This is a genomic window from Flavobacterium aquiphilum (assembly GCF_027111335.1).
Classification (GTDB): domain Bacteria; phylum Bacteroidota; class Bacteroidia; order Flavobacteriales; family Flavobacteriaceae; genus Flavobacterium; species Flavobacterium aquiphilum.
Genome location: NZ_CP114288.1, coordinates 4959329 through 5016999, shown reverse-complemented (window position 1 = coordinate 5016999; position 57671 = coordinate 4959329). Strand labels below are relative to the sequence as shown.

Genomic DNA, 57671 nt, shown 5'->3' with positions numbered 1-57671 from the left:
CAATGCCGAGGCCAATTCTGAAGTTGTTATCAACGTTGTGAATTATGATATGGTGCAGCAGACTTCTTTGGCCAGCACAGAGTATGCTGAAGGAGTTGATGAGTTTCTAAAATCCGGATTTACACCAATTCCATCAGAAGTAGTAAAACCATACAGGGTAAAAGAATCGCCCGTGCAGTTTGAGTGCAAAGTGACGCAGATAATTGCTTTGGGAACCGAGGGCGGCGCCGGAAATTTAATTCTTTGCGAAGTATTACGTATCCATATCAATGAAGCAGTTCTTAATGAAAATGGAGCCATCGATCAGCATAAGATTGATTTGGTTTCCAGAATGGGCGGTAATTGGTATTCCAGATCCAACCAAGGACTTTTTGAGGTGCCAAAACCGCTTACAACTCTTGGGATTGGAGTAGATGCTATTCCTGATTTTGTAAAGAGCAGTTCGGTCTTTGATGGGAACGATTTAGGGATGTTAGGGAACATTGAATCCTTGCCTACTAAAGAGGAAGTTAGTATATTTGTAGACCAAAATTTTTCGGTAAAGGCTGTTTTGAGCTCAGATGACCTTGAAAAACAGCACTTGGAAGCCAAAAAATATCTTTTGGACAATGATGTACTTTCGGCATGGAAAGTACTTTTAGCAAAGAAAATAAAATCTAAGTAGCAATAATTAAATAAAAAAGAAGATGGAAGTATTAGGGAAAATTAAAGTTGTTAATCCAGAGCAACAAGTAAGTGCGTCATTCAAAAAAAGAGAATTGGTTGTTACTACAGATGAGCAATATCCGCAACATATTTTGATTGAATTTACTCAAGATAAATGTGATTTGCTAAGCAGTTATAATATTGGTGAAGCCGTGAAGGTTTCTATCAACTTGAGAGGTAGAGAATGGGTAAATCCGCAAGGAGAAACAAGATATTTTAATAGTATCCAAGGATGGAGAATCGAAAGATTAGCTGCTGAAGCTCCTGCGCAACAAGCTCCTCCTATGCCGGCAGCACAAACTTTTGCACCAGCAACAAACCTAAACGAAGAAGACGCTGACGATTTGCCATTCTAAGGTTAGAAGTTAGAAATTAGATATTAGAAGTCAGAAATTTGAGTTTACTTAAATTTCTGATTTTTTTTTGAAATTGGCATTGATATTGATTTTTGCCATTGTAATTGAAGTTGATTTTTTGCTATTGAAAATGTATTATTGTCTATCTAAAACATTGTATTTTCCCCCAGTTTACGAGGCTGATAGTGATGGAATTCTTGCCTTTGGTGGGGATTTGTCGCCCGAGCGGTTGCGGCTTGCCTACAACAGCGGAATTTTTCCCTGGTTTAATGAAGGAGAACCTATTATTTGGTGGGCGCCCAATCCCAGAATGGTTTTGTTTTTGGATGAATTGATTGTTTCCAAAAGCATGCGAAACGTTTTGAACCGAAATATTTTTACAGTTACATTCAACCAGAATTTTAGGGATGTGATTTCCAATTGTCGGCAGGTAAAACGCAATGGACAAACCGGAACTTGGATTACCAATGAAATGATTGAAGCCTATTGCAAACTCAATGAATTAGGAATGGCAAAATCGGTTGAAGTCTGGCAAAACAATCAGCTTGTCGGCGGATTGTACGGAATTGACTTGGGACATGTTTTCTGTGGAGAAAGTATGTTTTCGTTGGTTTCCAATGCTTCCAAAGTAGCTTTTATCGCTTTGGTAAACCAACTGAAAGACCAAAATTACCGCTTATTGGACTGCCAGGTTTACAATGAGCATCTTGAAAGTTTGGGCTGCAGGGAAATAGAAAGAGAGGCTTTTATGGCAATTTTAAAAAATATTGATTTGACTCCAGCTTCAGCTGGAGGAAGAAATGAATAATAGTAATTGGCTTTAGCCAAAATAATAATATCTTTTTGGCTAAAGCCTTCAAACAGGATTCCTATTACAATCCCCCAGCTGAAGCTGGAGGCAATTTAAGTTTAGGATTTTTTTTTGTAAATTGATTATTTCCTAGTTATAAAATAAATCAAAATTTTAAAATTTAAGCTTTGTAAAACCCCAATTCAAAGTACTGAATAATACCAATTCATTTTCTAATGTTGGTAAACCCATTATCACTTTCAAGGTTTCATGAGCCATCATCGTTCCAATTATTCCGGGCAATGTTCCCAACACACCGTTCAGGTTGCAATTTGGAACATCTTTTGGATCGGGTGGTTCCGGAAATAAATCCCTAAGATTTTTTGATTTGTTGTTGAAAACGGCCAATTGTCCTTCAAATTTTAAAATACTTCCGTAAACCAATGGTTTTTCTAAGGAGACGCAGGTGTCATTGACTAAATAGCGCGTGGCAAAATTATCACAACCATCGACAATCACATCAAAATTCTTTATGATTTGGGTTGCGTTTTCGGCTGTCAGTTTTTCTTCAAAAGCGACAATGTTGATCAAGGGATTCATGGCTTCCAGCGTTTCTTTCGCCGTTTTGGCTTTGCTTAATCCTATTTGTTTTTCGGTATATAAAATTTGGCGGTGCAGGTTGTGAATTTCGATTTTATCAAAATCAATTATTCCGATGGTACCAACGCCTGCTGTTGAGATATATTGCAAAATAGGACAACCCAAACCACCAGCGCCAATGACCAAAACTTTGGCATTTTTTAATTTGTTTTGACCTTCGTCACCTATTTCAGGTAACATTACTTGGCGGTTATATCTTAAATATTCTTGAACTACACTCATAGGATTTTAGATTTTTGATTAACGATTTTAGATTGGAGAAGTTTTTGCTTCATTTGCTTGTTATTGTTCGATTTTATTTGACAATAAATAGAATTGTAGATTTTTTGCGTCAAATCAGAAATCTAAAATCTAGAATCTGCATTCTGAAAGCCAAAAGTTCTGTCCCAATCTTTCCAGACCGGTTCGTATCCTTTATCGCTGATTATTTGGGCAATTTCAAAAGCGGAACGTTCGTCGCTGATTTCAAATTGTTCCAAAGATTGTGGGTCAACAACATAGCCACCCGGATTGGTTTTGGATCCCGCGCTCATACTCGTGACTCCAATTGGAATGATATTGTTTCTGAAAATTTCGTTTTCTCGGGTCGAAATTGAAATCTCTAAATCTTCATTCCATAAACGATAAGCACAAATCAATTGTGTCAAATCTTTGTCGGTCATAATAAAATTGGGTTCGATGATTCCTTCGGCGGGACGCAGTCTTGGAAACGAAACCGAATATTTAGTTTGCCAATAGGTCTTTTGCAGATAATCCAAATGCAGGGCATTGAAAAAACTGTCTGTTCGCCAATCTTCCAATCCCAATAAAACACCCAAGCCTATTTTGTGAATTCCCGCTTTCCCAATTCGGTCCGGTGTGTCCAAACGAAAATCAAAATTAGATTTTTTGCCTTTGGTATGGTATTTTTTATAGACTTCCTGATGGTAGGTTTCCTGATACACCAAAACCGAATAAATGCCGGCTTCATGCAATTTTTGGTATTCTTCGGTGGAAAGCGGCTGCACTTCTACCGAAATGGTTGAGAATTGCTCTTTTATTTGGTCAATCGCATTTAGGAAATAATTGATGTTGACGGTGTAATTGGCTTCGCCGGTTACCAACAAAACATGGTCAAAACCTGCCGATTTCAGTGCTTCTACTTCTAATTTTATCTCCGAATCAGATAATGTTTTGCGCTTGATTTTATTGTCTAAACTGAATCCACAATAAGTGCAAATATTTTGGCATTCATTGCTCAAATACAAAGGAGCATACATTTGGATGGTTTTTCCAAAACGCTTTTTTGTCAATTCATGGCATTCCTGTGCCATTTGTTCCAAATAAGTTGTAGCCGCAGGCGAAATCAAAGCCAAGAAGTCGTCTAGATTTCTTCTGCTTTTGGCAAGGGCCTGTTCCACCTGTTTGGCGGTGGTTTGGTATATTTTGGTTTGAATGGTATCCCAATCATACTGTTCAAAAACCGATTTGAATGTTTTCATTTTTTTTATTTTTTTACCGCAAGGTTCGCAAAGATTTACGCTAGGAACACTAACAAAGCTTTGGGAACTTCGCGTAAATCTTTGCGCCCTTTGCGGTTAAATAGTTACTCATATAAAAACGCCGTCAAAGGACTCGAAGCTACCGCTTGTTTGTTCTGTTGCCCGAGTTTTGCTTCAAATGCTTTTCTTCCTGAAATTACGGCATCTTTAAAGGCTTCGGCCATCAGTTTTGGATTTCCGGCCACGGCAATTGCGGTGTTGACCAATACTGCATCGGCTCCTATTTCCATAGCTTTTGCGGCATCTGACGGCGCACCTATTCCTGCATCAATAATTACGGGAACTTTACTCTGTTCGATTATGATTTCTAAAAAATCGATAGTTTTTAATCCTTTGTTACTTCCAATTGGGGAACCTAGTGGCATTACTGCAGAAGTTCCCGCATTTTCCAAATGCTTGCATAAAACCGGATCGGCGTGGATGTACGGCAAAACGATGAATCCCAATTTTGCCAATTCTTCGGTGGCTCTCAGGGTTTCGATAGGATCGGGCATTAAGTACTTTGGATCCGGATGGATTTCGAGTTTCAGCCAATTGGTTTCCAATGCTTCTCGGGCGAGTTGCGCTGCGAAAATCGCTTCTTTGGCATTTCTTGCTCCTGAAGTATTGGGCAATAAATTGATTCTAGGATGCTTTAAGTGATTTAAAATAGCATCAGTATCTGTTTCCAAATCGATTCTTTTCAATGCCACGGTTACCAATTCGCTTTCGGAAGCCAATATTGCTTCCTCCATTTCTATATTGGAACCAAATTTTCCGGTGCCTAAAAAAAGTCTCGATTCTAATGTTTTGTCTCCGATTTTAAATAGTGACACTGCCATATAGTATTTCGTTAAGTTGAGTAATAAGTTGTTGTTTTTTGTCGCTTTTGGTAATAATGCCCGAAACGGCAATACCATGGATTCCGGTTGTCATTAAATTATTGACATCTTCCAAAGTAATTCCGCCAATGGCATAAACAGGGATTTCAATTTGCGATTGTTTCATTTGTGTAATTATGGAACTATAGCCTTCCAAGCTTAGTATGGGACTGAGTTTGTCTTTGGTTTTTGTGAATTGAAAAGGGCCTAACCCAATATAATCGCAGCCATTGTTGGTTTGACGAACAATGTCTTCAAAAGTATTTGCCGTAGCTCCTATGATTTTTGTCCTGCCCAAAATAGCTCTGGCTTCGCTAATATCCATATCCGAAAGGCCAAGATGAACGCCATCTGCATTGACTTGTTTGGCCAAATGAACATTGTCGTTGATAATGAAATTTGCTAAGTATTCTTCACACAAAAATTTTACGGCTTCCGCCAAAGCAAATGTTTTTTTTGGTTTCTGATTTTTAAATCGCAGTTGGATCCAGTCACAGCCATTGTCTAATGCCTCATGAATATTGTACAATTGTTCTTCGGCGCTTTCTCCCTGTGAGATGTATTGCAGTTTGTTATACATAATGAAATCCTAGTTTAGTTGTGTTGGATAATAAGTAGTTTTCGGTATATATTTTGGCATTTTGGCATGCTGTTTCCAGATTTTGGCCTAATGCAAGATTGGCTGTTATAGCCGACGAAAGCACACATCCTGAACCGTGTTTTTCGTAGCAATTGTCGGTCTTCGGTAAATATTTATAAATGCCGTTTGAGGTATATAAATAATCCACTCCGACTTTGTTCGGATTGTGACCGCCTTTAAGCAAAAGTCCCCGAATTCCAGAAGGTGGGGATTTGGAAAGCAGATTAAATTCGGGAAATAGTTTTTTCATTTCGTCGTAATTGGGTGTTATCAAGTCGATTTCTTTCAGTATTTCAATAAAACCTGTTTGGTTTTCTATATCTAAAAAATCAAATTCGGTTGATGATTTTAAAACTGTGTCCCAGACTATTTTTGTTTGTGGAGAAAGTTTTTTTACCGCAAAAACAATCTCTTTCAAATAATTGAATGATGGTATAATGCCAATTTTTACTGCTTTGATAGTGTAATTCTCAAGCAGTTTTTCTAACGAATTCAAAACGAAATGTATCTCAGTCCATTGAATTTCATAAAAAGTATTTTCGGTTTGTATCGTGTTACCTGTGTTGATGGCAAATCCATACACTTTGTGCTGCTCAAAGGTTTTGGTGTCGGCCAAAACGCCTGCACCACCCGATGGGTCGAATCCTGCAATGGTTAAAACGAATGGACGATTTGCTGACATGATTTAAAATTTTCAATTGGATTGTTTTGATTCCAAATGGTTCCTAACAAGGCGACATCATCAAACCCATTTTCTAATGTTTGTTTGATGTTTTTAGATTCTATTCCGCCCAAAGCGATGAGTTTTGTTTTAAAATCAGTCCTGTTTTTAATGGCTTCGAACAAATTTATTTTTGAGGAATAATTCTCTTTCGAGATACTTGGAAAAACTGGACTCAAAAAAGCATATTCAAAAATATTTTCCAAAGCATTGAAATCCTCTATCGAATGAACCGAAGCTGATAAATGAAATCCTTTTGTTTTGTATGTTTCCAAAGTTAATTTGTCTTTCTTTTTTCTTTCGCTTTCGCTAAAGTGAATTCGATTGATGCCAAATACTGAAGCCAACTGATGATGACTGTGTAAAACCAATTGTTTTCTCAAATCCGATTTTATTTCCGTTATGAAAGTTATCATATCTTCTACCGAAAAATTTGGCTTCCGAACATGAAGTAATTCCAATCCGTTCTCAAAAAGAGAATGAATCGTACTGATTTCATTAGCTATCGGAATTGGATTTGTGATTACAATCATTGTTAGGTTAGAGGTTAGAGGTGAGAAGTTAGAGGTAAGAAGTTAGAGGTAAGAAGTATTGAACTTCTAATCTCTAACTTCTAATTTTCTACTTTTTAGATATAGATTTCCTTTCCTTGTTCTATAAACTCTTCCGATTTGGCAGCCATTCCTTTCTCGGCTTCGGCAACATCACGGATTTCCTGTGATATTTTCATTGAGCAGAATTTAGGTCCGCACATTGAACAGAAGTGAGCCACTTTGGCGCCGTCAGCCGGTAAAGTCTCGTCGTGGAATTCACGGGCAGTATCTGGATCTAGCGCTAAGTTAAATTGGTCTTCCCAACGGAATTCAAAACGCGCTTTACTCAATGCATTGTCGCGGTATTGAGCTCCCGGATGACCTTTGGCCAAATCGGCGGCGTGAGCAGCAATTTTATAAGTGATAACACCATCTTTTACGTCTTTTTTGTTTGGTAAACCAAGGTGTTCTTTTGGTGTTACATAACAAAGCATAGCACAGCCATACCAGCCAATCATTGCGGCACCAATGGCCGAAGTAATATGGTCGTAACCTGGAGCAATATCAGTGGTTAACGGACCTAAAGTGTAAAACGGAGCTTCATCGCAATGCTCCAATTGTTTGTCCATATTTTCTTTGATCATGTGCATTGGAACGCACTTCAATTCCTTCGATAAATGTCTGAACATCGTGTTTCCAAGCGATTTTGGTCAATTCACCAAGAGTTTCCAATTCTGCGAATTGTGCGGCATCATTGGCATCGGCGATAGAACCTGGACGCAAACCGTCTCCTAATGAAAAGGCAACATCGTACTGTTTCATGATTTCGCAAATTTCTTCGAAATGGGTGTATAGAAAGTTTTCTTTATGGTGAAATAAACACCATTTTGCCATAATCGAGCCACCACGGGAAACTATTCCAGTAACGCGGTTGGCCGTTAAGTGGATGTAACGCAATAATACTCCGGCATGAATTGTGAAATAAGACACTCCTTGTTCGGCTTGTTCGATTAAGGTATCACGGAAAATTTCCCAAGTCAAATCTTCGGCGATTCCGTTTACTTTTTCCAAGGCTTGGTAAATAGGCACTGTCCCGATTGGTACCGGAGAGTTGCGGATAATCCATTCTCTGGTTTCGTGGATATTTTTTCCGGTTGACAAGTCCATAATCGTGTCGGCACCCCAACGACAAGCCCAAACGGCTTTTTCAACTTCTTCTTCGATGCTGGAAGTCACCGCGCTATTTCCGATGTTGGCATTTATTTTTACCAAGAAATTGCGCCCAACAATCATTGGTTCACTTTCAGGGTGGTTGATGTTGTTTGGAATAATTGCACGACCTCTGGCTACCTCGCTACGAACAAATTCGGCAGTTATTTTTGATTTTGGAGTATTGGCTCCAAAACTATGACCTGCGTGTTGGCATTGCATAGCTTTGGTTTGTTCATTTAATTGTTCGATACGTTGGTTTTCACGAATGGCGATGTATTCCATTTCGGGAGTGATGATGCCTTTTTTTGCATAGTGTAATTGGGAAACGTTGGCTCCTTTTTTGGCACGCATTGGTTTGTGTAAATACTCAAAACGCAAATGATTTAATTTTTCGTCATTCAAACGTGATTTCCCGTAATCTGAAGTAATCTCGGTCAGTTCTTCTACATCGTTACGGTCCAAAATCCATTGCTCACGGATACGTGGCAATCCTTTACGAACATCGATCTCAATGTTTGGGTCGGTGTAAGGTCCTGAAGTATCGTAAACGGTTACTGACGGGTTTTTTTCGATTCTGCCGTTGGATAATTTGGTGTCGGCCAACGATATTTCGCGCATGGCTACTTTTATCGGGTGGATTTCACCATCGATATATACCTTTTTGGAGTTTGGAAAAGGGGTTCTTGAGATTTGTTCTTCGTTGTTCATAGTTTAGTTGTTTTACCTCACCCCAACCCTCTCCAGAGGAGAGGGAGCAGAGAAAGTGTTAGTTAGATTATTTTGATAGTTGTATCTTGTCTTGAAAATGAAAAGTTCTTGGTTTGCAGAAACCGCGTGAGGGATGGAAGCTAGTTACCGAAGTAACGCGTACAGCCCGACCGCATTGAGGAAAAGGGCTCTGTGACCGGCTTGGTGAGTAAGCCCTTTTTCTCAATGGGGTCACGCCCCAATCATCCGCCTTGTGTGGCTGATATGATTAGGATGTCGTCGGTTTCTTGTATGAGGTGGGAATTCCAATCGGATTTTGGAATTACTGTATTGTTTATGGCTAGGGCAATTCCGTTTTGTTTTTCGGGAATTTCCAAGTCAAGAAGCGCCTGCACAGTGAGACTGTCAAGGGCAAATTGTTTGATTTGATTATTTATTTTGAGTTCCATTCCTTTTGAATTTAGTACATAATTATACTTTAGGAATGGCTACGGGTGTACACAATGGTACATGGAAGTCATCTTACTTTTTCCTACGCTAGTATGAACTAGATCAGGTTCGAGGGTAAAGTCTCAGCCTGCAATTTTGCAGACACCCCTAAAGTGCGAAGCAAATGTAATGAAAAAGTTAGAAATAAGATTTTAGAAGTTAGAAGTTTAACAATTTTGTGCTTAATACTTGTAAACTGAACACTTTACTGTTTTCTTGTCCAACAGTCTTCTACGTGATCGTTGACCATGCCTGTGGCCTGCATGTGGGCGTACACTACGGTGGAACCTACGAATTTGAATCCGCGTTTTTTTAAATCTTTGCTGATGGTATCCGAAAGAGGAGTTGTGGCCTGTACTTCACTTAAACTTTTTCGGTTGTTTATGATGGGTTTTCCATCGACAAAGCCCCAAATGTATTTGGAGAAGCTCCCGAATTCTTCTTGAACTTTAATGAAGGCAATGGCATTGGAGACTGCCGAACGAACTTTTAGTTGATTACGAATAATGCCTGGGTCTTGCAGTAGATCCTGAATTTTGTCCTCGGAATAGTTGGCTATTTTTTTATAGTCGAATGCGTCAAAGGCATTTCTGAAATTCTCTCTTTTGTTAAGTATGGTAATCCAGCTCAATCCTGCCTGAAAAGTTTCCAGTAGAAGAAATTCGAAAAGCTTATGGTCTTCATAAACAGGAACACCCCATTCTTCATCATGGTATTTTTGGTATAATTCGCTGGAATTGCACCAACCGCATCTTATAAGTTCTTTTTGCATTATTTGTTTATTTCCCAGTGATAGCCTTTTACCGAAGGGATGTAGGCAGAACCGTTGTTAAGAATTAATTCAGTGTATATTTTTTTATTGTATTTGATACCAATAGCGCCTCCCGAAACATAGGTTTTGTTTTTTTTGAATGCAAAAATCATGGTGTCATTTTGGAATTCGGCATCCGATACTTTTTCAACAAACCAAGTGGATCCCCAATTAAAAAATAATTTATTTGGCCCCACGCAGGTTACTTTTTTAATGAGATCTACTGCTTCTTTTGGGAATTTGTAGTTTTCTATGAGTTCTTTTTTGGAGTATGTTTTTCCAACTTCGGCAGTTTTAAGCAAGTTTCGCAAAGGGGAATTAATAACTACTTCGGCTTCTTTTTTTGTTATCGAAGGGTGTGAATTTGGTTGGGTTGGTGAGGAGGTGTTATTTTGGGAGCTTTTGAACGCAGCAGGTTTGTGTGAATTTGGGATTTGTCTTTGTATGGCAGCAGCTAAGCCAGAATCGGAATCGGAATTTGAACCAAAATTTTCGTTTTCAGTGGTTGTGGCTGATTCTGTTGTGTACTCAGCGGTTTCTGTTTTATTTATGTTTTGAGTATTGGAGGCAACATGGCTAGGTATGGCACTTGAAGCTTCGGTAGAATCAAGTTCGGTTTTTTCAGGTTCATTTCTACCACAACTAATTAGCAAAGCGAGAAATATAAAAGAAAAAAGTATTGTAAAATTCTTCATGATTGTCGTTTAGATGCTTTTGTTTCTCAAATTTAACTTTTTTTAAAATTTAAAGAAACGAATAGAAGGAAAAGTACAAAAAAAAATCCCAAACAATAATGAATGGGATTTGATTTTTATTGGAATACGTTTTGGCTTTGGCCTAGAATATTTGTTTGACTCCTTTAGCATTGTCAAAAACATAACTTACTAACCAAGCGATTTGTCCTTGTTTTGCAAAGAAAATCTTTTTGTTTTGAATGTTTGGAATAACTTCAAGTGAAGTTTCCAAAAGGTTGAAAGCTGAGATTAAAGATTTTTGTTGGTAGGTATTCAACACTTTTTTGATTTCAGGATTGCTTTCAGAGTTTGTTACAAATCTTTGATAATTGTTTTCAGCGATTGTTCTTATTGATAAGATGTCGTCATACTGTACCTGAGTAAAGTTTTCTTCAGCTTTGGCACCATTTAATAATGTGTAAAAAGCCCAAGCAGCTCCACCAGAAATATAGATATTGGTTTTATCTTGTGATTCAGGTCTGCTAGTGTACATTTTTTTGAAACTTTCTCTGATTGTAGGTAAGTAATCAAACAAGTTTTCATTGAATTCGAAAACTGTTTTTTGCTTACACTTTTTGTTGATGATCTCAGTTAAAGTTACAGTTCCAAAGTCACATGAAATTGGGAAAAATACCGAAGCATCGTTGATGTCTTTGGCGTAACCACCCTTAGTATTCCCTCCTCCTATGTCAATAATTACAGAGTTTAAGTAGTTTTTAGGTGGGATACAACCTCTCAAAAGCAACTTAGCTTCAAGTGAAGAAGAGATAATTTCAATTTTTTTGTTAGTTAACTCTTTAATTTTTGCTATTAAATCAGCTGTGTTATTAGCTAAACCAACACCAGAAGAACCTACAATGAAAATGTTTTTGTCTTCGATTTTGTATTCAGTAAGCATTTTTTTGTAGTTGTTGTAAACTACAGCTCCAGCTTTATCAATATCTTCTTTCAAAAGTAGACCATCAATACCAATTCCTGCAGCGATCCCCACGTTTTCAGTCCAAAATTCCTTTACGTCGTAGGTATTTCTTCTAAGGTTCTCAACTTGAAGAACGGTCATTTTTATACCCTTACTTCCAATTTCTATTCCTCCGTAAAGTTGTGCCTGTGCGGAATAAGTAAGAATGAGGCACACTAATAAATAGTAGATTTTTTGTTTCATATTATTTTAATTTGGGGTTGATGCTTTTTGCAAATCTATATTAAAAATTGATAAATTCCTTTTTTTTTTATTTTTTTTTGGAGAACTTTTTTTAGCCCAAAAGCATTTTCCGAATGTTATCAAATTATTATGATTTTTAACTAATGAGATGTTGCTTGATTCAAAAAAAAATCTATTTTTGTCCAAACTAAAAAAATTTCCCCCAAAAAAATTAACCTATGATAAAAAAATACCTCGACAACTTTAAAAATTTTCCAAAAGAGATTTGGATACTTACATTGGTAACTTTCATTAACAGAGCCGGGACAATGGTGATTCCTTTTCTGTCAAAGTATATGAAAGAGAATTTAGAATTCAGTTACAGTCAAATTGGCTGGGTAATGGTATTCTTTGGAGTTGGTTCTATAATTGGAACCTGGTTAAGCGGTAAACTATCGGATAAAATTGGCTTTTACAAGGTCATGGTGTTTAGTTTATTTGCTAGTGGAATTGTATTTATCCTATTGCAATATGCTACCTCTTTTGAAGCTCTTTGTGTAGGGATTTTAATACTGACTAGTGTTGCAGATATGTTTAGACCTGCAATGTTAATATGCTTAAAAACTTTTACGGCTAAAGAAGACAGAGCTCGTGCTTATTCATTGACACGTGCTGCTATCAATTTAGGATTTATTTTTGGCCCTGTATTAGGTGGTTTAATTATCATGCAAATGGGATATGAATATATATTCTATATTGATGGTGCAACTTGTATATTGGCAATAATTGTGTTTATGTTTTTTGTTAGAGACAAAAAAACACCAGTTAAGTTGGTTGAGCATAATAAGCAAAAAGAGAAAGTTTCAGTGATGAAAGACAGACCATTTATGTTGCATTTGGTGATTTGTTTGATTACTGGTATTCTTTTCTTTCAAATTTTCACCACACTGCCTTTGTATCACAAAGAGAGATTTAACATGACCGAATTTGATAGCGGATTGCTTTTGAGTTTAAATGGTTTGCTTATTTTGCTTTTTGAACTTCCTATTGTGAATTATGTGAGCAGGAATAAAATTAATAATCATAAAGTTATTTCTTTAGGTTTGTTACTTATGGCGTCTAGTTTCTTCCTTTTGTTGCTTCCTTTTGAGGCTATTTTGATTCCTATGATGATCTTTATGACTTGTGGAGTAATGTTGACATTTCCATTTGCTAATTCGTTCGCAATGGATAGATCGCATAAGCAAGAAGGAAAGTATATGGCAGCTTTTACTATGAGTTATAGTTTTGCACACATCTTAAGTGGAAAGTCTGGTATGGAAATCATTGAATATACTCGTAGTTATGAACCTAATTGGTTGTTTATGGGTTGTCTTGGTTTAGTAGGTACATTACTTGTTTTTGTGCTTTCTAAAATGGTTGTAAAAGAAGAATTGAATGATCCAGCAATGGTAACTGTGGAAGTTAATGACAGTAAATAATTGTCTTGATAAAATTATAAAAGTACAATTGAGATAATAAAATTCAAAAAGGCAGTAAGCGAAAGTTTATTGCCTTTTTTTATTATTGCTAGATTTTTGTTCGAGAAAAAAAATACCATAAAAAATCCCATTTCGAATGAAATGGGATTTTTTATATAGAAACGAAATCTAAAATTAGAAATCGTTATTTGAGTAAGATGATTAACCTAAAGAAACTCTTTTGAAACCTGTGATTTCAACATTGAATCCTTTAACATAATCGCCAACCTTTTTAGAGTCATCTTTGATGAAGTTTTGATCTAATAAAGCTTTCTCTTGATCTAAAGTAGTGTTGTCAGAGATGAAACGTTGAATTTTTCCTGGAAGAATTTTGTCCCAAATTTGCTCTGGTTTACCTTCAGCTTTTAATTCAGCTTTAGCATCTTCTTCAGCTTGTTTGATCACTTCTTCAGTTAATTGAGAGAAAGAAATGTATTTAGGAACATTTTTTAAAGTTTTTCCTAAACGTTTTGCTTCTTCATTTTCTTTTTCGATTATAGCAATACGAGCAGCAAGTTCAGAAGCAACGAAAGAAGGGTCAAAATCTTTGTAAGATAATGTATCAGCTCCCATAGAAGCAACTTGCATAGAGATGTCTTTAGTTAAAACGTCACCATTAGCAATTGGTGCAGAAATTGCAGTTAATGCAGCAATTTTGTTAACGTGAACATAAGATCCAATGAAAGCGCCTTCTAAAATTTCAAAGCCACCGATTTCGATTTTTTCACCGATAACACCAGTTTGTTCGATTAATTTCTCAGCAACTGTAATTCCGTTGAAATCTGAAGCTAAGAATTCTTCTTTTGAAGAAAAGTTGATAGCTTTTTCAACTAATTCTTTAGCTAAAGTTACGAAAGCTTCATTTTTACCTACGAAATCTGTCTCACAGTTTAAAGTGATGATAGCTCCTTTAGTTTTGTCAGCATTAATAAAAGAAACTGCAGCTCCTTCAGAAGACTCACGGTCAGAACGGTTAGCAGCAACTTTTTGTCCTTTTTCTCTAAGGTTTTGTATAGCTTTATCGAAATCTCCATCAGCTTCAACTAAAGCTTTTTTACAGTCCATCATTCCGGCACCTGTAGTTTGTCTCAATTTATTTACGTCTGCAGCAGTGATTGTTGCCATAATATATTTGTGTTTTAATGTTAAAAGTAAAAATTCCAATCTTCAAATCCCAAATTCCAATGTTATCAGATGGTTAAAATCTGATTTTGGAACTTGGAATTTAAAATTGGAATTTAAATTTGATTTATTCTTCAGTTGCAGGAGCTTCTTCAGCTTCAACAGCAGGAGCTTCAGCCTCAGCAACAACTTCAGTAGCATCAGCTTCTTTGTCAGAAGTTCTGTTTGCAAGACCTTCAACGATAGAAGTAGTTACTAAAGATAAGATTTTCTCAATAGATTTAGAAGCATCATCATTTGCAGGGATAACATAATCTACCTCACGTGGGTCAGAGTTAGTGTCAACCATTGCGAAAACTGGAATGTTTAATTTTTGAGCTTCTTTTATTGCGATGTGTTCAGCTTTGATATCTACTACGAACAATGCGGCAGGAAGTCTAGACATGTCTGCGATTGATCCTAAGTTTTTCTCTAATTTAGCACGAAGACGATCTACTTGCAAACGCTCTTTTTTAGAAAGTGTGTTGAATGTTCCGTCTTTCTTCATTTTATCGATAGAAGACATTTTTTTAACTGCCTTTCTGATAGTTACGAAGTTAGTCAACATTCCACCAGGCCATCTTTCAGTGATGTAAGGCATGTTTGCAGCTTTTGCTTTATCAGCAACGATGTCTTTAGCTTGTTTCTTGGTAGCAACGAATAATATTTTTCTACCAGATGCAGCGATTTTTTTCAAAGCTTCGTTAGCTTCTTCGATTTTTGCTGCAGTTTTATATAGATTGATAATGTGGATACCATTACGCTCCATATAAATGTAAGGAGCCATGTTTGGATCCCATTTTCTAGTCATGTGTCCGAAATGTACACCTGCTTCTAGTAATTCTTTTACTTCTACTTTGTTTGACATTTTTTGTACTAGTTTACGTTCTGTTGAATTAGCAATGTATGAATGGCGATAAATCGGCTAAATACATTTAGATGCTAAACTAATTTCCCGACGCATCGGGACAACAACAACATTGTTTTAAAATTTTTAATGCATTCTCTGATGTCTTGTATAAATGATACAAGACAGGTAATATTAACGTTTAGAGAATTGGAATCTCTTACGAGCTTTTTTCTGACCGAATTTCTTACGTTCAACCATTCTTTGGTCTCTAGTTAATAAACCTTCTGGTTTCAAGATAGCTCTGTTTTCAGCATTTACATCACACATTACACGTGCCAATGCCATTCTTACAGCTTCTGCTTGTCCATTTGAACCACCTCCATAAACGTTCACTTTTACGTCAAAGTTTGATGCATTTTCTGTCATAGACATTGGTTGCAAAACTTTGTATTGTAAAGTTGCAGTTGGGAAATAAGTTGCGAATGGCTTTTTGTTTACAGTGATTACTCCTGTTCCTTCAGAAACATAAACACGTGCAACAGCGGTTTTTCTTCTACCGATTTTGTGAATAACTCCCATTACTTAAGATCGTTTAGGTTAACAGTTCTAGGTTTTTGAGCTCCTTGTTTGTGCTCAGGACCCACAACAACATTTAAATTTCTAAAAAGTTCAGCTCCCAATTTGTTTTTTGGCAACATCCCTTTTACAGCTTTCTCTACTAGTAATGCAGGGTTTTTTGCTTGCAATACTTTAGCAGTTAAACTTCTTTGTCCTCCAGGGTAACCAGTGTGACGGATGTATGTTTTTTCATCCAATTTGTTACCTGTAAGGTTGATTTTTTCTGAGTTGATAACGATTACGTTATCTCCACAGTCTACGTGTGGTGTGTAACTTGGCTTGTATTTACCTCTTAAAATCATAGCGACTTTTGAAGCAAGACGACCTAAGTTATGACCATCAGCGTCTACAACAATCCATTCTTTTTGAGAATTGGCTTTTGTTGTCGAAATTGTCTTGTAGCTTAATGCGTTCACAATAATATATTTTAATTAAACATTCCATCCCCAATAAAGGGGTTGCAAAAGTACAATTAATTATTTTAAATACAAATAGCTTATTTGAATATTTTTTTATTGGATTCCTGCTGATTATCAAATATATATTTGATTGTGGATTCTTGTAGTTAAATAATTTACCTGAATATTTTTTTGATGTTGCATTTTTTTTGTAATTTTCGCTTTTATACATTCAAATGCTTGTTAAATTTTAAATATTTAGTAAAATATTAGCAAGTTTTGCTTATTTCTTTGTTATTTTGTTCTTTCTAAGAACTTATTATATACTACTAAATACCATTCTCACAATGAAAGCAAAAGCGACATTAAAACAAATTGCAAAAGAACTTGATGTTTCGGTATCGACTGTTTCTAAGGCGCTTAATGATAGTCCTGAGATTAGTGAACAAACCAAGAATAGAATTAAAGAGTACGCTAAATTAAAAAATTACAAACCGAATGTAATTGGTTTGAATCTTAAAAACCGAAAAACAAAAACCATCGGAGTTATTATACCTAATATATTGAATTCCTTTTTTGCAAAAGTTTTCAGTGGTATTGAAAAAGTGGCTGATGAAAAAGGCTATAACGTAATCATGTGTATTTCTAATGAGTCTTTGGAAAAAGAAGCACATACTATTGAAATGTTGAGTAACGGAACGATTGATGGTTTTGTTTTGTCAATTTCCGAAGAGGCTCAAAAGCAACAAGAATACAGTCATTTGAAAGAAATTATCAGTGAGGGAACGCCAATTGTAATGTTTGATCGAACTACTGATGAAGTGGAATGTGATAAAGTTATTGTTGATGATTTTGATTCAGGTCACGGAGCTACACAACATTTAATTGATTTAGGATGTAGAAATATTGCCTTAGTTTCATCTGCCGATAATTTGAGTGTGGGTAAATTAAGAGCCGAAGGTTATTTGAAAGCTTTGAAAGACAATAATATTGCCATAAACGAGAATCTTATTATAAGAACTGATTCTGAAATGGATATTGCTGAAAGATTAAATGATTTATATTCGAATAATCTTGTTGATGGTGTTTTTGCTGTGGATGAAAATGATTCGGTTTTGGCTTTAAGAATTGGAGTTAAAAAAGGATACAAAATTCCAAAAGATTTAAAGCTTATTGGTTTTGCAGATGGTATCCTTGCTTCCAGAAGACTGTCTCCGAGTTTGACTACGGTGAGTCAGCACGGAATTGAAATAGGTGAAGTTGCTGTTAAATTATTGATTGATAGATTAGAATCAAAGGAAGAACACAAACCCTATGAAACTGTTGTTATCAAAACACAATTGAAAGAAAGAGAATCTACTAAGTAATAATATATAGGAGAGGAAAAGGCAATCGATAAATTCTGATTGCCTTTTTTTATGTTTAAAAGTGAATGGTTTTCTAAAGACTATTTTTTGTTCTTTTTCCCATTTCCATTCCCGTTTCCATTGTTTGACTTTATATCAAGAGCTTTTTCAACGTGTTTTACGTCGCCATGATTAACAGGTTTGGCTACTTTGTATTTTTCTTTGTGCATTGAATTGTCTTTCCAAGGATTGTCTCCTTCAAAATCAAAATCATTATAGCTTCCAACCAATCGTATGCTGGTTGGTAAATTTATGGTTGTTGTCCACTTACCTCCGCTGAAATAAGTATATCTTTTGACAACAGGGTCAAAATATACATTGGCTTCCGGATAATATCGGTATTTTTTCTTCACTCCATGTGCTTTTGCATGCGCAGGTGGGTTTTGAGCATTGACAGCATAGGTGCCTGCTCCAATAAAAAATACAAAAAATAGAATAATGGTTTTAATAATTTTTTTCATAATTAGATTTTTTGGTTGATACAAAAGTTTAAGAATTAAAGTACTAAAGTTAATAAATTAGTTTTTGATTTTTTATAATAAAAACTCGTGTTCAGTTTTTAAATGTTTGTATCTCACATGGTGAAGTATATTGCATAAACAATAAAAGCATAAAGAATTTAGAATGCGTAGTGTTTATTATTTTCTATATTTGAAAATGATACTGTGAAGAACATAACAACAGAAACAGAAATTTAAATATGAAAAATATAATTTTAAGTGCTTATATCCTTTTATCGATAGTTAGTTTTACTGGTTTTGCACAAGAAGCAGTTCCAAAAGTAAAATTAACAAACCTTGAAAAAACACCAAATTCACAATGGCAAGGAAAACGGGTGGCATTTCTAGGAGATTCGATGACAGACAAACGCCGTGTCGGTACTACATGTGTTTATTGGGAGTATTTAAACGAATTGCTGGGGATAGAGCCTTCTGTGTTTGGTGTCAGCGGAAATCAATGGAATGACATTTACAAACAATCCGTGAAGTTACATGATGAAAAAGGGGCAAATATTGATGCGATACTCATTTTTGCAGGTACAAATGATTATAACCATGATATTCCGTTGGGTGAATTTTTCAGTGAAACAACAAAACAAACGAATTCTAACGGAAAAGAAGTAACTCGCAAATACCGAACCCCAAACCTTAATGATTCAACCTTTTGTGGAAGAATTAACAAAGCTATGTCGTATCTAAAGAACAATTACCCACAACAACAAATTGTTATTATGACACCTATTCACCGGGGTTATGCAAAATTTAACGAAAAGAATGTGCAGCCAGACGAAAATTACGCTAACGGGCAAGGATTGTATATTGATTCCTATGTAGATGTTTTGAAACAAGCGGCTTCTTATTGGGCGGTTCCCTTAATTGATCTTTATTCAACAAGTGGTCTGTTTCCATTGGCTGATTCACAGGCGCAATACTTTCATGACAAAGAAACAGATAGATTGCATCCCAATGCCCAAGGTGATTACCGACTCGCTAAAACCATTCAATACAAATTACTGACATTGCCTTCTGGTTTTGTTACTGAATAGGCAAATAAAAGCCAAGAAAAAAGGAATTTGGAGCGAATGATGTGGCACTTTTAGCCAACATCCATCCCGCCATCATTCCTAAACTTGTGAGTCTCGTAGAAAACGAGGCTCACAAGGTTTATCCCTTCTGTCGGGGCTAAAAAGCAATGATTAGGAATTTTTGGAATATGCTTTTTTTTGTAAACTATTGCTTTAATACGAAGTGTTTTTGGTTAAAATCAATGTGCTTCCAGCCAATCTTTTCCGGCTCCAATTTCAACATCCAATGGAACATCCATTTTAAAAGCATTTTCCATTTCGTGTTTAATCATAGGTTGGATTTTTTCGAGTTCCGAATTGTGGACATCGAACACAAGCTCATCATGTACCTGCAATAACATTTTGCTTTTCCAATTTTCGGAGGTCAGTTTTTTGTGGATGTTGATCATTGCAATCTTGATGATATCGGCGGCACTTCCCTGAATTGGCGCATTCACGGCGTTTCTTTCTGCAGCGCCACGAACAACAGCGTTTGCCGAATTGATATCTTTCAAATAGCGGCGACGACCTGATATGGTTTGTACATAGCCATGTTTTCGTGCGAAATCAACTTGGTTGGACATATATGATTTCAGTTTCGGGTAAGTTGCATAATAGGCATCGATTAATTCAGCACTTTCTTTTCGTGAAAGCGAGGTTTGGTTGCTCAATCCAAAGGCTGAAACACCATATATAATTCCAAAGTTCACCGTTTTAGCGTTGCTACGCTGTTCTTTTGTAACTTCTTCCAATGGAACATGAAAAACTTTTGCGGCTGTACTTCGGTGAATGTCTTCTTTGTTTTGGAAGGCTTTAATCATGTTTTCTTCTCCTGATAAAGCGGCAATAATACGTAATTCTATCTGCGAATAATCGGCAGAAACCAATGTGTAATTTTCATCTCTGGCAATAAAAGCTTTTCGAATCAATCGGCCTCTTTCAGTACGGATCGGGATGTTTTGCAAGTTTGGGTTGTTGGAGCTTAAACGTCCTGTTGCTGCAACTGTTTGCATGTAATCGGTGTGGACACGGCCTGTTTTGGAGTCAACTTGTGTAGGCAATGCATCAATATAAGTGCTTTGCAATTTCACCATTTGACGCCATTCAAGAATGTCGCGGACAATTTCGTTGTCATTGGCTAAATACGATAAAACCTCCTCGCCTGTGGCATATTGACCGGTTTTGGTTTTCTTTTGTTTGGCTCCGCCGATTTTCAATTTTTCGAATAAAATATCTCCGAGTTGTTTTGGCGAAGCCAAATTGAATTTCTCTCCGGCAGTTTCGTAGATTTTTTGTTCCAAAGCATTGCTTTCGGCAGCCATTTCAACTGACATTGCTTGTAGAAATTGAACGTTAAGATTGATCCCTTCCAATTCCATTGCGGCCAAAACAGGAATTAACGGAATTTCGATTTCGTCAAATAGTTTTTTAGTTTCGGCTTTGTCGAGAATCGGGCTAAAATTTTGCTTCAATTGATAGGTAATATCAGCATCTTCAGCGGCGTATTCTTTTATATCTTCAAGGGCTACTTCACGCATCGATTTTTGGCCTTTCCCTTTTTTACCAATTAAATCTTCAATTGATTTAGGTGAATATTTCAAATAGGTTTCTGACAAAACATCCATATTATGACGCATATCAGGATTGATCAAATAGTGAGCAATCATCGTATCGAAAAGCTTTCCTTTGATTTGGACACCATAATTTGAAAGAATTTTTAAATCGTATTTTATGTTTTGACCAATTTTTTCGATGTTTTCATTTTCGAAGAAAGGTTTGAATTTGTCAACCAAAGTTTGAGCTTCTTCTTGGTTTTCAGGAAATGGAACGTAAAATGCTTTTCCTTTTTCGTACGAAAAAGACATTCCAACAAGTTCGGCGTTAAGGGCGTCAATTCCTGTAGTTTCGGTGTCAAAACATACGGAAGTCTGATTCATTAAATTCTGTAAAAGTAATTTCACAGCGAAATCGCCTTGAATACTTTGGTAAAAATGTTCGGTATTTTCCAAAGACCCCATCCCAACCTTCCCTGAAGGGGAAGGAGCCGATTCGGATTGATCATAAAATCCAAATAAATCGAATTGGTCTTCATTGGTTTTTTTGGCTGAAGCTTTTTTAGGAGTTTCGTCTCCCTCTCCTTTGGAGAGGGTTGGGGTGAGGATTCCGTTTGTGTCGATTTCGTCGTATTCTTTTCCTGTACCGAAAAATTTGTCAAACTGCGTTTTCATTTGACGGAATTCCAATTCCTGGAATAATTCGTCTGTTTTTTCAACATCTGGTTTGGACAATTCGTAATCGCCTGCATGAAATTGAACCGGACAGTCAAGTAAAATCGCGGCCAATTTTTTGGACAAAATACCTTTGTCGGCATTAGCTTCGATTTTTTCTTTGATGGCGCCTTTCAGTTTGTCAGTATTGGCCAAAAGGTTTTCCATCGAGCCGAACTCTTTGAGTAATTTTTTGGCTGTTTTTTCTCCAACACCTGGTAATCCCGGGATGTTATCGGCGGCATCACCCATCATTCCCAAATAGTCGATTACCTGCTCAGGACGCTCAATTTCGAATTTTTCCAAAACTTCCGGAATTCCCCATATTTCGATGTCATTCCCCATTCGGGCGGGTTTGTACATGAAAATGTTTTCGGAAACCAATTGCGCAAAATCTTTATCGGGAGTTACCATAAAGACTTTGAAATCTTCTTTTTCGGCTTGTTTTGCCAAAGTTCCAATCAAGTCGTCAGCTTCATAGCCTGGAACTTCGATAATGGGAATGTGCATTGCTTTCAGTAATTCCTGAATATAAGGAACGGCAATTTTTATAGCTTCGGGAGTTTCGTCGCGGTTTGCTTTGTATTCCTGATACATTTCATAGCGGTAGGTACTTCCGCCTTTATCGAATGCTACGGCCAAATGATCTGGTTTCTCTCTTTTGATTACATCCATCAGGGCATTCATAAACCCCATGATTGCGGAGGTATCCATTCCTTTGGAATTGATTCTTGGGTTTTTTATAAATGCAAAATAACCACGAAAGATAAGCGCGTAGGCGTCGAGTAGAAAAAGTCGTTTTTGAGCAGACATATTGAAAAAATTAGTCTGTAAAAATAGACAATTGCGTTTTAAAAACGAATTTGTTGTTGAAAATTATAGTTGTGATGTTTGTTTAGACCTGTCAGGTTTTAAAAACCTGACAGGTCTGGATTCTACATCAAATTTAAAACCTTCGATTGGCTTACGCTCTTCCCAAATTTCTTCCAGTTCACTTTCGTTAACTGAAGCTATTGCAACAGAACCGCCAACATCGTTATATGTTCCATTTAAATATTTGTTTATAACCTGAACTCGATTAATAATTTAGGCTGAAAATATTGTAGAAAAAGGTAAAATTTAGTATATTTAAATCTCTGACAATTAAATATTTAACTAAACTCTACCTTATGATTTGTTTCGATAAAATTACAGATATTTTTTCTATTGTTGATGAATTTTGTAAAGATTTTGAGAAAACCACACAGCCTTTTCTGCTAGGAAAACCTTCCAAACGTCCTTCGATTATGTCAAAATCAGAAGTAATTACAATTTATTTACTTTTTCATTTGAGTGGTTTTCGTTGTTTCAAGCATTATTACATTTTTTATGTCCAAAAGCATATGCAAAATGAATTTCCTAATACAGTTTCTTATAATCGCTTTTTAGAACTGATGCAAAGTGTTCTTTTGCCAATGACAATTTTTGCCAAAACCTGTTGTTTAGGCAATTGTACAGGTATTTCATTTGTAGACTCAACACTAATAAGAGTTTGTAAAAACAAACGAATCAGTAGAAATAAAGTTTTTAAAGATATTGCCACTACCGGAAAATCTACAATGGGTTGGTTTCATGGGTTTAAGCTCCATATTATCATTAATGACAAAGGAGAATTGTTAAGCTTTGCTGTAACTCAAGCCAACGTAGATGATAGAGAGCCACTGAAAAATGAGGGCTTTTTGAATGCTATTTTCGGAAAACTATTTGGTGATAAAGGATATATAAGCGAAAAACTCTCCCAATTATTATTTGTTGATGGAGTTCAATTAATTACAAGCATTCGCAATAATATGAAAAATAGTTTGATGGAAATGAGTGATAAAATCTTACTCCGTAAACGCTCAATAATAGAAACAGTTAACGATGAACTTAAAAATATTTGCCAAGTTGAACATTCTAGACATCGTTCATTTACCAACTTTTTGTCAAATCTTATAGCCGGAATAATTGCTTATAATTTTCTGCCTAAAAAACCTTCTTTGAAATACGAAACGGTTAAAACTAACCAATTAGCAGTATTTTATTAATCGAGTTCAGGTTACAACGGAATAATCAACCAACGCAAAATCAATTCCTGAAATTTGTTGGATAAAAAAAGCTACCCTTTCGGACAGCTTCCCTCGTTTTATTTGCAGAACAAAAACTATTATCTACCCCATTTTCCTCCACCAACAAAAAATCCAACATGTATCCCTAAATATGCATTTTTTGCGGTTCCAACCTTCATCCCATTTGTGTTTTCAATATCTGATTTTGGAAGAAAATTATATTCTAAACCCATTCTGAACCCAGCCCATTCAAAACCACCACGGATTAATCCTCCAAATACTCCTGATGCAGAAGGATTGAAACTCTCATTATTATCAAAATCGCTAACTTTTACATTGGACAAAGTATAATAACCAACACCTCCTCCAACATACGGAGCAAAAGTACTTCTAGATTTATGAAAATAATAATCATATGTTCCAATATATGAACCAATTCCTGCAAGTTTTGCATTAAACTCAGTGTCATTTGTTGTTGTCAGATCACGAACTACTCCAGCAACACCTAATCTCAATCCTACATTCATATTATCAGCAATATTATACTTTGGCTCGAGAGATATCAACATTCCACCACCTCCGTTTGCTGGCACATAACCAAAATCCAGTCCTGCTCTGAATTTTCCTTTTTCCTGTGAATATCCATTGGCAAAAACCAAGCTCACAAATACAAATAAAATAATTTTTTTCATTCTTTTAAAAATTTTATATATTAATAAGAAACAAAGATTAATTTTTAATCAAAACTAACGCGTAGTACTATTTATGTTTTTTTGTAAAATTAATTCTACAGACAGCTAAACGAAATAACTAGTTTTTGACTAAATACCAAAGCTTTAACTAAGTTATAATGCCTACTAAAAAATAATACCATCAATCATTTTTCCTAAGATGTTGCTTGGAAGTGTCTTTAAATTAAGATATTGTGTATTTAATTTTTTTATAACCTAAAGCTTCCTTGATAATATCTATTGATATATTGTTAAATTTAAGAACGGTTACAAATGAATGTCTTGCACAGTAGTAGATAATCTTTTTTTAATCCCTAAATCAGTAATAATTCTTTTAAGAGGTTCATTTGCATGAATTATGAGATTTATTAAATTTTAAGATTCTGAAATTTAAAAGTTTTGATTTGAGATTTAATATAATTTATAAAACAAGAATAAATTGAAAATATTTTTCTTTAAATAATTGGGTTTGTTTTTTTTAAGGTTTATCTAATGCAACAAGAATAACAAATTAGTTTCCAAAGGAACTATACGTCCTTTTCTTGAAGGTTCCTTAAAAGATAAGTTCTCTAAAACGAATCAGAATAGAAATCTAGGTATTGCCCAATATCGGAAGTGAAAAATTGAAAAGCTCTATATAATAAAAGAAGAGGCTGTCTTTTTAGACAGTCTCGTTATTGAAACTGCATTACTTGCTTCTGTATTATTCGTTTGCATAAATATATCCAACCGTAGTTTTTTCTTTATTTACCTTTAATTAGCGGTAAAAAACAACTCATGCGCTTACCCTGCTCATGTCCCCGGCGGACGTCTTTTTGGCTGTTTTTTCTCCAACACCTGGTAATCCAGGGATGTTATCGGCGGCATCACCCATCATTCCTAAATAGTCGATTACCTGCTCTGGGTGTTCAATTTCGAATTTTTCCAATACTTCCGGTATTCCCCAAATCTCGATGTCATTACCCATTCGGGCAGGTTTGTACATGAAAATATTTTCGGAAACCAATTGTGCAAAATCTTTATCGGGAGTTACCATAAAGACTTTGAAATCTTCTTTTTCGGCCTGTTTTGCCAAAGTTCCAATCAAGTCGTCAGCTTCATAGCCTGGAACTTCGATAATGGGAATGTGCATTGCTTTCAGTAATTCCTGAATATAAGGAACGGCAATTTTTATAGCTTCGGGAGTTTCGTCGCGGTTTGCTTTGTATTCCTGATACATTTCATAGCGGTAGGTACTTCCGCCTTTATCGAATGCTACGGCCAAATGATCTGGTTTCTCTCTTTTGATTACATCCATCAGGGCATTCATAAACCCCATGATTGCGGAGGTATCCATTCATTTGGAATTGATTCTTGGGTTTTTTATAAATGCGAAATAACCACGAAATATTAATGCATAAGCATCGAGAAGGAAAAGTCGTTTTTAAGCAGACATATTAAAAAAATTAGTCTGTAAAAATAGACAATTGCCTTTTAAAAACGAATTTGTTGTTGAAAACTATAGTTGGGAATGATGAAGTTTCTTTAAGCTTTTTGCGCAATATTGGCTTTCCCCTCTTTTTAAGAGGGGTGGCTGAAAGCCGGGGTGTTTTTACTGTGCTATTTGCCACCCCGCCCTACGGACACCCCTCCAAAAGAGGGGAATGACAAACTTTGTGGGAAATCTATTGTCGAAATGGTTGGGTCTAAAAAAGCAGAATGTTCTTCTTTAGCCCCGAGTGAAGCGGCATCCTTTTCCTTTTTTCTTTAAAGAGGAAAAGATATAGCGAAAAGCGGGAGTAAACTTGTGAAAAATGGCTAATGTTCTGCTCCAAAAAATAATCAAATATACCCCAGTCAGTTAAGGGAAAGTTAAACTTTGGTATGGGGTTAAAACTTCATTTTTTCTTCATTTTGCGGTTATACATTTGATCTATAAATAATAATTATTAATTAAAAATTCTAGAAATCATGAAATCGCAGATTCACGAAAACAAAAAAAATAGACTGCTACACTTGAGTAAAAATTTATTGATGTTATTAGTTGCAGTTTTGGGTACAAGTGCAATGGTTCAAGCTTTTCCTATAAAAGCTAAAGCAACTTCGACAAAAGAAGTTACTATGAAAAAACACCACAAACACAACAAAGCGAAAAAAGAACAAAAAGCTGCGACAGCCGCAAAACCAGCAATGAATGCAACACCCGCACCCTCTAGTCCTAAAACTAAATGATAATTGATGCTTTTGATTTGTTTGATTAAATGAAAGGAGGTCAGAAAAGATTAATTGTTTTTAAGAGTCAGTAGAGAAATTTACTGACTTTTTTAGTATTTTAGATATGTCAAATTTTAAGAATATAAATTTAGTCAGTTATGAAAATTCTTATTGTTGAAGATAATCCCGAATTGGCCCAGGAGGTGAGAGAATACCTTTCTGGAAGTGGTTATATATGTAAAATTTCGAAGAATTGCGAGGAGGCGTTGGAAGAAATCAATAGCAACGATTATGATATCATGCTTTTGGATTTGGGTTTGCCTGACGGAAGTGGTTTTGATGTTTTGAAAAGCATTCGTAAAACCGGAGCTAAAGTGGCGGTCATCATCATTACAGCTCAAGGCGAATTAGAAGACCGGATAAATGGATTACAGCTTGGGGCCGATGATTATTTGACAAAACCATTCGCTTTGACTGAATTGGGTGCCCGTTTGTTTGCCATTATCCGCAGAATGCACGGATACACTGTGAATCAATTGGATATTCATGGGTTTAGTTTACAGTTGCAGGATTATAAAGTGAGTTATGATAAAGTACCAATTAATCTAACTAAAAAAGAGTTTGATATTTTTCAGTATTTGGTTTTAAACAAAAATAGGGTAATTACACGTTTGCAATTGACCGAGCATATTTGGGGTGATATACTTGAAGTGAATTCCGATTCTAATTTTATAGATGTACATGTTCGAAACCTCAGAAAAAAACTGGACAAACATTCGCCGATTGATTGGTTTGAAACGGTAAGGAATGTGGGGTATAGGATTAATGTTTAGACAAAAATCAAAGTCAAAAATCAAACAGGAAAAGGCAAAGGGCAATAAATTAATTGAAGTGATATTTTTTGTAAAAACAACAAACAACAAACAACAAACCGTAAACTGTTTAAAATATGAAAATTAAGCATCAGTTGGCTATTTTTAATGCGTTGTCGCGTTTGTTGCTGATATTGGTTTTATGGCTGGTACTTCCTGTTTTGGTCGAAAAAGTGGTTTATAATCATATCAATAAAAGTTTGTTGGAGAAAAAGCAAAAGTTTATTGAACATTTAGACAAGGAAGAAATCAATGATTTTATTGTTCGAAATGATACATCGGAGACTTATGCTAGTTTTTCTACTTTGCACAGCGAGTTTCTTCAGCTTTCTAGGGTTCCTTCAAGCAGTAAAATAAATCAAACTTTGTTTATTACAGAGCCTAGAATAATAGAAGAAGAACAGAATGATTATAGAATTCTTCAGTATTATTTTAAGTATGAGAATACAAACTACCTTTTGGAAATAGGGAATAGTTTGGGTGAGATAAATGACCTGACTTTTGTAATTCGTCTTTTTTTCATCATTGTTTTCATCATCATTGTTGTGATTACTTTTTTGGCCGATACTTTTTATATTGAATATTTGTTGAAGCCTTTTTATAAAATCATCGATACTAAAATTCGTCATGTTAATGAACCCGAAGCTTTTGACCACACTCCGATAGTAACGCATTCAACGGATTTTCAGGAATTGGATACGGTTCTCAATCAGATGATGGACAGAATTAGTGAATTGTTTAAAAAAGAAAAACAATTCATAGCCAACGTTTCGCACGAACTATTGACTCCAATTGCTTTATTGAAAAACAAATTTGAGAATTTACTTCAAAATGAGTCTTTGGATGATGAAGCGGTCGATAAAATTGTTGCTTCGCTAAGTACTCTGGATTTGCTGAAAAAGGTAATCGCCAATTTATTGTTGATTTCAAAGATTGAAAACAATCAATATGAAGCAAATGAAACGATTGATTTTGATGAAATAATTACTGATTTGGTAACCGATTTGCAAGACAGAATTGAAGACAGGGAATTGACTTTTTATAAAAAAATAGAACATCATTTTAGTTTTAGAGGAAATAAAACGCTGATGCATATCCTATTTTACAATTTAATTGTCAATGCGATTAAATACAATAAACCTTCTGGAACAATAGAAGTTAGCGATGGTTTTTTGGATGGAAGTTATTTTTTGTCTGTTTCAGATTCCGGTATTGGCCTGAATGAAAAGCAACAACAGAATGTTTTTAAGCGATTCACCAGAGTGAGTTCGGAACAGGAGGGGATGGGTTTAGGGCTTGCCATTGCTGAGAGTATTGCTCAGTTTCATCATATTCGCATTGAAATAAAATCGGAAATAAATGTTGGGACTACTTTTGTTTTGTTGTTTTCAAATGAGCAAAAACACAATTAAATGTTAATTTTTTTATGAAGGTCAAAACTTCATTTAATCTTCATTTTCGAAGAATAACTTTGACCTATAAATTTAACGTATTAACTATTTAAAATTTTAAAATCATGAAAAAAGTATTGATGTTATTAGCAGTAGTTTTAGGAACAACTGTTATGGTAAGTGCTCAAACTACACCAGCTCAAACAGCTCCAGCTAAAGAAGTTAAAGCGACTAAAAAAGAAGCTAAAAAAGAAACAAAAAAAGCTCATAAAGCTGAAGCTAGCAAGCCTGCAGCAGCTCCTGCAGCTACTCCTGCAGCAGCACCAGCAGCAAAAAAATAATATAATCTTCTAGAAGATTTCATGAAATATTCTAGAAGATGTTAAAATTTGGTTTTAATAGATGAAAAGGGGAGAGAAAGAAATTTTTCTCCCTTTTTTGGTTAAATTTATGATAAGATGAGTATTTGGCATTTTCAATAGTTGTTACTTTGTATATAAATTTATAAAATAATGATTTTACGTTTATTCTTTATAGGTGCTATCCTTTTTATCATAGAACTTTATGCTTTTCAGGCCATTAAAACATTGATTAAAGTAAAATGGGCACTGATTTCTTATCAGCTAATTAGCCTTTTTCTCTTTGTATTTATCCTATACTCTTTTACGCAATTTGACCGTTCGGTTGGGCAAACTAAGCAGACTATGTTTACCATGGGATTGTTGTTGGTTGTATATCTTCCTAAGATTGTTGCAATGATAGTTCTTTTGGGAGAAGATGTGTTTCGATTGGCCGAAGGAGTGATTAATTATTTTATAGGTAATAAAAGCAATGTCAATTTTTTGCCTTCAAGACGAAAATTTGTTAGCCAAATTGGTTTAGGCTTAGCTTCAATTCCTTTTTTGTCTTTGATTTATGGAATATTTGAAGGAAAATATAATTTTAAAGTAATAAAACAAGCCATTTATTTTCCGGATCTTCCCGCTGCTTTTAATGGTTTTACAATAACTCAAATCTCAGACGTTCACAGTGGAAGTTTTGATAATCCTGAAAAAATTAATTATGCTATTGATTTGGTAAATGAGCAAAATTCGGATATGATTTTGTTTACAGGTGATATTGTGAATACGCATGCCAAAGAAATGCACCCATGGCTTGAGACTTTCAACAGAATTAAGCCTCATAAATACGGTAAATTTTCGGTTCTTGGGAATCATGATTATGGTGAATATGTTACTTGGCCTTCACAACATGCAAAGGATAAAAATTTTCAGGACATCAAAAATTTGTATGGACAGATTGGTTTTCAGTTAATGCTGAATGAGCATACTTTTATAGAAAAAGATGGTGATAAAATTGCTTTGGTAGGAGTTGAGAATTGGGGACGAAATTTCAAACAAGCCGGTGATTTAAAGAAAGCTTCTCAAAATTTGACTAAAGAAGATTTCAAAATTTTAATGAGCCATGATCCAAGTCATTGGAATGAAGTAGTTCAGCATGATGCAAAGCATTTTCAGTTAACATTGTCCGGACATACACACGGAATGCAGTTTGGAATAGAAATACCAGGGGTTTTTAAATGGAGTTTAGCTCAATATGTTTACAAACAATGGGCTGGATTATACGAAAACATAGGCCGATATGTTTATGTAAATCGAGGATTTGGATTTCATGCGTATCCTGGTAGAGTAGGAATTATGCCGGAAATAACAGTAATTCAACTAATAAAGGGTGAAAAATTAGCATAATTGGTTTAAAATGCTAAATTTGCAATACATTACCTCTTTTCGAAAGTAATTAGAAATTAAATATTTTGGTTTTATGTCAAAATTTGGAGAACTTATAAATACTCAAGTTCCTGTGTTGATAGACTTTTACACAGATTGGAACGAGTCTTCGGTGTCAATGCATCCAGTTATAAAAGATGTAGCGGCAGCTCTTGGTGACAAAGTAAAAGTAATCAAGATAGACGTAGACAAAAATCAAGAATTGGCCGATGCTTTACGTATTAAAGGCTTGCCTACCTTGATGATTTATAAAGAAGGGATGATGATTTGGAGACAATCCGGTGAACTGGATGCTAATACTTTAATCGGAATCGTCCAAGAACAATTATAAATCTTAAGTTTTTAAGATTATTGAATTGATTCAAAATTAAATCCTCTTTGTTTTAAAATTCCCAGTGATCTTGGTAGTGTGTATTCAAGGTTTTTGAATGCTTTTACACTGTCATGAAAAATTATTATACTTCCCGATTGCACATTCTGCAATACATTTTCTAAGCATTTCTCAGGTGTTATGGATTGGTCAAAATCTGCACTGAGTACATCCCACATGATTATTTTGTAGCCTAGTTTTTTTAATTCTTTGAACTGCGTTTTTTTTATTTTGCAGTATGGTGGTCTGAAGAGTGGAGATTGTTGATTTTTGGCTTCAAATTTTTGATTTTCTATTTCAGTCGAACATAGGGATATGTTTTCTAAATAATCATTAGTTGTGGTTTTCCAACCGTTTAAATGATTGTTTGTATGGTTTCCTATAGCGTGTCCTTCTTCAATAATTTTATGAAAAATGCCTGAGTGATTTTTTATGTTTTTGCCGATGCAAAAGAATGTGGCTTTGGCTTGATGTTTTTTTAATTGTTCCAAAACCCATTCTGTAATTTCTGGGGTCGGTCCGTCGTCAAAAGTCAAATAGATTTTATTCTCCGAATTCGGAATATCCCAAATGTAACCGGAGAATATTTTTTTCAGGAATTTGTTTGTTTTGATCCAATAGAGTTTCATATATGTGAAATTTATTTGTTATAGGTCATATATGGTATCGCTATTATTTATAGGTGTTTGTTTACAACAAACTTGTTGTTAATGGCGATTTCATGATTCAATACTACAATTAATTAGCCTTTTAAGCAAAAAAAATGCAGTGCTTTTACACTGCATTTTTCGATATTTTGAATCTAATTATTATTCTTTTTTGCGTCCAAAACGGGCAAAGATTTCAATATAGGTGTTGAAAGTCTTTTTGCTTGAATTGTAATAATCTATATCATTACTTTCTTTCATCACTTGCAATAAACCTCTGTAGCGCTCGATGTCGGTTATGATTTCAATGCTTACGTTAGATTGTTCTGATGCTGTTAATTTAGCGTAATAATTAAGGCTTTCTTTGTATTTACCCATTAGTTTGTCCAATAGATCATGAGCTTTGGCTTTTTCTCCAACATCATAATATCCTTTTGCGAATGGCTCTAAAAGTGAATAGTAGCCAAACTTTTCCAAAGGCATTTTTGTCATTGCCAAATTGATGATGTTTTTCGCTTTGTCAATTTTGCCTTCTTCTATCAGTTTGTTCATCAATCGAGCCAAGTTCATTCTGTAAGTAAGACTTTCTCTGCGAGTTTCCGGATCGTGATATATTTTGTCACTGTCACTGTTACCCCAGTCCCATTTCATTACTTTGTTATACATGTTGTCTGAATCAATTCGTCCCATATCTATTTGACCTCCATCTTTTGGCAAATTAGTTTTTATAGGTACTAATTTATAAACCATGCCTTCTAATTGCAGATAGTCTTTCATCCATAAATAGTCTTCATCATCAAACGCTCCTCCACTGAAGTAAACAGGCCTTTTCCAGTTGTTGTTGTTAATAAGATCCAACATCATTAGCCTATTTTTGTAGATAGCACTTCCTTTGATATCAATATCTATATAAGGAACAATAGAATCGTTTAGTGAAGGATTTACTACTTTGTTCTTTATGATATTTGCTTTATCAATAGGGATTCTGATTTTATTAGTCGGATAATAATGAATAGTTTGCCCGTTTTGCATTTCTACAGTAGATCTCGGGTCTTTTATAAATTTGATGAAATCTTTTAAATCCCAACGGCTTTCTGTTTTTTCTATGTGAGCCACATAATCTAATTTATCCCCTACATATTCATCATGTGTGAATGAAATAGGTAATGCATTCGATTCGTATGCTTTTCTTTTCATTTGGTCAATATACCAATCCGTCATAAATAAACTGGTGTTGACAATTTTAACATCAGTTCGGATACCTTCTATTTCCTGAGCATACCAAAGCGGAAAGGTGTCATTATCTCCGATAGTAAATAGAATAGCATTAGGATCGCAAGATTCAAGATATGCTTTTGCCATTGCTGTAGCAGTAAATTTTCCTGAACGGTCATGGTCATCCCAGTTTTGGTAAGCCATAAGTATAGGTGCAGCTAACAAAGATCCTGCGATAAGTACTGGTCCGGAAATTTTTGGAGCAATATATTTTTTTGCACTTTCATATAAAGAATATACTCCAAATCCAATCCAAATTGCAAACACATAGAATGATCCCACTAAAGCATAATCTCTTTCACGTGGTTCAAATGGTCTTTCGTTAAGGTAAATCTTCAATGCAATTCCCATAAAAAGGAATAGGGCAAGCAAAACGTAAAAGCTTTTTTTGTCTTTGCTAAAATGAAACATGATTCCGATTAAGCCAAGGATAAATGGCAAGAAGAAATAAGTGTTTCGACCTTTGTTGTTTAATACATCTGATGGTAAATTATCCTGAGAACCTATATGCAAGTTGTCTGCGAATGGAATTCCACTTATCCAGTTGCCATCCAGGTAATCATATCTTCCCTGTTCGTCGTTTTGTCTTCCAACAAAATTCCACATCAGGTATCTCCAGTACATATAACCAAACTGGTATTCAAACATAAAACTGAAATTGTCTACGGTAGTTGGTTTGTCAATAATCAAATAATCATGATAATGGTTTAGGAATGCGACATAACCTTCGTTGTCTATTTGTTTTTGAGCATAGGCTTGTCTGAACTCGGCTACTGTTTTCTCAGTTTCGTTTCTTAGTTGTGCTGTTGCTTTGTTGTAATCTTCTTCGCTTAATTTACTTGGATCTAAGCCGTATTTTACAAGATCTTCGTCATAATTATGGTTCGGATCTACTTTAAATGCAGGTGGATTTGTGAAATTGATGTAGTTTTCAATATGCTCTGTACTCCACATCCTTGGCAAAATAGTTTTTTGAGCGTCATCACTATTTTGTTCAGCTTTTACGTAGTTGTTTACAATTACATATTTTCCGGTTTTGTAATCTCTCTCGTAGTTGGGAGCTTTATCCAAATAAGGATTGTTAGGATCCAATCCAGCAAAAGCTTCGGTATATTGAGGGCCATAGAATAACGGATTCACGCCATATTGCTCTCTGTTGTAATAGGCTAAAACCTCGGCAGCATCTGAAGGTTTGTTTTCATTGATAACGGTGTTGGAATTTGCGCGAATTGGCAACATCAGCCAAGTTGAGAATCCGATAAAAATGAAAAGGATACAAAGTGTTATTGTGTTGTAAAAGATTAATCCTTTTTTGCGGGTATAGTTCAAACCAAAATAAAAGAAACCGATTAAAAGCAGGGTTATGAAAATTGTTCCAGAGTTAAAAGGTAATCCCATTGAATTTACCATGAAAATTTCGGTTTTCCCAAACAATGCCATTGTGTAAGGAAGTAATAATTTGAAAATAAAAAGCAGAACGGAAACTACTACAATATTGGCAATGATAAAGTTTTTAATAGTTACTGTTTTGTAATGTTTGAAATAATATAAAAATCCAATAGCAGGAATAGTTAATAGTGACATGAAGTGTACGCCAAATGATAATCCAACAACTAATGAGATTAAAAGCAGCCAACGGTTCCCTCTTGGAGTTTCCATTTCCTGCTCCCAACGTAATCCCAGCCATAAAAGTAAAGAGATTAGGAGAGTTGCCATTGCGTAAACTTCGGCTTCAACGGCGTTAAACCAGAAACTGTCTGAAAAAGTATAAGCTAAAGAACCAACTAAAGAGCTTCCGAGGATTACGATTGAATTATTTGTATTGATTTCGTTATATTGACCAATTATTTTTTTTAAGATCATTGTTGATGACCAAAACATAAACAATATAGTAAAGGCACTTGAAAATACAGAAGTCATATTAACCATTAAGGCAATATGCTCTTTGTCTATGGCAAACATTGCAAAAAATGCACCAATCATTTGGAACAACGGAGCTCCCGGTGGGTGTCCAACTTCAAGTTTGGCAGCTGTAGCGATATATTCGCCACAATCCCAAAAACTCATTGTGGGTTCAACAGTAAGCGTGTAAGTTATTAAAGCGATTGTAAAGGCGAGCCAACCTGTAATGGTATTCCATTTGTTGAAATTGAATGATGTCATATAACTAGTCTTCTGTTTTTTTATATGTTTTTAAAAGCGTTACAAAGAAAATGTTTTTTTTTTTAAAGTTAAGTCGCATTAATATAATTTTAATTGAAAATAATCGTTTTCATAAATAGTTTGGTTTTCAGTATTTTAATCAGATTTTGTTTTTTAAATTGAAATTTGTTGCAATTTTTTTGAAGAAAAAAACAAAAAAAGTTTGCACAACTAGGATTTTGTTCTAAATTTGCACTCGCTAAGCAGAAATGTTAGCAGGTTTGCTGGTCTATGGTGTAATGGTAACACAACTGTTTTTGGTGCAGTCTTTCTAGGTTCGAGTCCTAGTAGACCAACATAAGAAGCCTCTCGTTTGAGAGGCTTTTTTTATGCAATGAATTTAAGTTTATGAAAAAAGCCTCAAGAGGCTTTTTCGTTTTATAAAGTTATATTTTGAAAGTCAATACAGGTTTTGTGGCGTGATTGACTAAATCTTCGGAGATGCTACCTGTGAAGAAATGTCCAAGGCCGGTTCTTCCGTGTGTGCATAATGCAATTAAATCTGCTTTTTTTTCTTCGGCATAATTAATGATTCCTTTTTCTATGTTGCTTTCGTTATGTATTTCAAAAGAATATTCAGGCATGTCAAAATCGGCAACAAAATCAGTTACTATTTTGCGTGCAGTAGTAGTGCTTTTGAAACTATTTGGGGTACAAACCATTAGTAGTTTTAATTTCGAACCAAATAATTTGTTGAAATCAAGTAGTTTTTGAAATGGTTTTTTGATGTCTTTTGAGAAATCAGAAGCAAAGACTATTTTTTTAACTTTGAAATCATCTATTTTATTTTTAATGACTAATACAGGGGTTTCGGATTGCCTTACTACTTTTTCTGTATTTGATCCAATGATGATTTCGTTAATTCCGGTTGCGCCATGTGACCCCATGATAATAAGGTCCATGCTGTGTTGTTTGATGTAGTTGTTGATTCCTTGGTAGGCTCCGTCAAGTCGAACAACTTCTGTTATTTTGAGACCCGCTAAATAAGGGCGGTTTTTGATGCTTTTTAAGGTTTCTTCGGCCTTGCGTTTGAAAAGCATAATTTCAGGTATGCTTGTTGCGCCGGTAATAGCGTCATTCATTTGGCCTGGTAGTTCAAGCATGTGGATTAAGATAATTTCGCAGTCGTTTTCCTTTGCGATTTGTGCTCCAACTTCTATTGCTTCATCAGCATATTTTGAAAAGTCAGTTGGGATTAGGATTTTTTTCATCTGTTTTGGGGTTTAATTTATGCAGTAAAACTGTATTAATTGAATAATTTAAAGATATAAATTTTTTTTAATAGTAATCAATTTTTTTTGATTTATAAAAAAACACTATATTTGCACCGTTATTTATTGAAACTTAAATAATGAGGGGACTAAATGTCCCCTCTTTTTATAAAAATATGACATTTAAAGAAAAAGTAAAACAGGTAGTAGAAGAAGCACTTCTTGAAAAACCATCCATTTTTTTAATTGACTTGACCGTGTCGGACAGTTTTAAAATTGTTGTTGGGATTGATGGGGATAATGGTGTGGTTTTGCAAGATTGTATTGATGTAAGTCGCGCTATTGAAAGTAATTTAGATAGGGAAGAGCAAGATTATTCTTTGGAAGTTGCTTCGGTCGGAGTTGGTTCTCCTCTAAAGCAGATTAGACAGTATAAGAAAAATATAGGAAGAACATTAATTGTTAAGACAAATACCCAAAATATTGAAGCAGAATTAGTTGAAGCTAATGATCTTTTTATAATTTTGTCTTGGAAAGCAAGGGAACCAAAGAAAGTTGGTAAAGGAAAAGAGACGGTTCAAAAAGAAGAACAAATACCTTACTCAGATATTAAAGAAGCAATTGTTACAGTAACATTTTAATTTAAAGAATTCGCATGGAAAATTTAGCATTAATCGATTCATTTTCAGAGTTTAAAGATGATAAACTTATTGATCGTGTAACGCTTATGGCAATTTTGGAAGATGTATTTAGAAATGCATTAAAGAAAAAATACGGTTCAGATGAAAATTTTGATATCATCATAAATCCTGATAAAGGAGATATGGAGATATGGAGAAGAAGAGTAATCGTTGCTGACGAGGATTTGGATTTTGAAAATGAAGAAATTACATTGACTGAAGCTAGAAAAATTGAAGCCGATTTTGAAATTGGTGAAGAGGTTTCTGAAGAGGTTAAGCTAATAGATTTGGGTAGAAGAGCGATTTTGGCTTTAAGACAAAATTTAATTTCAAAAATACACGAACACGATAATACTAATCTTTATAAACAATTTAAAGATATTATTGGCGATATTTATACCGCAGAAGTGCACCACGTACGTCCAAGAGTTGTAATTTTGGTGGATGATGACGGTAACGAAATTATTTTGCCGAAAGAAAAACAAATTCCATCTGATTTCTTCCGTAAAGGGGATAATGTAAGAGGTATAATTGAAAGTGTTGAATTAAAAGGAAATAAACCTCAAATTATTATGTCCAGAACTTCTGATAAGTTCTTGGAAAAATTGTTTGAACAAGAAATTCCTGAGGTTTTTGACGGTTTGATTATGGTTAAAAATGTTGTGAGGATTCCAGGTGAAAAAGCGAAAGTTGCTGTTGATTCTTATGATGATCGTATTGATCCGGTTGGTGCTTGTGTAGGTATGAAAGGATCTCGTATTCATGGAATTGTTCGTGAATTAGGAAATGAAAATATTGATGTTATTAATTATACAAATAACGTCCAACTATATATTACAAGAGCTTTAAGCCCGGCAAAAGTTTCTTCTATTAAAATCAATGAAGAAACGAAAAGAGCTGAAGTGTTCTTGAAATTAGAAGAGGTTTCTAAAGCAATCGGTAGAGGAGGTCATAATATTCGTTTAGCTGGTTTATTGACAGGCTATGAATTGGATGTAATTCGTGAAGGAGATGTTGCGGGAACTACTGCTGATGAGGATGATGTTGAATTAACTGAGTTCTCTGATGAAATCGAAGAATGGGTAATTGAAGAATTTGCAAAAATTGGTTTGGATACTGCGAAAAGTATTTTGAAACATGATGTAGAGGATTTGGTTAGAAGAACAGATCTAGAAGAGGAAACGATTTTAGATGTAATGAGAATATTAAATGAGGAGTTTGATAGTTAATGTGCTGTTAATTCCTCATATAAAATAAATTTCTACTTTTATTGTCAAATTTTAAGTAGAGCAACAAAATCAAGGTAACAATAAAAAGGTTTTATGTCTGAAGAGAGAATTATTAGAATAAACAAGGTTTTAAGGGAATTAAATATTTCGTTAGAAAGGGCTGTGGATTATCTGAAAGATAAGGGTATTGCAATAGAGTCAAACCCAAACACAAAAATTTCTGAGCAGGAATTTAATATCCTACAAAGTCAGTTTGCAGGCGACAAGGGGAATAAAGAAGCTTCTAAGGAAGTAAGTGAGGAGAAAAGGAAAGAAAAAGAAGCTTTGCGTATTGAGCGTGAAAAAGAAGTTGAGGACAAACGCAAACTAGAGGAAGAACGTTTGAAACAGCAAGAAGTGATTAAAGCTAGAGCTGTTTTGTCGGGACCAATTCAAGTTGGTAAAATTGACCTAAATCCAAAAAAAGCTACCCCTGCTCCAGAGCCCGTTGCTGCTGAAAAAGTAATTGCTCCAAAAGACGTAACCCCAGAGGAAAAACCTGTTGTAAAAGAAGAAATCAAAAAAGAAACTGTCGAAAATGTAGTTAAAGAGCCTGCGGCAGAGAAAGTTGAAAAAGTTACTCTTGATTCTGAAGTAAAAGACAAACCTAAATTTACCGAAGTTAAAGTTGAAAAACCAGAACCGGTAAAAGATAAAAAACCAGAGCCAACTACAAGCGAAGAGCCAGTTGAAGAGTCTATTGTAACTCAGTACCAAAAGCTTTCTGGTGCAACCTTAACGGGTCAAGTTATTGATTTGTCTCAATTCAATAAACCAAAAAAGAAAAAAGACGAGCCAAAAATTACTCCAAATAAACCTGGTGCACAGGGTGCTCCTGGTGCTCCTGGATCTAATGCTAACAAAAACAAACGTAAAAGAATTGCTCCTAAACCTGGTGCGCCTAATAAGCCCGCTACGCCTGGAGCTCCCGGAGCGCAAAATCCTAATAAAATCACTCCAAATACTGGAGGAGGTGGTGGTTTCAATGCAAATAGAGGTGATAGAAATGCGAGACCTGGATTTGTAAAAGGAAACAGGCCTGCAATTGTGGCAAAAGTTGAGCCAACTGAAGAAGAGGTTAAAAACCAAATCCGTGAAACTTTGGAGAAACTTCAAGGTAAAGGTGGTAAATCTAAAGCAGCAAAATATAGAAGAGATAAAAGAGATACGCACCGTCAGAGATCTGATGATGAGCAAAAAGCTTTGGACGAAGGAAGTAAAACAATTAAAGTTACTGAGTTCGTTACTGTTGGTGAAATTGCAATCATGATGGATGTGCCGATTACAAAAGTAATTGGAACTTGTATGTCTCTTGGAATCATGGTTACCATGAACCAACGATTGGATGCTGAAACATTAACAATTGTAGCAGATGAATTTGGATACGATGTAGAGTTTATTACAGTTGATATCGAAGAAGCTGTTCAGGTTGTTGAAGATAAAGAAGAAGATCTTGTGCATAGAGCTCCAATTGTTACTGTAATGGGGCACGTTGACCACGGTAAAACATCTTTACTTGACTATATTCGTAAAGAGAATGTTATCGCTGGTGAGTCTGGAGGAATTACACAACACATTGGTGCTTACGGGGTAACTTTGGACAATGGTCAAAAAATTGCATTTTTGGATACTCCGGGTCACGAAGCGTTTACCGCGATGCGTGCTCGTGGAGCTCAAGTTACCGATATTGCAATTATCGTTGTAGCTGCCGATGATGATATCATGCCACAAACGAAAGAGGCGATTTCTCATGCTCAGGCTGCAGGTGTACCGATTATATTTGCTATCAATAAAATTGATAAACCGAATGCCAACCCTGAAAAAATCAAAGAAAAATTAGCAGGTATGAATTTACTTGTTGAAGATTGGGGAGGTAAAATTCAATCACATGATATTTCTGCAAAAGTTGGAACTGGAGTGAAGGAATTATTGGAAAAAGTATTATTAGAAGCTGAAATCCTAGACTTGAAAGCAAATCCAAATAAGGTGGCTCAAGGAACAGTTGTTGAGGCATTCCTTGATAAAGGTAAAGGATATGTTTCTACTATATTAGTGCAGCATGGAACTCTTAGAATTGGAGATTATATGTTGGCTGGGAAGCATCATGGTAAAATTAAAGCCATGCATGACGAAAGAGGGAATGCTGTTAAAGTGGCAGGTCCTTCAACTCCGGTATCTGTATTAGGATTAGATGGAGCTCCAACTGCTGGTGATAAATTTAATATTTTTGAGGATGAAAAAGAAGCAAAACAAATTGCAGCTAAGCGTTCTCAATTGATGCGTGAACAATCAGTTCGTACGCAACGTCATATCACATTAGATGAAATCGGACGTAGAATTGCATTGGGTCAGTTTAAAGAATTGAACATTATCCTTAAAGGGGATGTGGATGGTTCTGTTGAGGCCTTGTCTGATTCGTTCTCTAAATTGTCTACCGAAGAAATTCAAATTAATATTATTCATAAAGGAGTTGGTGCTATTACGGAAACTGACGTAATGTTGGCTTCTGCTTCGGATGCAATTATTATTGGATTTAACGTTCGTCCTGCTGGTAATGCTAGACAATTGGCCGATAAGGAAGAAATAGATATCCGTTACTATTCTATTATTTACGCAGCGATCGATGACTTGAAAGATGCGATGGAAGGTATGTTGGCTCCTGAAATGAAAGAAGAGGTGCTTGGTACTGCTGAGATCAGAGAATTGTTTAAGATTTCTAAAGTTGGTACTATTGCCGGCTGTATGGTTGTGGATGGTAAAATCCTTAGAAATGCTAAAATCAGAATTGTACGTGATGGGGTTGTGATTCATGAAGGTGAGTTGGTGGCTCTGAAACGTTTCAAAGACGATGTGAAAGAGGTTTCTAAAGGATATGATTGTGGTATTCAGGTAAAAGGTTATAATGACATTGAAGAAAGAGATGTTATCGAAGCTTACCACGAAGTTGCAATCAAAAAGAAATTGAAATAATATTTGATATTTTATATTTGAAAATCCCAATTCGTTGGGATTTTTTTTGTTTATAATAATTTGAATTAATTGCCTCTGTTTTGAAAGTTAAAATTGTATGGCGGAAATTGGCGTTCTTGGTGTTATACCGGAAGAAATAAATGATTATATGTTTCTTTGTTGAAAGAAAGAACTTAGTTGTAAAAGAAATACAAGCTTATTATTGTGATGCTATAAATGAGGTTGAGTTGTTGTGGTGTTTTCCAGTTAAGGCAAAGTAGTTTTTGGTAACAATTGTTATTTATTTAATTGTTGAGTTTGAAATAATAGAAATGCTTTTACTGGTGTTACTGGAGTAATCAACTCAAATTTAAATTTGGTGATATTGTTATTGCTAATAGTTTGGTTCGGCATGATGTGCCTGCCCGTTCAATAATGAGTCAGTTTGGAATTCCTTTGTAGGATGAAAAAATGTTTTTTCTTCCAATAGGCGGCTAATATGGCAATTAAAAGTTTAGGTGAATTAGCGGCTGATAAAAGTTTGATTGGCTTGCTTTCGTTTAAACAGAATAAGAAGTTTGGTTTTTCAAATCCAAAAGTTGTTCTTGGTTAGGTGACCAGTGATGATTGGTTTTTTATAAATAATGCTGAAAAAGAAAACTTGAAAACAAGTCCATCTGAAGTTTTATGTATTGAGACGAGGAGCTACTGCACTATAAGTTTGTTTTGAATATAATAGTCCTTATGTTGTTATTAGAACTATTTTGGATGAAGCTAATGGTAATTCTGTAGTGGATTTTAAAGAATTTTTGTCTCAGGTCGCTTTCAAATTTGAGGTTGAGTTAACTAAAAAATAATTAAAGAATAAAAAAACAGCCAAGGTTCTACTTGGCTGTTTTTTTTATTTAGTTGGTTTAATTAAAAAGACATTTCTGTAATTCTTTTGTATTTCAACTAGGTTGCGTTCGGCTTCCATTCTGGTTCTAAAATTGCCAACCCATACTTTGTAATTAGGTGTGTTGAAAATAATTGTTCCATCTAGATTTTTATATTGTAAGCGGAATTCTGTTAATGTTTTTTTTGCTCCTTCACTGCCACCATTGAAAATTTGAATCCTATAGCGGTCAGAATAGGAGAGGTTTGTATTAACTTTCCTCTTGTCATTCAATAATTGTTCGAATTTCGGGTCTTGATTTAACTCTAAATTGGAGTTTTGTGCTGTAATTCTGTTGGTTGTTGTGAAAAAAATGGTAAACAGCAGTAATGTTTTAATTGTTCTTAAAAATCTCATAATCTGATTATTTATTCTGCAAAATTACTTTTTTAACGTGAAAACGTAATAGTTTATTATTTAGACTCGATATAAATTATAATTAAGATTATTTTAAGGTTTTGAGAATAGTTATGAAGTCGTATTTTTGTGCCAGTTTTTAAATAAGGAGGATATAGTCTTTTAAATAAGGAGAATAAGGTCTTTTAGCTTATTTACGTTGCAAACGAACAATTTTTAGTAGATAATCAATATATTAATATGAAAAAGGTGGGTAACCATAATTCGAATTCAAGGAAATTATTTTTAAGCTTAGCATTAATGTTGAGTATTTCCGTAGCTTCACTTGCACAAGGTGCTGCTTCTGCAGCAGCGACTGCTCCAGCTGCAGAGGCTGCTGCTCCGGCGGCTAGTTCTGGAGGTGATGCAGCAAAAGGAAAAGAGCTTTTTAATACCAATTGTGCAGCTTGTCACAAATTGGATGCTAAGGCTACAGGTCCAGCTCTTAGAGATGTTATTTCAAGACATGATATTAAGTGGATTTATAAATGGGTTCATAATAGTTCGGATTTAATTAAATCTGGTGATGCTGCTGCTGTTAAAGTTTTTGAAGCAAATAATAAAATCCCGATGACTGCATTTCCTCAGTTATCTGAAGGGGATATAGATAATATTGTTGCTTATACATCTGAACCAAAGGCTGAAGCCCCTGCGGCGACAGCTGCTGCCGGTGTTCCTGGTGCTGCCAAAGATGCTTCACAAGAAGGGGGTATTTCTAATAATGTGATATTAGGTGCCTTGTCATTGGTGATGGGTATTCTTATCGTAATGTTGGTTTTGGTTAACAGAGTTCTAAGAAAGGTTGCTGCGGCAAATGGTATTGAGGTTGTTGCAAAAGAGCCTACTTTGCCTATCTGGAAAGCTTTCGTTAAAAATCAATTTTTAGTATTGGTTTCTGCAATTTTCTTGTTGCTTGCTGGTGCTTATTTAGTGTATGGGTATTTAATGCAAGTTGGTGTGGATCAAAATTATGAGCCAATTCAGCCAATTCACTATTCTCATAGAATTCACGCTGGTGATAACGAAATTAACTGTAAATATTGTCACTCTGCTTCAAGAGTTAGTAAAACTGCTGGTATTCCTTCTTTGAATGTTTGTATGAACTGTCACAAGAGTATTGGTGAAGTTGCTGAATCTACAGCAACACCTGAGTACAGTAAAGCTTACTATGATGGTGAAATTCAAAAATTATATAAAGCTGTGGGTTGGGATCCGACTGCTCAAAAATATACTGGAAAAACGCAACCTGTAAAATGGGTTCGTATTCATAACTTGCCTGATTTTGTTTATTTCAACCACTCTCAGCACGTTACTGCGGCTGGTATTGAATGTCAAACATGTCACGGTCCTGTTCAGGAGTTTGAAATTATGAAACAATTCTCTCCGTTAACAATGGGATGGTGTATTAACTGTCACAGAAAAACTGATGTTAAAATGGAAGGTAATGAGTATTACAAAAAAATACATGAAGAACTTTCTAAAAAATATGGTGTAGATAAATTGACTGCTGCTCAAATGGGTGGATTAGAATGTGGTAAATGTCACTACTAAAAAAGGTTTGAAGTTTCAGGTTTCAAGTTGTTAAAACTTGAAGCTTGAAACAATAAAAGCTTGAAACTAAAAAGAAATTATTAAGATTAATATTTATATATAATATGTCATCAAACAAAAAATACTGGAAAAGTGTTGAAGAACTAGACGGAAATAGTTCTATTGTTGAGGCGCTTAGAAATAACGAATTTGTTGAAGAGATTCCTACAGATGAATTTTTAGGAAATGAGGCGGCTATGTCTTCATCTTCAACTACACGTCGTGACTTTTTAAAGTACGTTGGTTTTAGTACAGCGGCAGCTTCTCTTGCTGCTTGCGAAGGTCCTGTGCATTTCTCAATTCCTTATGTGCAGCAGCCTGAGCAAATTATTCCTGGAGTAGCAGATTATTATGCGACTTCAGTTTTTGATGGATTTGATTTTGCTAACCTTTTGGTTAAAACTCGCGAAGGCCGTCCAATCAAAATTGACAACAACACTATCGCTGGAGCTAAGTTTGCAGCAAATGCTAGAATTCACGGTTCTATTTTAGGATTGTATGATAGCATGCGTTTGAAGGAGCCTAAAGTAGAAGCTAAAAACGCTTCATGGTCTGCAGTTGATTCAAAAATTAAATCCAGTATTGTTGATGCAAAAGCAGCTGGAGGTCAAGTGGTATTTTTAACAAATACATTAGCGAGTCCTTCTACTGAAAAATTAATCGCTGATTTCATAGCTAAAAATCCTAATGCGAAACACGTAATCTATGATGCTGTTTCTTCTTCTGAAGCTTTGGATGCTTTCGAAGCTGTTTATGGAGAAAGAGCTTTGGTTGATTATGATTTTTCAAAAGCTTCAGTAATTGTTTCTGTTGGAGCTGATTTCCTTGGAGACTGGCAAGGTGGAGGATATGATGCAGGATATGCAAAAGGAAGAATTCCATCCGGTGCTGTCGGAAAGAAAACAATTTCTAAACATATCCAGTTAGAGTCTAATATGACTTTATCCGGTGCTGCTGCTGATAAGCGTATTGCAATGTCAACGGCTAATCAAAAACATGCATTAGTTCAAATTTATAATATCATTACAGGATCATCAATTGCTAATTCGTTAGATCCTGCTTTTAAAGCTGAAGTTGTTAAGGCAGCTCAACAATTAAAAGCTGGAGGTTCTAAATCTGTTTTAGTGTCTGGTATTCAAGATAAAAATGCTCAATTATTAGTTCTTGCAATAAATCAAGTTTTGGCTAGTGAAGCTTTCAATACTTCTGGAACAAGACAAATTCGTAAAGGATCTAATGAAAAAGTTGCTCAATTGGTTAAAGACATGAATGCTGGAAGTGTTCATACTTTGATTATGAGCGGAGTTAACCCTGTTTATACTTTGGCAGACAGTAAATCGTTTGTTGAAGGATTGAAAAAAGTAAAAACTTCAGTTGCTTTATCTTTAAAAGAAGACGAAACTGCTTCTTTGTCAACAATCGCTGCTCCAGTTCCTCATTACTTAGAGGCTTGGGGAGATTTAGTTTTAACTAAAGGAACTTACAATATTACTCAACCAACTATCCGTCCATTATTCAATACAAAACAATTTCAAGATATTTTATTGTCTTTAAATGGTATTCCTGGAACTTACTATGATTATTTGAAATCATTTTCATCTTCAATAATTGGTGGTTCAACTTGGAATAAAGTTTTACATGATGGAGTTTTTGTAGGTGTTATTCCAGCTGCAGCTGCTGGTACTGCTGACTACAATGGTGCTGCAAATGCATTGGCACAGTCAAAACCAGTTGCAACTGAATTAGTATTGTATACTAAAACAGGTATGGGAGATGGGCAAGCTGCTAATAACCCATGGATGCAAGAGTTCCCAGATCCATTGACAAGAGTTTCTTGGGACAACTACGTTACTGTTTCTAATGCTGATGCTAAGAGATTAGGATTAACTAATGAAATCGTTGCAAACGGTGGATTGAATGGTAGTTATGCTAATTTGACTGTTAATGGAGTTAAACTTGAAAATGTTCCTGTAATTGTTCAACCAGGTCAAGCTGTTGGAACTGTAGGTATGGCTTTGGGTTATGGTCGTAAAGCTGGTTTGAAAGAAGTGATGCAAGTAGGTATTAATGCTTATGCTTTGTATGCCGGATTCAATAATGTACAATCTGTTACAATTGAAAAGGCTAACGGAGTACACGAATTTGCTTGTGTTCAAGGTCAAAAAACATTAATGGGTAGAGGTGATATTATCAAAGAAACTACTCTTGAAATATTCAATACTAAAGATGCTGAATTCTGGAACGAAAAACCAGAAGTATCTTTGGATCACAAAGAAGTAAAAACTACTGAAGTTGATTTATGGGGTTCATTTGATCGTTCTACTGGACATCACTTTAATCTTTCTATCGATTTGAACGCTTGTACAGGATGTGGAGCTTGTGTTATTGCATGTCACGCTGAAAACAACGTTCCTGTAGTTGGTAAATCTGAGGTAAGAAGAAGTAGAGATATGCACTGGTTGCGTATTGACAGATATTATTCTTCTGAAAGTACTTTTGAAGGAGATAATGAAAGAAAAGAGCACATCGCTGGATTGGCTAGTTCATTATCTACTTTCAATGAAATGGAGAAAGCAGGAGATAATCCACAAGTTGCTTTCCAACCTGTAATGTGTCAACATTGTAATCATGCTCCTTGTGAGACTGTTTGTCCTGTTGCTGCAACTTCACACGGTCGTCAAGGCCAAAACCAAATGGCTTATAACAGATGTGTTGGTACTCGTTACTGTGCTAACAACTGTCCTTATAAAGTACGTCGTTTCAACTGGTTCTTATACAACAAAAACAGTGAATTTGATTATCATATGAATGATGATCTTGGACGTATGGTTTTAAATCCTGATGTAAATGTTCGTTCTCGTGGGGTAATGGAAAAATGTTCTATGTGTATCCAAATGACACAAGCAACTATTTTGAAAGCTAAAAACGAAGGAAGAGCAATTAAAGATGGAGAATTCCAAACTGCTTGTTCAAATGCTTGTTCTTCTGGAGCAATGGTATTTGGAGATGTAAATGATAAAGAATCTGTTGTTGCTAAATTAGCAGAAGATGAAAGAAGTTATCATTTATTAGAGCATGTTGGAACAAGACCAAATGTTGTATATCACGTTAAAGTTAGAAATACCTAGTACAAAAATTATTAATTAAGAATCAAATAAAGGATTATGTCGTCTCACTACGAAGCAGCCATTAGAAAACCCTTAGTTATAGGTGATAAATCTTATCACGATATAACTGTAGATGTAGCCGCACCTATTGAAGGTAAGGCCAATAAACAATGGTGGATTGTATTTTCAATCGCATTAATAGCCTTCCTTTGGGGATTAGGCTGTATTATATACACAATATCTACAGGTATTGGTACTTGGGGATTAAACAAAACAGTTGGTTGGGCTTGGGATATTACTAACTTCGTTTGGTGGGTTGGTATTGGTCACGCAGGAACTCTTATCTCTGCTGTACTTTTATTATTCCGTCAACGATGGAGAATGGCAATTAACCGTTCTGCAGAGGCGATGACAATTTTCTCTGTAATACAGGCAGGTTTATTTCCAATTATTCACATGGGGCGTCCATGGTTAGCTTACTGGGTATTGCCAATTCCAAATCAGTTTGGATCTCTTTGGGTGAACTTTAACTCACCATTGCTTTGGGACGTATTTGCGATCTCTACTTATCTTTCGGTTTCATTAGTTTTCTGGTGGACTGGTTTATTACCTGACTTTGCAATGTTGCGTGATAGAGCTATTACGCCATTCAACAAAAGAGTTTACTCTATCTTGAGTTTTGGATGGAGCGGTAGAGCTAAAGATTGGCAACGTTTTGAAGAGGTTTCTTTAGTTCTTGCAGGTTTAGCAACTCCTCTTGTACTTTCTGTACACACAATTGTATCCATGGACTTTGCTACTTCGGTAATTCCAGGATGGCATACTACAATTTTCCCTCCATACTTCGTTGCGGGAGCGGTATTCTCAGGATTCGCAATGGTAAATACATTGCTTATCATTATGAGAAAAGTTATCAACCTTGAAGCTTATATCACTATTCAACATATAGAATTGATGAACATCATTATTATGATTACAGGTTCTATCGTTGGGGTTGCTTATATTACTGAGTTGTTTATTGCATGGTATTCTGGAGTAGAGTATGAGCAATATGCTTTCTTGAACAGAGCAACAGGACCTTACGCTTGGGCTTACTGGGCGATGATGACTTGTAACGTGTTCTCTCCACAGTTTATGTGGTTCAAAAAATTAAGAACTAGTATTATGTTTTCTTTTATAATTTCAATTGTTGTAAACATTGGAATGTGGTTTGAAAGGTTTGTAATCATCGTGACTTCTTTGCACAGAGATTATTTGCCATCTTCATGGACAATGTTCTCTCCAACATTTGTTGATATTGGAATTTTTATTGGAACAATAGGTTTCTTCTTTGTATTATTCTTATTGTATGCAAGAACATTCCCTGTTATTGCTCAAGCCGAGGTTAAAACAATATTGAAAGCTACAGGAGAAAATTATATTAAAGAAAGAGAAGCTAATAAACATTCACATCATGAGTAATAAAGTTATATACGCCATTTATAATGACGATGATATTTTGATGGACGCTGTAAAAAAGACACGTGCAGCTCATCACCATATTGAAGAAGTATTCACGCCTTTTCCAGTTCACGGATTGGACAAAGCAATGGGACTTGCACCTACACGTTTAGCGATATGTTCTTTTATCTATGGTTTGTGTGGTTTGTCTTTTGCTACTTGGATGATGAATTACATTATGATTCAAGACTGGCCTCAAGATATTGGGGGTAAACCAAGTTTTAGTTATATTGATAATATGCCGTCATTTGTGCCTATTATGTTTGAAGAAACTGTATTTTTTGCAGCTCACTTAATGGTAATCACTTTTTATATGAGAAGTAGATTATGGCCATTTAAAGAAGCTGAAAATCCAGATGTAAGAACTACTGACGATCACTTTTTGATGGAAGTGGCGGTTAATAACAATGAAGAGGAATTAGTTTCTTTCTTTGAAGGTACAGGTGCGGTAGAAGTTAAAGTAATTGAAAAGCATTAATAGTAGATATGAAAAGTTTATATAAAATAACACTTGTATTGGGTTTAATGGTATCGGTATCTTCATGTTTTCATAATGATAAGCCAAATTATCAATATATGCCTAACATGTATGAATCTGTGAGTGGTGAACCTTATGCAGTAGCTTCAACTGAAGTATTTGCAGATGGTAAAGAAGGTCGTCTTCCTGCTGTTGGTTCAATAAACAGAGGTTACGAACCATTCGAATATAAAAATACTCCAGAAGATTATGCTTTAGCTAAAGCTAATTTAAAATCTCCTTTAGATTCATTGGATAGAAATTCAGGTAAAGGAAAAGAGCTTTTTGATATCTATTGCATTAGCTGTCATGGTGAAGCAGGAGACGGTAAAGGGAAATTGGTACAGAGAGAAAAATTTCTTGGTGTTCCTAATTACAAAGACAGAGAGATTACTGAAGGAAGTATTTTCTTTGTTGAAACTTATGGATTAAATGCTATGGGTTCACATGCTAATCAAATGAGTGCTCACGAACGTTGGTTAGTTGCTGACTATGTTCTTAAACTAAAAGCACAATAATAATTGTTGAACAAACTGATCGTAATAGATATGTATACATTTTCAAGTAAATTAAAAACTTTTTCTTTCGTCCTAATGGCTGTTGGTCTATTAGGAATTGGATATGGTTTTTTCACTGCGCCTAAAAATATTCAAGAAGTTGAAGCTCTTCTTGCTGCAGACGCACATGGAGCACATGGTGAAGGAAATCATGAAGCAGTTGCTCACGAAGCTGTTTCAGGAGAGCATGCTAAAGCAGAAGCTGGAAAGCATGATGTTAAAGCTGATGCTGAGCATCAAGAGCATTTAGAGCATGTATTTCACCAATTGAGCAACAAACCATGGGCGGCATTGTACGTGGCTTGTATTTTCTTTATGCTTATTTCTTTAGGGACTTTAGCTTTTTACGCTATTCAACAGGTTGCGCAGGCAGGTTGGTCTCCAATTTTGTTTAGAGTTATGCAAGGTATCACTGCTTATTTGCCTGTTGGTTCTGCTATTTTCTTTGTGATATTAGTACTTTGTGGGCTTCACTTTAACCATTTATTTATTTGGTTGGATCCTGAAGTAGTGAAACATGATGAATTGATTCAGACAAAATCTGGGTTTTTAAATTTCCCTTTTTGGATTGTAAGAGCTGCCGTGTTTTTGGCTGGTTGGAATTTATACCGTTATTTGTCAAGAAAAAATTGTTTGGCTCAAGATGAAGCTAACGATAATGATAACTACAAAAAGAATTTTAAAATATCAGCTGGTTTCTTGGTATTCTTTATCGTAACAGAGTCTATTATGTCTTGGGATTGGATTATGTCTATCGACCCACACTGGTTTAGTACTTTGTTTGGATGGTACGTATTTGCTAGTTTCTTTGTAAGTGGTATTACTGCTATTTGTATGGTAACTATTTATTTGAAATCAAAAGGATATTTAGAGCATGTAAATTCAAGCCACATTCATGATTTGGCTAAATTCATGTTTGGAATTAGTGTATTTTGGACTTACTTATGGTTCTCTCAATTCATGTTAATTTGGTATGCTGATATTCCGGAGGAGATTACTTATTTCATTACAAGAATTCAAGAGTTTAGAGTGCCTTTCTTTGGTGCGGTTGTTATGAATTTTGTATTCCCAATTTTGATTTTGATCAATACAGATTTCAAACGTATCACTTGGATTTTGGTTATGGCCGGAATTGTAATATTGTTAGGTCATTATGTTGACTTCTTTAACATGATTATGCCTGGTACTGTTGGTGATCAATGGTTTATTGGTGTTCCAGAAATTGCATCGGTTTTATTCTTCCTTGGATTATTCATTTTTGTTGCATTCACTGCTTTGTCTAAAGCTCCTTTGGTTGCCAAAAACAATCCTTTCATCGAAGAAAGTAAACATTTTCATTATTAATATTTAAAGAGATAAACAGATGACAAGTTTGTTGGTAATTATAGTTTTAGTTTTATTGGCTGTTGCTATTTGGCAATTGACGAAAATATTCGATTTAACGCAAGTTGCTTCGACTTCGGACAATTCGCAAGTTGCAAATGATGATGATAACAACGTTCAAGGGTATTTGATGTTTGGTTTCTTGGCCTTCATTTATATCTTTACAATATACGGTGTTTACACTTGGGGACCATTGGTTCTTCATACTCCTGCTTCAGAGCATGGAGCATTGATTGATAATTTAATGAACATTACTTGGGTATTGATTTTTACAGTACAGGCCATTACCCAAGTACTGTTACACTACTTCGCTTTTAAATACAGAGGTAATAAAGATAAAAGAGCCTTATATTTTGCAGACAATAATAAATTGGAAGCTATCTGGAGTGCTATCCCTGCCGTAGTTTTGGCTGGTTTGATTCTTTATGGTCTTTATGCATGGACAAATATCATGTTTATTGACGAAGATGAGGATACGGTGGTTATTGAGTTATATGCCCAACAATTTAAGTGGACGGCAAGATATGCTGGTGCAGATAATGTTTTAGGAAAAGCAAATGTTAGATTGATCGAAGGAGTGAACACTCTTGGAGTTGATTTGTCTGATCCTTATGCGCAGGATGATAAAGTAGTAACTGAATTGCATATTCCAAAAGGGAAAAAGATTCATTTCAAAATGAGATCTCAAGATGTATTGCATTCTGCTTATTTTCCTTATTTTAGAGCTCAGATGAACTGTGTTCCTGGTATGGTTACTGAGTTTGCTTTTACTCCTATCTACACAACTGCTGAATATCAAGCAATGCCTTATATTATTGAGAAAGTTGCTAATATTAACGCTATCAGAGCTAAGAAAAGCGCTGAATTAGTAGCTAAGGGTGAGCCTGCATTAGATCCTTACACTTTTGAATATTTGTTATTATGTAACAAAATTTGTGGAGCTTCTCACTATAATATGCAAATGAAAGTTGTTGTTGATACTCCCGAAGATTATAAAAAATGGTTGAGTGAAAAAGCAACTTTAGTTAGTGAAGTAAAAGCTTCAAAAGCTGAACCAGCTGCAGAAGGTGCAACACCTGGTAAAGATTCAACTCAATCAAAAGATACAGCGGCTGTTGCAAAAATAGCTATGAAATAATTTGTTTAAGAAAATTTAAAGTTATAAATATATGTCAGCAGTAGCTCACGATCACGATCACGGACACGATCACGAACACGTACACCATCATAAGGACACATTCATTACTAAATATATTTTTAGTATTGATCACAAAATGATTGCCAAACAATACTTGCTTACAGGTATTATTATGGGAGTTATAGGTGTTGGTATGTCTATGCTTTTCAGAATGCAATTGGCTTGGCCAGAAGAATCTTTTAAGATTTTCAATATATTACTTGGAGATAAATGGGCTCCAAATGGAGTAATGGCAAATGATATTTACCTTTCTTTGGTTACCATTCACGGTACCATCATGGTATTCTTTGTACTTACTGCGGGATTAAGTGGAACTTTCAGTAACCTATTAATTCCATTACAAATTGGAGCTAGGGATATGGCGTCGGGATTCATGAATATGATTTCTTATTGGTTGTTCTTTTTATCCAGTGTTTTAATGCTTTGTTCATTATTTGTTGAGTCAGGTCCTGCAAATGCTGGGTGGACGATTTATCCACCTTTGAGTGCACTTCCTCAAGCTATTTCTGGTTCTGGAGCTGGTATGACTTTATGGTTGGTTTCGATGGCAGTTTTCATTGCTTCTTCTTTGATGGGATCTTTGAACTATGTAGTTACAGTTATCAACTTAAGAACTAAAGGAATGTCAATGACAAGATTGCCACTTACAATTTGGGCTTTCTTTGTTACCGCAATTATCGGTATCGTATCGTTCCCAGTATTATTATCTGCTGCATTGTTGTTAATTTTTGACAGAAGCTTTGGTACTTCATTCTTCTTGTCTGATATATATATTGCCGGTGAAGTTTTACATTACCAAGGAGGATCACCAGTTCTTTTTGAGCACTTGTTCTGGTTCTTGGGTCACCCTGAGGTATATATCGTAATCTTACCTGCATTAGGTATTACTTCTGAAATCATTGCCACAAACTCACGTAAACCAATCTTTGGTTACAGAGCGATGATTATGTCAATTATTGCGATTGCATTTTTATCAACTATCGTTTGGGGTCACCACATGTTTATTTCGGGTATGAATCCATTCTTAGGATCTGTATTTACATTTACAACATTATTGATTGCAATTCCTTCAGCGGTAAAAGCATTTAACTATATCACTACTCTTTGGAAAGGTAATCTTCAAATGAACCCTGCTATGTTGTTCTCAATTGGTTTGGTTTCTACTTTCATCACTGGAGGTTTGACAGGGATCATTTTGGGAGATAGTACATTAGATATCAATGTTCACGATACTTATTTCGTAGTAGCTCACTTCCATTTAGTAATGGGTATTTCTGCTCTTTACGGAATGTTTGCCGGAATTTACCACTGGTTCCCTAAAATGTTCGGAAGAATGTTGAACAAAAATTTAGGATACGTTCACTTTTGGGTAACTGCAATCTGTGCTTATGGAGTATTCTTCCCAATGCACTTCATTGGATTAGCAGGTTTGCCAAGACGTTATTATACTAATACTAACTTTCCGTTATTTGACGATTTGCAAAATGTTAACGTATTGATTACAACATTTGCTTTAATTGGAGGCGCTTTCCAATTAGTATTTTTATACAATTTCTTTACTAGTATCTTCTACGGTAAAAAAGCGGTACAAAATCCTTGGAAATCAAATACTTTAGAGTGGACTACGCCTGTAGAGCATTTGCACGGTAACTGGCCTGGAGAGATTCCAGAGGTACACCGTTGGCCTTATGACTACAGCAACCCAGGACATGATGAGGATTTTGTTCCTCAAACTGTTCCAATGAAAGAAGGGGAAGTAATTTTACATCACTAATATTTCAAAAAAATCATATAAATGCCTTTCTTAATTGAGAGGCATTTTTTTATATAGAATGATTACTTTTTTTATCTTTATCGCATGAATGTAAACTTAGATCCCACAAATAATAATTTAAGTTCCGAAGAACTAGATATCGAAAAAAGATTGAGACCATTGTCTTTTGACGATTTTTCGGGTCAGGATCAGGTATTGGAAAATCTTAAGGTTTTTGTCGCTGCTGCCAATCAAAGAAGAGAAGCACTTGACCATACGTTGTTCCATGGGCCTCCTGGTTTGGGAAAAACAACTTTGGCTAATATTTTGGCCAATGAACTGAATGTGGGAATCAAAATCACTTCAGGACCTGTTTTAGATAAACCTGGGGATTTGGCAGGTTTGCTTACCAATCTTGAAGAACGGGATGTATTGTTTATAGATGAGATTCATCGTTTGAGCCCAATAGTTGAAGAGTATTTGTACTCCGCGATGGAAGATTTCAAGATTGACATCATGATTGAATCTGGGCCAAATGCCAGGACAGTTCAGATAAATTTAAATCCCTTTACATTAATTGGAGCAACAACCCGGTCTGGACTTTTGACTGCTCCTATGCGTGCCCGCTTTGGAATCTCATCAAGATTGCAATATTATACTACCGAACTTTTAACTACTATTGTGGAGCGAAGTGCCATGATTTTCAAAATGCCCATAACAATGGAAGCTGCTATTGAAATTGCTGGTAGGAGTAGGGGGACACCTCGTATTGCTAATGCTTTGCTGCGACGTGTTCGTGATTTTGCCCAAATTAAAGGTAATGGGACTATTGATATTGAAATTGCCCGCTATGCTTTGAGGGCATTGAATGTGGATGCTTATGGTTTGGATGAAATGGACAACAAAATTTTGAATACTATCATTGATAAGTTTAAAGGAGGTCCTGTTGGTTTGTCAACATTGGCAACAGCCGTATCGGAAAGTAGTGAAACTATTGAAGAAGTTTATGAACCTTTCTTGATTCAAGAGGGTTTTATTATAAGAACGCCAAGAGGCCGTGAAGTTACCGAAAAAGCCTATAAGCATTTGGGGAAAATTAGAGGAGGTATTCAGGGAGGGTTGTTTTAATTTTAAGTAGCTATTCCTGCTATCCACTATATCTTTTCCTGCTTAAAGGAAGCAGGAAAAGGATGCCGTTACTATCAGGGCTAGGGATTTGTGTTAATCTAGTTTTTTCTTTAAAATAAAAAGTCATAAATAATAAATCAAAATACACGCAATTTATAAAATCCGAGGCCAAGCGTCTCGGTTTTTTATCTTGTGGTATATCTAAAGCTGGTTTTTTAGAGCAAGAAGCACCTCGTTTGGAAAATTGGCTAAATCAAAATTACAACGGACAAATGTCCTATATGGAGAATCATTTTGATAAACGGCTGGATCCAACTTTATTGGTTGATGACGCCAAAAGTGTAGTTTCTCTATTGTTGAATTATTATCCTTCGGAATTCCAAAATCCAGATTCCTATAAAATATCCAAATATGCTTATGGGCAAGATTATCATTTTGTTATAAAAGATAAACTTAAGGAGTTGCTTTTTTCAATTGAGTCAACAATTGGAGCAGTTTCAGGAAGAGCTTTTGTGGATTCGGCTCCTGTTTTGGACAAAGCTTGGGCTGCTAAAAGCGGTTTAGGGTGGATTGGCAAAAACAGTAATCTATTGACCCAAAAAGTAGGTTCTTTTTATTTTATTGCTGAACTTATCATCGATTTGGATTTAGAATATGATCAGGCAACAACTGATCATTGTGGAACTTGTACAGCTTGTATCGACGCTTGTCCTACTGCGGCAATTGTGTCTCCGTATGTTGTGGATGGTAGCAAATGTATTTCGTATTTCACAATCGAACTCAAAGAGAATATTCCGTCCGAGATGAAAGGTAAATTCGATGAGTGGGCTTTTGGCTGTGATACTTGTCAGGATGTCTGTCCTTGGAATCGTTTTTCAAAACCACACAGCGAACCTTTGTTCAATCCCAATCCGGAATTACTTTCGATGTCCAAAAAAGATTGGGATGAAATTACTGAGGAAGTTTTTAAAAAAGTATTTAAGAATTCTCCACTTAAACGAACAAAATTTCAAGGCTTCCAAAGGAATATTGACTTTCTGAAAGATTGGTTTTAAGAACATTTTTTAACTAGAATAGTCTTCCAAATGATCGTTTTAGGATTTTTTTGTCCTTTTATTGGGGCTTTTTTTAGTTTTTGTAAATCTCTTTCAGGGCTAATCATACGTCTATTTATCAGCATTTTACTTACTTAATTAACTGAAAATGCACTTTGTCGTCTAATATTGTTTTTTGTCGATTGTTGTTAACATGATGTGTAGGATTTTTATATTTTCGCCTCAACCTTATCTACATCATTAACACTACTAAACGGATTATATTGAACAAAATTACTTTCAGGATTTACATAGAATTATTTCCAAAATCTTTTTTATTTTTCTTACTTACTACAAATTTCTTTTTTGTGGTTGATAATTGTGCTTTCTTTTTTAAACGCACAACTGGAATTTTATTGTCAAAAACTCCACTTTGTAATAGAGTTATATTTCGTTATTGTTTAAACGAAAATCTTTTTTTTCAGGAAAATTTACAGACTTCTGTTCAAAATCCTTTTTTGATTTTGAAAGCAAAAACTATTGCTTCTAGTTTATTGGATGGAATTAAAAATATAAAAAAAGTACTTTATTTTCAAAATAGTCAGGTTTTTGGTATTGACAAAACCTTCGTATCATTTATTTAAGCCCTAAAACGATTCTTTATGAATACTAAGTTTATAACGACAAAAAATATCGCTTTAATTACGCTATTCTTAGTTCTGTCTTTTACTAAGGTAATAGGACAGACTCCTGGTGTGATTTTTCAGCCTGCCATAGGAAACGGTAAGACTGTTTTGGATCCTAATGGAGATGGCTATGTATCTGCGACAACAGCTGGTTTTACTACCGACGATCAAGTGCAAAGTGAGATTCCTTATTCGTCATTAGTTTTTCCTATGGTAGAGCCTAATAGTGATCTTAGCGCCGGGCCGAGTTGTAGTTTTACGGATTTTGTAGATCAAGGAGATGAGGATCCTGTTCAATCGTACTATGACTCTGCAACTAAGAATTGGCTATTCAGAATGCGAATGGGGAAATCATCGCCAAATTCTAAAAGTTATAGTATTCTTATCGATACAGATGGTAAGTTTGGCTCTACAGGCCCTAATGCCGATCCTCAATATTCGAGTTCCAATCCTGGATTTGAAATTGAAATTGTTTTAGCTACTAATTTTGGAGTTTTTGTTTACGACGTTAACAATAGTAATTGTACTCCTGTAATATCT

49 protein-coding genes, 1 tRNA gene, 2 pseudogenes and 1 riboswitch (2 of these 53 running past the window's edge) are annotated in these 57671 nt (G+C 35.2%); of the genes and pseudogenes, 29 read left to right on the top strand and 23 right to left on the bottom strand.

Annotated features, from left to right (window positions below):
* The 3 genes from OZP12_RS20415 to aat all read left to right on the top strand — a co-directional run.
* Nucleotides 1-664, top strand: partial view of a flavin reductase family protein gene (locus OZP12_RS20415; RefSeq protein WP_281226942.1) — the 3' portion only. 224 nt of this gene lie to the left of the window's left edge; only the last 664 of its 888 coding nucleotides appear in the window; its start codon lies off the left edge, out of view; it ends in the stop codon at nt 662-664.
* Nucleotides 665-686: 22 nt separating this feature from the next.
* Nucleotides 687-1061, top strand: a complete 375-nt coding sequence (locus OZP12_RS20410) for a DUF3127 domain-containing protein (RefSeq protein ID WP_281226941.1) — start codon at nt 687-689, stop codon at nt 1059-1061.
* Between the two features lie 130 nt (nt 1062-1191).
* Nucleotides 1192-1869, top strand: coding sequence for a leucyl/phenylalanyl-tRNA--protein transferase (aat, locus tag OZP12_RS20405; protein ID WP_281226940.1), 678 nt, complete (start codon nt 1192-1194; stop codon nt 1867-1869).
* Between the two features lie 156 nt (nt 1870-2025).
* Here the strand turns inward: aat and OZP12_RS20400 are convergent, their stop codons facing one another.
* The 11 genes and pseudogenes from OZP12_RS20400 to OZP12_RS20350 form a co-directional block, all read right to left on the bottom strand.
* Nucleotides 2026-2733 carry a HesA/MoeB/ThiF family protein gene (locus OZP12_RS20400; RefSeq protein WP_281226939.1) on the bottom strand — a complete coding sequence of 236 codons (708 nt, stop codon included), beginning with the start codon at nt 2731-2733 and terminating at the stop codon, nt 2026-2028.
* Between the two features lie 122 nt (nt 2734-2855).
* Nucleotides 2856-3992 carry a 2-iminoacetate synthase ThiH gene (gene thiH, locus OZP12_RS20395; RefSeq protein ID WP_281226938.1) on the bottom strand — a complete coding sequence of 379 codons (1137 nt, stop codon included), beginning with the start codon at nt 3990-3992 and terminating at the stop codon, nt 2856-2858.
* 104 nt (nt 3993-4096) lie between these two features.
* On the bottom strand, nt 4097-4873 hold the full coding sequence (locus OZP12_RS20390; protein WP_281226937.1) for a thiazole synthase: 777 nt from the start codon (nt 4871-4873) through the stop codon (nt 4097-4099).
* Nucleotides 4854-5492, bottom strand: coding sequence for a thiamine phosphate synthase (locus OZP12_RS20385; RefSeq protein ID WP_281226936.1), 639 nt, complete (start codon nt 5490-5492; stop codon nt 4854-4856). The genes OZP12_RS20390 and OZP12_RS20385 overlap by 20 nt, the downstream gene beginning before the upstream one ends.
* Nucleotides 5485-6234 carry a hydroxymethylpyrimidine/phosphomethylpyrimidine kinase gene (locus tag OZP12_RS20380; protein ID WP_281226935.1) on the bottom strand — a complete coding sequence of 250 codons (750 nt, stop codon included), beginning with the start codon at nt 6232-6234 and terminating at the stop codon, nt 5485-5487. The genes OZP12_RS20385 and OZP12_RS20380 overlap by 8 nt, the downstream gene beginning before the upstream one ends.
* On the bottom strand, nt 6207-6806 hold the full coding sequence (locus tag OZP12_RS20375) for a thiamine phosphate synthase (protein WP_281226934.1): 600 nt from the start codon (nt 6804-6806) through the stop codon (nt 6207-6209). The genes OZP12_RS20380 and OZP12_RS20375 overlap by 28 nt, the downstream gene beginning before the upstream one ends.
* Nucleotides 6807-6901: 95 nt before the next feature.
* Nucleotides 6902-8726: pseudogene (gene thiC / locus OZP12_RS20370) on the bottom strand (phosphomethylpyrimidine synthase ThiC).
* Between the two features lie 242 nt (nt 8727-8968).
* Entirely contained in the window at nt 8969-9175 is a 207-nt protein-coding gene (gene thiS, locus OZP12_RS20365; RefSeq protein WP_194644001.1) for a sulfur carrier protein ThiS, read from the bottom strand.
* 63 nt (nt 9176-9238) lie between these two features.
* Nucleotides 9239-9335: riboswitch (TPP riboswitch) on the bottom strand.
* Between the two features lie 85 nt (nt 9336-9420).
* Complete coding sequence (locus OZP12_RS20360) at nt 9421-9987, bottom strand: DNA-3-methyladenine glycosylase I (protein WP_281226933.1); 567 nt, start codon at nt 9985-9987, stop codon at nt 9421-9423.
* Nucleotides 9987-10721, bottom strand: coding sequence for a hypothetical protein (locus tag OZP12_RS20355; RefSeq protein ID WP_281226931.1), 735 nt, complete (start codon nt 10719-10721; stop codon nt 9987-9989). The genes OZP12_RS20360 and OZP12_RS20355 overlap by 1 nt, the downstream gene beginning before the upstream one ends.
* A gap of 142 nt (nt 10722-10863) precedes the next feature.
* On the bottom strand, nt 10864-11922 hold the full coding sequence (locus tag OZP12_RS20350) for a Ppx/GppA phosphatase family protein (RefSeq protein WP_281226930.1): 1059 nt from the start codon (nt 11920-11922) through the stop codon (nt 10864-10866).
* A gap of 218 nt (nt 11923-12140) precedes the next feature.
* Here OZP12_RS20350 and OZP12_RS20345 point away from each other — a divergent pair, with 218 nt between their 5' ends.
* Nucleotides 12141-13382, top strand: coding sequence for an MFS transporter (locus OZP12_RS20345; protein ID WP_281226928.1), 1242 nt, complete (start codon nt 12141-12143; stop codon nt 13380-13382).
* Between the two features lie 201 nt (nt 13383-13583).
* Here the strand turns inward: OZP12_RS20345 and tsf are convergent, their stop codons facing one another.
* The 4 genes from tsf to rplM all read right to left on the bottom strand — a co-directional run bounded on the left by tsf (nt 13584) and on the right by rplM (nt 16466).
* Complete coding sequence (gene tsf, locus OZP12_RS20340) at nt 13584-14546, bottom strand: translation elongation factor Ts (RefSeq protein ID WP_281226927.1); 963 nt, start codon at nt 14544-14546, stop codon at nt 13584-13586.
* A gap of 124 nt (nt 14547-14670) precedes the next feature.
* A complete protein-coding gene (rpsB, locus tag OZP12_RS20335; RefSeq protein ID WP_281226926.1) occupies nt 14671-15450 on the bottom strand; it encodes a 30S ribosomal protein S2 in 780 nt (259 codons plus the stop codon).
* Between the two features lie 174 nt (nt 15451-15624).
* On the bottom strand, nt 15625-16011 hold the full coding sequence (rpsI, locus tag OZP12_RS20330; protein ID WP_281226925.1) for a 30S ribosomal protein S9: 387 nt from the start codon (nt 16009-16011) through the stop codon (nt 15625-15627).
* Complete coding sequence (rplM, locus tag OZP12_RS20325; RefSeq protein ID WP_281226924.1) at nt 16011-16466, bottom strand: 50S ribosomal protein L13; 456 nt, start codon at nt 16464-16466, stop codon at nt 16011-16013. Before rplM ends, rpsI begins: the two co-directional genes overlap by 1 nt.
* 329 nt (nt 16467-16795) lie before the next feature.
* On the opposite strand from rplM, the gene OZP12_RS20320 reads away from it, so the two are divergent.
* A complete protein-coding gene (locus tag OZP12_RS20320) occupies nt 16796-17815 on the top strand; it encodes a LacI family DNA-binding transcriptional regulator (protein ID WP_281226923.1) in 1020 nt (339 codons plus the stop codon).
* 80 nt (nt 17816-17895) lie between these two features.
* On the opposite strand, the gene OZP12_RS20315 is transcribed toward OZP12_RS20320, so the two are convergent.
* Entirely contained in the window at nt 17896-18315 is a 420-nt protein-coding gene (locus tag OZP12_RS20315) for a hypothetical protein (protein WP_281226922.1), read from the bottom strand.
* A 239-nt stretch (nt 18316-18554) separates the two neighbouring features.
* Between OZP12_RS20315 and OZP12_RS20310 the strand changes: the two genes are divergently transcribed.
* Nucleotides 18555-19400, top strand: coding sequence for an SGNH/GDSL hydrolase family protein (locus OZP12_RS20310; RefSeq protein WP_281226921.1), 846 nt, complete (start codon nt 18555-18557; stop codon nt 19398-19400).
* 218 nt (nt 19401-19618) lie between these two features.
* Here OZP12_RS20310 and polA read toward each other — a convergent pair whose 3' ends face one another.
* Entirely contained in the window at nt 19619-22498 is a 2880-nt protein-coding gene (gene polA / locus OZP12_RS20305) for a DNA polymerase I (protein ID WP_281226920.1), read from the bottom strand.
* 31 nt (nt 22499-22529) lie between these two features.
* Between polA and OZP12_RS20300 the strand changes: the two genes are divergently transcribed.
* Nucleotides 22530-22757, top strand: coding sequence for a hypothetical protein (locus tag OZP12_RS20300; RefSeq protein ID WP_281226919.1), 228 nt, complete (start codon nt 22530-22532; stop codon nt 22755-22757).
* Between the two features lie 97 nt (nt 22758-22854).
* A complete protein-coding gene (locus OZP12_RS20295; RefSeq protein WP_281226918.1) occupies nt 22855-23751 on the top strand; it encodes an IS982 family transposase in 897 nt (298 codons plus the stop codon).
* 119 nt (nt 23752-23870) lie between these two features.
* On the opposite strand, the gene OZP12_RS20290 is transcribed toward OZP12_RS20295, so the two are convergent.
* On the bottom strand, nt 23871-24464 hold the full coding sequence (locus OZP12_RS20290) for a hypothetical protein (protein ID WP_281226917.1): 594 nt from the start codon (nt 24462-24464) through the stop codon (nt 23871-23873).
* Nucleotides 24465-25314: 850 nt separating this feature from the next.
* Nucleotides 25315-25893 (bottom strand): annotated as a pseudogene (locus tag OZP12_RS20285) (5'-3' exonuclease); the annotation flags it as partial.
* Between the two features lie 560 nt (nt 25894-26453).
* Between OZP12_RS20285 and OZP12_RS20280 the strand changes: the two are divergent.
* The 6 genes from OZP12_RS20280 (at nt 26454) to OZP12_RS20255 (ending at nt 31077) form a co-directional block, all read left to right on the top strand.
* Nucleotides 26454-26714: a hypothetical protein gene (locus tag OZP12_RS20280; protein ID WP_281226916.1), complete on the top strand. Its 261-nt coding sequence runs from the start codon at nt 26454-26456 to the stop codon at nt 26712-26714.
* Between the two features lie 140 nt (nt 26715-26854).
* Nucleotides 26855-27529, top strand: coding sequence for a response regulator transcription factor (locus OZP12_RS20275; protein ID WP_281226915.1), 675 nt, complete (start codon nt 26855-26857; stop codon nt 27527-27529).
* Nucleotides 27530-27645: 116 nt separating this feature from the next.
* On the top strand, nt 27646-28980 hold the full coding sequence (locus OZP12_RS20270) for a sensor histidine kinase (RefSeq protein WP_281226914.1): 1335 nt from the start codon (nt 27646-27648) through the stop codon (nt 28978-28980).
* A gap of 104 nt (nt 28981-29084) precedes the next feature.
* Nucleotides 29085-29300 carry a hypothetical protein gene (locus OZP12_RS20265; RefSeq protein WP_281226913.1) on the top strand — a complete coding sequence of 72 codons (216 nt, stop codon included), beginning with the start codon at nt 29085-29087 and terminating at the stop codon, nt 29298-29300.
* 171 nt (nt 29301-29471) lie between these two features.
* The gene (locus OZP12_RS20260; protein WP_281226912.1) at nt 29472-30707 is read left to right on the top strand and encodes a metallophosphoesterase; all 1236 of its coding nucleotides are present in this window, start codon (nt 29472-29474) and stop codon (nt 30705-30707) included.
* A gap of 73 nt (nt 30708-30780) precedes the next feature.
* Complete coding sequence (locus OZP12_RS20255; protein WP_077371545.1) at nt 30781-31077, top strand: thioredoxin family protein; 297 nt, start codon at nt 30781-30783, stop codon at nt 31075-31077.
* Nucleotides 31078-31094: 17 nt separating this feature from the next.
* On the opposite strand, the gene OZP12_RS20250 is transcribed toward OZP12_RS20255, so the two are convergent.
* Nucleotides 31095-31745: a polysaccharide deacetylase family protein gene (locus tag OZP12_RS20250; RefSeq protein WP_281226910.1), complete on the bottom strand. Its 651-nt coding sequence runs from the start codon at nt 31743-31745 to the stop codon at nt 31095-31097.
* A gap of 180 nt (nt 31746-31925) precedes the next feature.
* Complete coding sequence (locus OZP12_RS20245) at nt 31926-35201, bottom strand: glycosyltransferase family 117 protein (RefSeq protein ID WP_281226909.1); 3276 nt, start codon at nt 35199-35201, stop codon at nt 31926-31928.
* Between the two features lie 264 nt (nt 35202-35465).
* Between OZP12_RS20245 and OZP12_RS20240 the strand changes: the two genes are divergently transcribed.
* Nucleotides 35466-35536 (top strand) — tRNA-Gln (locus tag OZP12_RS20240).
* Between the two features lie 90 nt (nt 35537-35626).
* Here OZP12_RS20240 and OZP12_RS20235 read toward each other — a convergent pair.
* The gene (locus OZP12_RS20235) at nt 35627-36451 is read right to left on the bottom strand and encodes a universal stress protein (RefSeq protein WP_281226908.1); all 825 of its coding nucleotides are present in this window, start codon (nt 36449-36451) and stop codon (nt 35627-35629) included.
* A gap of 176 nt (nt 36452-36627) precedes the next feature.
* Here OZP12_RS20235 and rimP point away from each other — a divergent pair, with 176 nt between their 5' ends.
* The 3 genes from rimP to infB all read left to right on the top strand — a co-directional run bounded on the left by rimP (nt 36628) and on the right by infB (nt 41369).
* Complete coding sequence (gene rimP, locus OZP12_RS20230; protein WP_281226907.1) at nt 36628-37092, top strand: ribosome assembly cofactor RimP; 465 nt, start codon at nt 36628-36630, stop codon at nt 37090-37092.
* 14 nt (nt 37093-37106) lie between these two features.
* The gene (gene nusA / locus OZP12_RS20225) at nt 37107-38360 is read left to right on the top strand and encodes a transcription termination factor NusA (RefSeq protein WP_281226906.1); all 1254 of its coding nucleotides are present in this window, start codon (nt 37107-37109) and stop codon (nt 38358-38360) included.
* A gap of 93 nt (nt 38361-38453) precedes the next feature.
* Nucleotides 38454-41369 (top strand): translation initiation factor IF-2, encoded by a 2916-nt coding sequence (gene infB / locus OZP12_RS20220; RefSeq protein WP_281226905.1) that lies wholly within the window; start codon nt 38454-38456, stop codon nt 41367-41369.
* Nucleotides 41370-42249: 880 nt separating this feature from the next.
* Here the strand turns inward: infB and OZP12_RS20215 are convergent.
* Nucleotides 42250-42639: an SPOR domain-containing protein gene (locus OZP12_RS20215; protein WP_281226903.1), complete on the bottom strand. Its 390-nt coding sequence runs from the start codon at nt 42637-42639 to the stop codon at nt 42250-42252.
* 240 nt (nt 42640-42879) lie between these two features.
* Here OZP12_RS20215 and OZP12_RS20210 point away from each other — a divergent pair, with 240 nt between their 5' ends.
* From OZP12_RS20210 to OZP12_RS20160, 11 genes are all read left to right on the top strand, one after another.
* On the top strand, nt 42880-44229 hold the full coding sequence (locus OZP12_RS20210) for a cytochrome c3 family protein (protein ID WP_281226902.1): 1350 nt from the start codon (nt 42880-42882) through the stop codon (nt 44227-44229).
* Between the two features lie 104 nt (nt 44230-44333).
* Nucleotides 44334-47396 (top strand): TAT-variant-translocated molybdopterin oxidoreductase, encoded by a 3063-nt coding sequence (locus OZP12_RS20205; RefSeq protein ID WP_281226900.1) that lies wholly within the window; start codon nt 44334-44336, stop codon nt 47394-47396.
* A 36-nt stretch (nt 47397-47432) separates the two neighbouring features.
* Nucleotides 47433-48836, top strand: a complete 1404-nt coding sequence (nrfD, locus tag OZP12_RS20200; protein ID WP_281226898.1) for an NrfD/PsrC family molybdoenzyme membrane anchor subunit — start codon at nt 47433-47435, stop codon at nt 48834-48836.
* Entirely contained in the window at nt 48829-49353 is a 525-nt protein-coding gene (locus OZP12_RS20195) for a DUF3341 domain-containing protein (RefSeq protein WP_281226896.1), read from the top strand. The genes nrfD and OZP12_RS20195 overlap by 8 nt, the downstream gene beginning before the upstream one ends.
* An 8-nt stretch (nt 49354-49361) precedes the next feature.
* Nucleotides 49362-49910 carry a c-type cytochrome gene (locus tag OZP12_RS20190; protein WP_281226895.1) on the top strand — a complete coding sequence of 183 codons (549 nt, stop codon included), beginning with the start codon at nt 49362-49364 and terminating at the stop codon, nt 49908-49910.
* Nucleotides 49911-49940: 30 nt separating this feature from the next.
* A complete protein-coding gene (locus OZP12_RS20185; RefSeq protein WP_281226894.1) occupies nt 49941-51293 on the top strand; it encodes a quinol:cytochrome C oxidoreductase in 1353 nt (450 codons plus the stop codon).
* A 19-nt stretch (nt 51294-51312) separates the two neighbouring features.
* The gene (locus OZP12_RS20180) at nt 51313-52470 is read left to right on the top strand and encodes a cytochrome c oxidase subunit II (RefSeq protein ID WP_281226893.1); all 1158 of its coding nucleotides are present in this window, start codon (nt 51313-51315) and stop codon (nt 52468-52470) included.
* Nucleotides 52471-52501: 31 nt separating this feature from the next.
* Nucleotides 52502-54304, top strand: a complete 1803-nt coding sequence (locus OZP12_RS20175; protein ID WP_281226892.1) for a cytochrome c oxidase subunit I — start codon at nt 52502-52504, stop codon at nt 54302-54304.
* A gap of 84 nt (nt 54305-54388) precedes the next feature.
* On the top strand, nt 54389-55411 hold the full coding sequence (gene ruvB, locus OZP12_RS20170; protein WP_281226891.1) for a Holliday junction branch migration DNA helicase RuvB: 1023 nt from the start codon (nt 54389-54391) through the stop codon (nt 55409-55411).
* Nucleotides 55412-55536: 125 nt separating this feature from the next.
* Entirely contained in the window at nt 55537-56466 is a 930-nt protein-coding gene (gene queG / locus OZP12_RS20165) for a tRNA epoxyqueuosine(34) reductase QueG (RefSeq protein WP_281229100.1), read from the top strand.
* Nucleotides 56467-57107: 641 nt separating this feature from the next.
* A protein-coding gene (locus OZP12_RS20160; protein ID WP_281226890.1) for an Ig-like domain-containing protein crosses the window boundary here: on the top strand, nt 57108-57671 show its start. It continues 6276 nt past the right edge of the window; the window shows 564 of its 6840 coding nt (coding positions 1-564); its start codon is at nt 57108-57110; the stop codon falls past the right edge of the window.

Bases quoted from the DNA above. Each gene is read 5' to 3' on its own strand.
- OZP12_RS20410 (WP_281226941.1), top strand. From the start codon at position 687: ATGGAAGTATTAGGGAAAATTAAAGTTGTTAATCCAGAGCAACAAGTA.
- aat (WP_281226940.1), top strand. From the start codon at position 1,192: ATGTATTATTGTCTATCTAAAACATTGTATTTTCCCCCAGTTTACGAG.
- OZP12_RS20400 (WP_281226939.1), bottom strand. From the start codon at position 2,733: ATGAGTGTAGTTCAAGAATATTTAAGATATAACCGCCAAGTAATGTTA.
- thiH (WP_281226938.1), bottom strand. From the start codon at position 3,992: ATGAAAACATTCAAATCGGTTTTTGAACAGTATGATTGGGATACCATT.
- OZP12_RS20390 (WP_281226937.1), bottom strand. From the start codon at position 4,873: ATGGCAGTGTCACTATTTAAAATCGGAGACAAAACATTAGAATCGAGA.
- OZP12_RS20385 (WP_281226936.1), bottom strand. From the start codon at position 5,492: ATGTATAACAAACTGCAATACATCTCACAGGGAGAAAGCGCCGAAGAA.
- OZP12_RS20380 (WP_281226935.1), bottom strand. From the start codon at position 6,234: ATGTCAGCAAATCGTCCATTCGTTTTAACCATTGCAGGATTCGACCCA.
- OZP12_RS20375 (WP_281226934.1), bottom strand. From the start codon at position 6,806: ATGATTGTAATCACAAATCCAATTCCGATAGCTAATGAAATCAGTACG.
- thiS (WP_194644001.1), bottom strand. From the start codon at position 9,175: ATGGAACTCAAAATAAATAATCAAATCAAACAATTTGCCCTTGACAGT.
- OZP12_RS20360 (WP_281226933.1), bottom strand. From the start codon at position 9,987: ATGCAAAAAGAACTTATAAGATGCGGTTGGTGCAATTCCAGCGAATTA.
- OZP12_RS20355 (WP_281226931.1), bottom strand. From the start codon at position 10,721: ATGAAGAATTTTACAATACTTTTTTCTTTTATATTTCTCGCTTTGCTA.
- OZP12_RS20350 (WP_281226930.1), bottom strand. From the start codon at position 11,922: ATGAAACAAAAAATCTACTATTTATTAGTGTGCCTCATTCTTACTTAT.
- OZP12_RS20345 (WP_281226928.1), top strand. From the start codon at position 12,141: ATGATAAAAAAATACCTCGACAACTTTAAAAATTTTCCAAAAGAGATT.
- tsf (WP_281226927.1), bottom strand. From the start codon at position 14,546: ATGGCAACAATCACTGCTGCAGACGTAAATAAATTGAGACAAACTACA.
- rpsB (WP_281226926.1), bottom strand. From the start codon at position 15,450: ATGTCAAACAAAGTAGAAGTAAAAGAATTACTAGAAGCAGGTGTACAT.
- rpsI (WP_281226925.1), bottom strand. From the start codon at position 16,011: ATGGGAGTTATTCACAAAATCGGTAGAAGAAAAACCGCTGTTGCACGT.
- OZP12_RS20320 (WP_281226923.1), top strand. From the start codon at position 16,796: ATGAAAGCAAAAGCGACATTAAAACAAATTGCAAAAGAACTTGATGTT.
- OZP12_RS20315 (WP_281226922.1), bottom strand. From the start codon at position 18,315: ATGAAAAAAATTATTAAAACCATTATTCTATTTTTTGTATTTTTTATT.
- OZP12_RS20310 (WP_281226921.1), top strand. From the start codon at position 18,555: ATGAAAAATATAATTTTAAGTGCTTATATCCTTTTATCGATAGTTAGT.
- polA (WP_281226920.1), bottom strand. From the start codon at position 22,498: ATGTCTGCTCAAAAACGACTTTTTCTACTCGACGCCTACGCGCTTATC.
- OZP12_RS20295 (WP_281226918.1), top strand. From the start codon at position 22,855: ATGATTTGTTTCGATAAAATTACAGATATTTTTTCTATTGTTGATGAA.
- OZP12_RS20290 (WP_281226917.1), bottom strand. From the start codon at position 24,464: ATGAAAAAAATTATTTTATTTGTATTTGTGAGCTTGGTTTTTGCCAAT.
- OZP12_RS20280 (WP_281226916.1), top strand. From the start codon at position 26,454: ATGAAATCGCAGATTCACGAAAACAAAAAAAATAGACTGCTACACTTG.
- OZP12_RS20275 (WP_281226915.1), top strand. From the start codon at position 26,855: ATGAAAATTCTTATTGTTGAAGATAATCCCGAATTGGCCCAGGAGGTG.
- OZP12_RS20270 (WP_281226914.1), top strand. From the start codon at position 27,646: ATGAAAATTAAGCATCAGTTGGCTATTTTTAATGCGTTGTCGCGTTTG.
- OZP12_RS20265 (WP_281226913.1), top strand. From the start codon at position 29,085: ATGAAAAAAGTATTGATGTTATTAGCAGTAGTTTTAGGAACAACTGTT.
- OZP12_RS20260 (WP_281226912.1), top strand. From the start codon at position 29,472: ATGATTTTACGTTTATTCTTTATAGGTGCTATCCTTTTTATCATAGAA.
- OZP12_RS20255 (WP_077371545.1), top strand. From the start codon at position 30,781: ATGTCAAAATTTGGAGAACTTATAAATACTCAAGTTCCTGTGTTGATA.
- OZP12_RS20250 (WP_281226910.1), bottom strand. From the start codon at position 31,745: ATGAAACTCTATTGGATCAAAACAAACAAATTCCTGAAAAAAATATTC.
- OZP12_RS20245 (WP_281226909.1), bottom strand. From the start codon at position 35,201: ATGACATCATTCAATTTCAACAAATGGAATACCATTACAGGTTGGCTC.
- OZP12_RS20235 (WP_281226908.1), bottom strand. From the start codon at position 36,451: ATGAAAAAAATCCTAATCCCAACTGACTTTTCAAAATATGCTGATGAA.
- rimP (WP_281226907.1), top strand. From the start codon at position 36,628: ATGACATTTAAAGAAAAAGTAAAACAGGTAGTAGAAGAAGCACTTCTT.
- nusA (WP_281226906.1), top strand. From the start codon at position 37,107: ATGGAAAATTTAGCATTAATCGATTCATTTTCAGAGTTTAAAGATGAT.
- infB (WP_281226905.1), top strand. From the start codon at position 38,454: ATGTCTGAAGAGAGAATTATTAGAATAAACAAGGTTTTAAGGGAATTA.
- OZP12_RS20215 (WP_281226903.1), bottom strand. From the start codon at position 42,639: ATGAGATTTTTAAGAACAATTAAAACATTACTGCTGTTTACCATTTTT.
- OZP12_RS20210 (WP_281226902.1), top strand. From the start codon at position 42,880: ATGAAAAAGGTGGGTAACCATAATTCGAATTCAAGGAAATTATTTTTA.
- OZP12_RS20205 (WP_281226900.1), top strand. From the start codon at position 44,334: ATGTCATCAAACAAAAAATACTGGAAAAGTGTTGAAGAACTAGACGGA.
- nrfD (WP_281226898.1), top strand. From the start codon at position 47,433: ATGTCGTCTCACTACGAAGCAGCCATTAGAAAACCCTTAGTTATAGGT.
- OZP12_RS20195 (WP_281226896.1), top strand. From the start codon at position 48,829: ATGAGTAATAAAGTTATATACGCCATTTATAATGACGATGATATTTTG.
- OZP12_RS20190 (WP_281226895.1), top strand. From the start codon at position 49,362: ATGAAAAGTTTATATAAAATAACACTTGTATTGGGTTTAATGGTATCG.
- OZP12_RS20185 (WP_281226894.1), top strand. From the start codon at position 49,941: ATGTATACATTTTCAAGTAAATTAAAAACTTTTTCTTTCGTCCTAATG.
- OZP12_RS20180 (WP_281226893.1), top strand. From the start codon at position 51,313: ATGACAAGTTTGTTGGTAATTATAGTTTTAGTTTTATTGGCTGTTGCT.
- OZP12_RS20175 (WP_281226892.1), top strand. From the start codon at position 52,502: ATGTCAGCAGTAGCTCACGATCACGATCACGGACACGATCACGAACAC.
- ruvB (WP_281226891.1), top strand. From the start codon at position 54,389: ATGAATGTAAACTTAGATCCCACAAATAATAATTTAAGTTCCGAAGAA.